Here is a 56,135-nt window from a genome sequence, read left to right as displayed (position 1 = left end):
CCACGGTGGAGGGTGCCCGCTGGGACGACGAGACCCGCCGGTGGCAGGTGAACCTGGCCGGCGGAGACGTGATCTCCACCCGATTCCTGATCACCGCAACCGGCTTCCTCTCTCAGCCGCACACCCCCGAGATCGAGGGGATCACCGACTTCGCCGGACGCATCATGCACACCACGGCATGGGATGACTCGTTCGATTTCACCGGCAAGCGGGTGGGGCTCCTCGGCACCGGCGCCACCGCGGTCCAGTTGGTTCCGGAGTTGGCCCGGCAGGCCGCCGAGCTCACCGTCTACCAGCGCACGCCGATCTGGGTGGTGCCCAAGATCGATTTCGCCATCCCGCCCGCCGTGCAACGTCTGTTCGCCGCGGTTCCGGCGCTACACCGGGGTTTCCGCTTCGTGACCGACACCCTGTTGGAGTTGATGATGGTGACCGGGGTGCTGCGGTTCCGGCGTTTCCGCCGGCTGAACATCGCTGCTGCGGACGCTTCAAAGCTGTTCCTGTTCGCGACGGTTCGCGACAAAAGGTTGCGGGCCGAGCTGACCCCCGATTATGACTTCGGCTGCAAGCGGCCGACGTACTCCAATGACTATTACCGGGTGTTCACGCGACCCAACGTGCACCTGCAGACCTCCGGGATCGACCGGATCGAACCGGACGGCATCGTCTCGGCCGACGGACGGAAGAATCCGATCGACGCACTGGTGCTCGCAACCGGATTCGATTTGTGGGATGCCAACTTCCCGGCACTGGAGGTCATCGGACGCAACGGGCGAAGCCTGGGTAAGTGGTGGCGGGAGAATCGGTTTCAGGCGTATCAGGGCGTATCGATTCCGGAGTTCCCCAACTATCTCAGCCTGGCCAGCCCGTACGCGTTCTCCGGCCTGTCATTCTTCAACACGATGGAGTATCAGATGCGTCACATCGACCGGCTCTTCTCGGAACTGCATCGACGCGGGGCCGAGACGTTCGAGGTGACCGAGGACGCCAATACCGCGTTCCTGGAGCGGATGACCGCACTGCTCGACGATTCGGTGTTCTACGCCGGTGACTGCGCGACCAGCCGGTCCTATTACTTCAACCATTCCGGCGAGGCGACGCTGCTGCGGCCGACCTCCACCGCCGACGCAGTGGCTGACGGCTCCCGGTTCGCGTTGAGCGACTACCGGTTCGGCTGAGGGCCGGTTCACCCACGTGTCTACGGCTCGGTGGTCAGCGGTACCGGGTCTGCATATCCGCTAACCGGCGCAGTGCTCCTCCGGTGAGGAACTCACCGCGATTCAACGGGTGTTCCCAATAGAACCGCACCCAATCGCGGAACGCCTGCGGATCGGCCTGACGCCCCGCGTAGGACCGGACGTCCTGAATGTACGGTGAGCTGCCGTCGGCGAGAACGAGGGTCAGCGGGCACATTGCGTTGGCCTGCATCGTCATCAGCGGCGCCTCTTTCAGCCCGACCCGGATCATCGGTGACGTGCTGAGCACGTCGCGCACCTGGGCCCACCGGCCCTGTTTGTCGAGGGTTCCGTCGGCGAAGAGGAACCCGTCCGGGGTGAACAGCAGATGGTAACCACCACGCTGCCGGCTCTGGACGGCGTAGAAGACGCAGAATCCGATCGCACCCAACGCGTACGTCGGCGCCAACCAGCGCAGTACTGACGAATCCCCACCGGTGAGGGCGCCGAACGAGTCGGGATCGAAGAACATCAGCGCTGCAACGCCCAGCAACAACAGCGAGAAGGCCGAGATCATGATCACCCCGAACCGGTTGGCCGACTGCGGGACACGCAAGACCGTGCCGCGAGCGTCGACCGACCAGGACGGTTCGAACATCGAGGGCATGAAGTTCGCACCCAGCCCGACGATGAAGAACACCGCGCCGCCGACCGCCAGCACCGCCAGACCGCCACGACCCGATGCCGCAGCCGCCACCGCACCGATGCACAAGGCGACGATGGTCGGAATCCCGCAGGTGACCAGGATGAGCCATTTGGTGGTGTTCAACGACGTGTTTTCGCCACCAGGGGCACGCGTCTGGGCGACGGGCTCGAACTGCGTCACGGATGCAGTTTAACCGCCGGTTTCCGGGCCGCCGGTCGCAGATTTCCGGCATCGGCTTCGCGTCCTTCGAGCGGGTTGGGCCGCGATACGCTCAGCGGATGTTCCCGCACCAACAGGAGAACACATCATGATCCCGGCCGGCCGCGGTCCGGATCCCGGCTACCCCGCTGTCGGCGAGCCGGCCACGGTCCGATTGCCCCGGGTCGGACCCGGATATCCGCCCGAGGAGACGGCGGCGGACGGCGGCGGCGCCGGCGGCGCCGGCAGCACACTGCTGGCGCTCGGCCGGCCGTTCCTGGCCCTGGGCGGCCTCGTGGTGGCGGAGTTGGCACTCATGGTCATCGCGTTCAAAGAAGGCGAATACCTCGCGGGATTCATGGTGCTGTTCGTCAACGCCGGTGTTGTCGGGTTGCTCTGCATCCCGTGGGCCCGGCGCACCTCCGTCGCCCGTAGCAGCGCCGGCAGCGCGGGCCTGACACTGCGGCCCGCCACCCGCGTGGATGTCGCGGTGCTCATCACACTGACGAGCTGGGCGCTCGGTTCGGGGTTGTTCGGCTACCTGCAGTTGACCACCGACCCGGAGCCCCGACTCGACAACATCGTGCTGGGCACCATCATGCTCGGCAAGTTCTCCCCGGCGATCGGCGCCGCCGTGCTGCTGGGGGTGACGGCGCCCCTGCTGGTGGCCCTGATCTTGGTCGCCATGCGCGGCGGCGTCGGTGGTATCCGGTTCAACGCGGACGGATTCGCGTTCGACTCGGTGCTGCGCTCGGTGTCGGGCCGATGGGACCAGGTCGTCGACGTCACCGATTCGGCTTCCGGCGGGCGGCCGGTCGCGCGACGGCCGGTGGCCGTGCAGATGGTCGACGGGACCTGCCACACTCTCCGCGCGCCCGGCCTCTACACGCCCGACGGCGACGTGCTGCGCGAGATGATGCGGTTCTACTGGCAAAACCCCGGTTACCGGATCGAGCTGACCGACACCCGGGCCCTCGACCGCTTCCGCGCCGCCCTCGCGGCGGCGGCATCGCGCTGACCCCGGCCGCGTAGCGATCTATTCCGGGGGCGTTCCCGGTAGCCGCATCACCAGCCGGGTGCCGCCGAGCGGGCTGTCCTCCAGCGCTGCGGTGCCACCGTGCAATTCGGCTTGCTGGGCCACCAGCGCGAGACCGAGCCCGGAGCCGGATCGCGAGGCGGTGGAACCACGGGAGAAACGTTCGAACACCACCTCGCGCTCGTCCTCGGGGACGCCGGTGCCGTTGTCGTCGATGGTGATCTCGACTCCCTCGGACGAGCTCACCGCGTCCAGCTGGATCTCGTTGGCGTGGCCGTGTTTGACGGCGTTGGTGATCGCGTTGTCGATCACCAACCGCAGTCCGGCCGGCAGTCCGAGCAGGAACACGCCCGCGGTGGGCACCAGGGTGACCTGCACATCCGGGTACAACCGCATCGCGTCGTGGGCGGCCCGGTCGAGCAGTTCGGTGACATCCAGTGGGACGTAGTCCTCATCGGTGGTGAGTTCGCCCTGAGCCAGCCGCTCCAACGCCGAGAGGGTCAGTTCGATGCGGGTCTGGGTGCGCATGACGTCGCCGACCATCTCCTTGCGCTGCTCGATCGGCAGGTCCATGGTGGCCAGCACCTCGAGGTTGGTGCGCATCGCGGTCAACGGGGTGCGCAGTTCGTGGGAGGCCACCGCGGCGAAATCGCGGGCCGATTCCAGCGCGGCCTTGGTGCGCTCCTGGGCGGTGCCGATGCGGGCCAGCATGCCTTCGACGGCCTCGCCGATCTCGACGGCTTCGCGCACCCCGCGCACCTGCAGGTCGTCGGGGACCGATTGGGCACTGATGGCCCGCGCCTGCTGGGCGAGTAGCCGGAACGGGTTGATCATGATCCGCCACATGGTCCAGCCGACGATCACGGTGCCCACGATGACGCCGCCGCAGATCAGCAGAACCCGCAGGTGCAGCTCGTTGATCCGCTTCTTGGTGGCCGCCATCGGTGCGCCGACCGCGATCGAGGCCTGCCCGGCGGCGAACGTGCGGACCCGGTACTCCACCCCGTTGATGGTGGTGTTGTTGTAGCCGTTGTCGAAGGCGGGCAACACCACGTCGGCGGGCACCGACACGGTGATCCCGGCGATCCGGGCGGTGCGCACCACGCTGCCGTCGGGCTGCGGCAGGTCCGCGTCGTGGTGCTGACCGCTGCGCAGCAACGACGAGATGTCGCCCAGGCTGCTGACCGAGTCCAGCCGCCGGTCGAGCTGGTTGTACTGGTCGTTGGTGACCCCGACCCACACCCAGGCGCCCAGCAGGATCACCAGCAGCACCACCGACAGCGCCGCCACGATCACGATCGTGCGCAGCGAAAGCACCGCCTGCATGGGCCGCCCGATGCGGGTCATGGTGTGGCGAGTGTGTGCCGGGTCCGGTTGTCGAACGTCGCGACGCCGTTCTTGCCGGTCACGTCCATCGCGTAGTGCCCGACGACGTAGCCGACGCCGGGCCCCAGGATGCCCAGCGCGGTCTTGTTGATGTTCTCCAGCGTGTCGCCGGCCTTGTGGTAGTTGGGGTCGAACGGCTCGCCGGCCTTCCCGCCCCACAGCTTGGCCTGCTCCTCGGTCATCTCGGCCTCCGCGCCGGAGAACAGTCCGCCGGAGGGGATGCCGGCTCGGGTGAACCCGTCGTAATCCGAGCGGCCGTCGAACGAGGTGTCTTGCGCGGCTTTGCCTGCCGCCTCCAGATAGGAGACCAGGATCCGCTCGATACCCGCCGAGCCCTCCGGCACGATGGGGCGGCCCCGCTGGTCCAGTGGCAGGGACTGGTCACCGTCGTAGGTGAGGTAGCCCGGGTTCGGCGAGGCCAGCATGTCGAAGTTCAGATACAGCGCGATGTTCTTCAGCTCGGCCAGGTCGAGGGATTCGACGTAGCGGCTGGAGCCGATCAGCCCGAGTTCCTCAGCGCCCCAGAAGCCGAAGCGCACCGCGTTCTTCACATCCGGCGTCGCACCCAACTGGACCGCCGTCTCCAGCACCGCCGCGACACCGGAGCCGTTGTCGTTGATGCCGGGGCCGTCGGGGACGCTGTCGAGGTGCGCGCCCACCATCACCACGTCGTCGGTGGCGCCGGTCTGTGTTTGCGCGATGATGTTGCGGGAGTGGATCTCCCGGGTCTCGGCTTTCAGGGTGAGCGTGACCGGACCGTGGTGGTCGCGCAGCTTGGCGCCTTCGGATTTGGTGACGCTGACCACCGGCAGTTTGACCTCGGTGTCCTCGCCGAGCGTGCCGCCCATCTTCTCCTCATCGACGTTGTCGGCGATGATCACCGCGATCGCACCGCGTTTGGCGGCGGCGGCCTCTTTGTCCGAGAACGGGCACTCACCGCGGTCGACGAGCACCAGCGCCCCGGTCGCCTGCAGTCCGTCGTAGTCGGATTCGGTGCAACCGGGGGACTCGTCGTCGGCGCGCAGCGCCACCAGCGGGCCGGTGAGCCCCTTCTCCGGCGTGGGCAGGCTGAATTCCAGCGCGCGGACCTCGATCGGGGTGTCGCCGACTGTGAGTTTGCCGGGTTCGGACTCGAAGACGCGGGCGTCGAACTCCGGGGTCTGGACCTGGAAGCCGTTGTCCTTCAAAACCTTGACCACGTAGTCGACGCTGGCATCGTAGCCGGGGGTGCCGGCGGCGCGGTTGCCGTCGTTCTGGTCGGCGATCTCCTGCAACGTGGTCAGGTGCTCCATCATCGCGTCGGTGGTCACCTGTTCGCGAAGTTGGTTGGCGAACTGTTCGGACACCGACGCCGGCGGCACCGCGGCGCGTTGACATCCGGCGGCCAGCGTGGCGACGGTGGCCACACCGAGCACGGCGGTGAGCAGCTTCGACCTGTTGTTCATCGTGCCCACGTTAGACGCTCGGGGTCCCCGGGCCGCACATCAGTCGCCCGTGCCGCGTCCGGCACCGTCAGCCGGCGACCGAGTTGAGCATGCTGTTCAGCAGGGTGGCTGCTTCGTCGGTCATGCCGTTGCCGCAGACCAGCGCCTCGAGAGCGGCGTTGCCGCGCGACCCGATCGCATGAGTGCACGCCCATCCTTCGCCGCCCTCTTCGTAGGCGACGGTGTGCGCGGTGTCCTGATCGGTCTCGGTGGAGCCGATCATCCAGGTCTCCTCGTCATCGTTGTAGGAGAAGTACCGGGTCAGCGGCTTGCGGGCACAGCCCTGCCACTGCCCGGTGATCTTCTCCCGGAAGTCGGTGGCGTCCTGGCTGGTCGGGAAGGTCGCCGCCGCGGTGTCGATGATGACGTCCTTCTTCTCCATCCGCCGCGCCCGGATGGCGGTGTAGCCGCTGCCCTCGTAGACCGCGCCCTGCGACACGTAGGGGACGCTGACGCAGTCCATGTCGGAGACCCGGTCGTCGGCCTCGAGGACGTAGACCGCCTGCCGGGTGTCCTTGATCTCCAGACCGCTGATGTGCAGCGCCGTGTCGACGGTGCTGGCGGTGGGCAACAGCCCCTCCAGGGCGGTGACCGAAACCGTGGGCTCCAGCGCGCTGGTGGTGGTCGAGGCGTCGGCGAGGTGCGAGGAGGCGTCGTCGTCGTTGCCGGAGCGTTTCGTCGCCAGCACGACGCCGACGACCAACCCGATGACCACGGTCAGCGCGACGGCGATCCCGCCGATGATCTTCCCGGTGGGTTTCCCGCCGCCCGGCGGCGGCCCCCAAGGCGCGCCGGGCGGACTGGTCGGCCAGCCCGTCCCGCCGGGCGGATTGGTCGGCCAGCCGGTCCCGCCGGGCTGGGACGGCGACCAACCGTAGGACTGCGACGGCGACCAGCCCGGGGCCCCCGGCGCCCACCCGGGGCTCTGCGGCGGCGGGGTGTTCCAGCCGGACGGTGGCGGCTGAGGCGGCTGTTGCGGAGGCTGCGGCGGCACCCCGCCGGACGGTGACCAGCCGATCGGTGCGGCCATCGTCGCCTCGTGCGGATCGACGCCCTCGCCGGGACGCCACTGCTTCGTGGGATTACCGCGGTCGGGATCGCCACCGGGTGGACCGCCCCCCTGCGGGGTGTACTGGTCGGGCATCTCACCGCCTTCCCACGATGTCCTCAGATGTGCCGTGCCTTGAATTCAATCACGGTATACATGGTGGGCCACACACGGGATTTTCCCGTCACGGACCGATGTCAGGGGGTTGTCACCCGATGCGTCAGTTGCGACGTGTCCTCACCGGGCTCGGCGTGGCGTTGCTGATCGCCGGCTGTACGACGATGATCGACAGTCGGCCGGTCTCGGTCTACGCCGACCCGTTCAGCGTCGGTGGCCTACCCGCCCTCGACGGGCCGAGCGGACTGCGCTCAGAAGCCGAACGGCCGCTGGTTCAGGCCACCGGCAGCGACGGCGGCCCGGTCGACATGATCGCCCGCCAGGCCATCAGCGACATCGAGACGTTCTGGGCCGGCGCCTACCAGCAGACCTTCACCGGCACGTTCGAACAGGTCGGTCAGCTGTTCTCCTGGGACGCCCGCGAGCCGCGACCGACCCGGTTCTGCATGCACCCCACGTTCCGGTTCGCCAACGCGGTCTACTGCCTGCTGGACAACACCGTCGGGTGGGACCGCGGGATCATGATGCCGGTGCTGCGCGGCGCTTACGGCGACATGGCGATCACCATGGTGTTGGCCCACGAATACGGCCACGCGATCTCCCGGATGGCCAAGCTCACCACGCTCGACACCCCGGTGCTGGTGCGTGAGCAGCAGGCCGACTGCCTGGCCGGGGTGTATCTGCGCTGGGTGGCCGAGGACGACTCGCCGCGGTTCCGGCTGTCCACCGGCAACGGCCTCAACGACCTGCTCGCGGTGCTGGTGGGGATCCGCGACCCGCTGCTGATCGAAGGGGACCCGGTCGACGACGAGCACGGCTCGGCCTTCGAGCGCATCTCGGCGTTCCAGTTCGGGTTCACCGAGGGCGCCCGGTCGTGCGGGCTGATCGACACCGACCAGATCGAGTCTCGGCGCCACGGTCTGCCGGTCGCGCTGCAGGCCGACGACACCGGCGAATGGCCGGTGACCGCCGAGTCGGTGGCCACCATCGTCGACGAACTCACCGCACGCCTCTCCCCGGCCGAGCCGCCGGCGCTGAGCTTCGACACCGACCGGCCCTGCGCGGACGCCCGGCCCAGCCCACCGGCGTCGTACTGCCCGGAGCGCAACGAGATCGTCGTCGACCTTCCGGAGCTGACCGAACTGGGCACCCCGCCCGAACCCGATGAGATGTCGTTCGAGTCGGCGCTGTCGCTGGCCGGCGACAACACCGCCTACTCGGTGCTGATGTCGCGCTACATGCTCGCCGTGCAGCATCAGCGCGGCGATCTCGCGCTCGACACCGCACAGGCCGGGCTGCGCACCGCGTGCATGACCGGTTCGGCCACCGCCATGCTGGCCGAACCGGTCACCAGCGCCGACGGGGTCACGATCACCCTGTCCGCCGGTGACCTGGACGAGGCGGTGACCGGGCTGCTCACCAACGGCGTCGCCGCCAGCGACGTCAACGGCGACACCGTGCCTGCCGGGTTCGCCCGCATCGACGCGTTCCGTACCGGCGTGTACGGCGACATCGACCGCTGCATCCAGCGTTACCCGTGACGAAAGGCCGCCGATCGTGACCCGCCCCGATCCCGACGCACCGCCGCCGATCTCCACCCGGCGCTCCCGACGCGCCCTGGTGTTGCTCGGGGTGGCGATCGGACTGTTCATCGAGGTGGTCGCCGCGGTGGTGTGGCTGGTCGGGTTCCGCACCCCCGGGTACTTCGTCACCAACCGGGTCGACATCCATGACGTGCAGGCCGGCGTGCAGCAGATCCTCACCGACACCGTCACCGGTTACGGCGCCACCAACGTCAGGGACGTCACCTGCAACAAGGGCGAGAACCCGGTGGCGGAGAAGGGTGCCTCGTTCAGCTGCACCCTGACCGTCCACGGGGTGCCCCGCCAGGTGACGGTGACCTTCCTCGACGACGACGGCACCTATCAGGTGGGCCGGCCCACCTGACTATCCCCAGCCCGGACGGGCACTGAATTGTGGCCGCGGGACCGGCTCGCAATGCTCACCGGCTATGGAGATACGCCCGTTTCTGGGCAGCGAGGCACTGGCCCGCGGCCAGTTGACCCGCCACGGGTTGCGCACCCGATTCCGCGCCGAGTTCCCCGACGTCTACGTGCCGCGCGACGCACGCTTGACGCTGGTGCAACGCACCCTCGCCGCCTGGCTGTGGTCGCGGCGGCGCGCGGTGGTCGCCGGCCGCGCGGCCGCTGCGCTGCACGGAGTGGGCTGGCTGGACGCCGCGCTTCCGGTGGAGGTCTTCCACCACAATCCGGCGGCCCCGCCCGGGTTGATCGTGCGCCGGGAGAACCTGCCCGCCGGCGAGGTGCAGACGGTGGCGACGTGCTGCGGGCCGCTGCAGTTGACCACCCCGGCGCGCACCGCGTTCGACATCGGGCGCCACCACCCGCTGTTCCCGGCGGTCGCGACGATCGACGGTCTGTTGCGCGCCACCGGGCTCGCCGTCGATGACATCTGCGCGCTGGCCGGCGGGCACGCCGGCGTGCGCGGTTTGCGGGCACTGGGCAGCGCGCTGCAGGTGGTGGACGCCGGGGCGCAATCACCGCGGGAGTCGTGGCTGCGGCTGGTGCTGATCAGGGCCGGCCTGCCCCGGCCGCAGACCCAGATCCCGGTGGTCTCCCGCAACGGTCGTCGCATGTACCTCGACATGGGCTGGCCGGTGTTCAAGGTGGCGGTGGAGTACGACGGCGATCACCACCGCACCGACCGCGACCAGTGGGCCTACGACATCCGGCGCGCCGAGGAGTTGAAATATCGGGGTTGGAGTGTCGTGCGGGTGATCGCCGGGCATCGCGCCGAGGACATCGTGTTCCGGGTGTGCCAGGAACTCAAGGACCGCGGCTACAAGCTGTAGTCCCCGGCTCTCACACACCACACCCCAGCGCCCCGCATCGCCCACCCCACACCCCCGCATCCCGCGAGTGAAGTTCTGTGGCGGAAAATTCGCAATTTTTCCGCCCTGGAACTTCACTCGCGCAAGGGGTTTCAGGCCAGATGGAGTTTCGGCTTCAAAGTCGGACAGCGTTGCGCGAGCATGCCGGTGGAGTCCAGGTACAAATCCTGCGAGCGTTGCAGTTTCGCCATGACGTCCGGCGGCGGCAGCTCGCCCCAGGCGGTGGAGTCTTCGCGCTGAACCTCAAGGTTCATCGCCGTGCTGTCGGCCCAGACGTCCAGTTGTTCAGCCAGCTCCGGTGAGGACACCTCCCGAGCGGCCGAACGCAACGTGTCGACCATCGTGGCCTCCATGTCGGCGAGCGCCTGAAACTCCGCCTGGTAGAAGGTGCCGCGGTCGAATGAATCGTTGGTGGCCGCCATCAGCGCGGCCCACTGCTGGCCGGCGTCCTCGATGATCGCGCAGTCACTGCGGTGCCACAGCAGCCAGCCACCAGCCCCCAGACCGCTCATCACCAGCACCGCGGCGAGCACGGGCCGCAGCCGGTTCACCAATTCTTCTCCGGCGACGACGCCTTGGCCCAGAACCGCTTCGGGATGCGGCCGGCGTGGCGGGCCAGGTGTCCGGCGGTCACCGCGCCGGCCATCGCCGCAGCCATCCCCGCCGGATCGGCGGCACGGGTCACCGCCGAGGCCAACAGCACCGCGTCACAACCCAACTCCATCGCCAGGGCGGCATCACTCGCGGTGCCGATGCCCGCGTCGAGGATCACCGGTACCCCCGAGGCCGCGACGATCATCTCGATGTTGTGCGGGTTGAGGATGCCCAGGCCGGTGCCGATCGGTGAGCCCAGCGGCATCACCGCAGCGCAGCCGGTGTCCTCCAGCCGCCCAGCAAGCACCGGGTCGTCGTTGGTGTAGGGCAGCACCACGAACCCCTCGTCGACCAGTTGCTCGGCAGCGCGCACCAACTCCACCGCGTCGGGAAGCAGGGTGCGCTCGTCGGCGATCACCTCGAGTTTCACCCAGTCGGTGCCGAGTGCCTCGCGGGCCAGTTGCGCGGTGAGTACCGCTTCCGCGGCGCTGCGGCAGCCCGCGGTGTTCGGCAGCGGGGTGATCCCGAGCCGGCCCAGCAGATCGAGCATGCCGGTGCCGCCCTCGGCGTCGACGCGGCGCAACGCCACCGTGGTGAGCTCGGTGCCGGAGGCCACCAGGGCCTCTTCCAGCGCGGCGAGGTTGGCCGCTCCCCCGGTGCCCATGATCAGCCGCGAGGAGAAGCTGCGTCCGGCAATCGTGAGTTTGTTGTCAGCCACCTTGCACCGCCGTGAGGATCTCGAGTCGGGCACCGTCGGAGAGGGTTTGGTGCCAATCGGTTTTGGGCAGCACCGAGTAGTCCAGCGCCACCGCGATGCCGCGGTCGGGGTAGCCCAGCGAAGACAGCAGATCGGCGATCGTGGTCGTCTCGTCGACCTCGACCTGTTTGTCGTTGACCGTCACAATCATCACGGGACTCCCACGGGAAGTAGTTCGGTCACCACGTGCTCGGCTGTCCATGCCGCCAGCAGGAAGCCGTTGCGGCCGTGCCCCGCAGCCACGATGGTGGTGTCGCCCAGCCGGTGGACCAACGGCAGGTTGTCCGGTGTCATCGGGCGCAACCCGGCCGTGCACTCGGCCAACTCGTATTCTCCCAGACCCGGGGCGACCGTGCACGCGTCGTCGAGCAGATCACGCACCCCCGAGACCGCCGGCGCGGTGTCTCGGCCGTGCTCGTACTGGGTGGCGCCGACGACCACCCCGTCGCCGCGCGGCACCAGATACACCTGCCGTCCGTGCACGCGGGCACGGATTACCCGTTGCGGCACCGGCATACAGCCCTTACGCCAGCGCAGTCGCAGCACTTCGCCCTTGACCGGACGGATCGGCAGGCCGGGCCACAGCGCGGGGGCGTCGATGCCGTTGGCGATCACCCGGGTTTCGGCGCTGACCGCTGACAGCGCGTCGACCGGCCCGGCGAAGCGGACCCCCAGATCGCGGCAGGCGGCGTCCAGGGCGTCGACGAGGACGCGGTTGTCGACGGCAAGTTCGGTGGTGGCGCGGAAGCCGTGCCGGATGCCGCGGGCGAGCAGGGGTTCGACGTCACGCGCGGCGCTCTCCCACGTCACCGGGTGGCCCTGGGCCGACAGCCAGTCGGCGACGGTGCGCAGGTCGGCGACGTCGGCGCGGTCCAACGCCACCACCAGCGATTCGCGGGCGGTGACGACATCGGCCGGCAGCCCGTCGAGGAACGTCTCGTGCCACAACCTCAGCGAGTCCAGACCGAGGCGCAACAGGCGGTCTTCGCCGGGCCAGCCCTCGCTGTGCGGGGTGAGCATCCCGCCGGCCACCCACGACGCACCATGCCGTCCGTCGTGGTGCACGGTCACGGTGTGGCCGGCTTGGGCGGCGCGGCGAGCTACGGACAGCCCGATGACGCCGCCGCCGATCACGGCCAGGTCGGTCATCTGCTGCTCCCTTCGCCGGCATGATCCGGATCAGGTGTGACGGTCAGGGCAGGCCGGCCTCCCGGGTGTGCCCACTCTCAGCCCCGCACCGGATCACCCGGGACTCCCGTGGTCTCCTCCCACGCTAGCCGCTAGCGTCGCAGTGTGCACGAACCCGCGACCCGGCTGGCCACCGCTCGGCTGTACCTGTGTACCGACGCGCGCCGTGAGCGCGGGGACCTGGCCGAGTTCGCCGAGGCGGCCCTGGCCGGCGGGGTCGACATCATCCAGTTGCGCGACAAGGGCTCGCCCGGCGAGCAGCAGTTCGGTGCGTTGGAGGCCGCCGACGAACTGGCGGCGCTGGCGGTGCTGGCGGAGACGGCGGCACGCCACGACGCGCTGCTGGCGGTCAACGACCGCGCCGACGTCGCCCGGGCGGCCGGCGCAGACGTGTTGCACCTGGGCCAGCGGGACCTGCCGGTTGCGGTGGCGCGGGAGATCGTCGGCGCGGACACGGTGATCGGCCGCTCCACCCACGACGCGACGCAGCTGAGCGCGGCGATCACCGAGGATGTGGACTACTTCTGCGTCGGCCCGTGCTGGCCGACACCGACCAAACCGGGCCGCGACGCCGCGGGCCTGGGCCTGGTGGAGCAGGCGGCCGCGAGCGGCACCGACAAGCCGTGGTTCGCCATCGGCGGCATCTCCGAGGAGCTGTTGCCGCAGGTCATCGCCGCCGGTGCGCGCCGGGTGGTGGTGGTACGGGCGATCACCGACGCCGACGATCCGCGGGCCGCCGCCCGGCGCATCCGCGCCGCGCTCGAACCTGACCGCGAGTGAAGCCGCCCTTCCGCGAGTGACGCCCTCCGCGAGTGAAGCTGTAGGGCGAAATCCGGCGCGTTTTTCCGCCACAGCGCTTCACTCGGCGCGCCGGCGGGCCGTCAGCGGCGCTCCCGCGATGGCAACACCCGTCGAGCCTGCAGCAGCACACCCGGGACGGTGTTGGCCAGGTCGCGTCGGCTGCGCGCGAACCCGCGCAGGGTGCGGTAGAAAGACCACACCTGTCGCGGGCTGGGGACGGCGGGAATCCAGGCCAGTTCCCAGTGGATGCCGTTGATCGGGTCGTCGAAGAACACCGCGTAGTAGCCGGGCCAGTACTGCGGGTACTCGCGCGGTTCGTCGGTGACCACCACGTCCTGCTCGGTGAGGAATTCGCGGCGGAACCGGTCGACCTCTTTGCGGTTGCGCGCCCACAGCGCGATGTGGTTGATGCCGACAGCCTGGTCGGCGTGGGTGAGCTTGGTCCCGGTACGGGCGGGCTGGATGCCGATGTAGCTGTGCGGGGTACTCGCGGAGCGCGTCATGTAGTAGATCGACTGGTACTCCATGTTTAGCGAGGAGAAGCTGCTGTAGCCCAGCCAGCCGAACATCGCGTCGTAGAAGGCGATCGAGTCGTCGTAGTCGAGCACCGCGAACTCGACGTGGTTCACTCCCCGCCAGCGCATCGGCGTCTCCTCACCCCGGCAGCAGCTCCGAGATCGCCTCGCTGAGCCGCGAGGGTTGCAGGTCGGGTTCCCCGGCGGTGGCCCAGAGGAACATCTCCGATTCGATGACGACGGTGCGTGGCAGGTGGCGGCGCCGTTCGTCGTCGGGGTCCAGCGGGACCGCCGCGACGGCGGTGCGCAGTCGAGGCCAGCTGGTCGCGAACCCGGAGTGCAGCGGCAACTCGGTCACCTGCGATTCGGGTACCCAGCGCAGCTCGGTGCTCTCCTGATTGGGTCGCACGGTCAACGGCTCGGTGGCGTCGGCGACGACCGTGGTGTAGGTCCAGGTCCCGACGTCGGCGGTGATCAGCGCGGCGCGGACCGCGACACGGTGGGCGGGAACACCGGCTTCCTCGCCGGCTTCGCGGACCGCGGCCTGTTCCGGGGTTTCGTGGCTGTCGCGCGCGCCGCCGGGCAGCGCCCAGGTGCCGCCCTGGTGACTCCACCAGGCGCGGTGCTGCAGCAGGACAGCCGGGGTGCCGTCGGCCAGCGGGGCGCGCAGCAGCAGTCCGGCCGCGCCGAATCGGCCCCAATACCGCGCGCCGGTGGCCGAGAAGGCCCATCCGTCACCGTCGCCGCGCACCCGCTCAGCTTATGCGGGGTCCGGCGCGAAGGGGGCCAAGCGGGCCGTTCGGGCCACCGGTTGCCGGCCGGAGGTCCAGGCGTTGGCGTAACCCAGTAGCTGTTCTCCGGCCGGGGTGCGGTGCAGCAACGCGATGTCGGTGCGCCCGGAGCGGTTGAGCATTCCGCCGATGTCGTCGAGGGAGAACGACTTGCGGGGCGCCACGATACGGTACGGCAGGTCGGTGAGCAGCTCATAGGCGCGGGGCGGGTACGGGCGGGTGGGGACGCCGGCGCGCAGTCGCACCCCGATCTCGACGGTTTTCGGCCGCGCGCCGGTGGCCACCACGATCGCGGCGATGTCCTCCCACGGGATGCGGGTCCGCCGCAGTTGGCGGCCGCGCTGGATGAACCGCACCCCGTCGGCGTCGCCGTCGAAGAGGCTTTCACTGGTGAGGGCGGTCGCGAACTGCGCCAACATCGCCATCGGCATCACCACACCGATCACCACCGGCCAAACCCCACGGCTCGATGCCGCAACCAGGTTGCCGTAGAGCCAGGTCCATCCCACCGCGGAGGTCGGCAGGACGGCGACCTGAACCAGCACCAACCACCTAGGCTGCGTCACCCGGAATCGTATCCGGGCGGTGGCCGCCCGCGCCCCGATGAAGCCCACGGCCGCGCAGACCAGCCCGCCGAGCACCAGCAACCACACCCCCGGATCGGCCAGCCGCGGGTGGAAGAAGCTACCGAGCACCGCGGCGCCGAATCCGATCGTGGCCAACACCACGAACAGGTTGCGATACCGGGTCGCCCCCCGCTGCTCGGCCAGGGCCCGCGCGCGCTGCATCGGTCCAACCTAATCCGACGCCGGCAGCCGCGACCGCAGCAATTCGGCGCCCGACACGAAAACCACTACCTCGACAAACGCCACGCTCTTAGACTTTGCTTATACAGTTGGGGGCCAGCACAGCAGCCGACAGACGGAGGCTCGAACGCACGTGACCGTTGAGCTGGCGCATCCGTCGACCGAGCCGGAGGGGTCGACGTCGCCGAAACAGCCGGCTCACCCGTACTGGTGGTTTCTGACCACCACGCCCGGCAAACTGGCCACGATCGGCGTCGTGCTGTCGATGCTGGGGGTGCTCAGCGCGTTCGCCACCGCCACCACCATCGACCACCGCCAGCAGACGCTGACCACGGTGCTCAACCACACCGAGCCGCTCGCGTCGGCGGCAGGCCAGCTCTACACCGCCCTGTCGGTCGCCGACGCCGCCGCAGCCACCGCGTTCATCGCCCAGGCCGAGCCCGCCCCGGTACGGAAACGCTACGAGCAGGCCATCATCGACGCTGCGGACGCCGTGACCCGCTCGTCCAGCGGGCTCACCGACGAGCATCTGATGTCGCTGCTGGGCCGGATCAACGCCGAGCTCACGGTCTACACCGGGCTGGTCGAGATCGCCCGGACCAACAACCGGGCCGGCAACCCGGTCGGGGCGAGCTACCTGGCCGAGGCGTCGTCGCTGATGCAGGACACGATCCTGCCCGACGCCCAGAGCCTCTACGACGAGACCTCCGCGCGGGTGGACGCCGAGACCACCGCCTCCACCCGGGTGCCCGCCCCGGTGATCCTGGTCATCGCGATCACCGTGTTGTTCGGGGCGTTCGCGCATCGCTGGTTGGCGGCGCGCACCCGCCGCCGCGTCAACCCGGGCCTGGTGGCCGGCGGGCTGGCTATCCTCGTGATGGTGATCTGGGTGGGCACGGCGCTGGCGATCTCCACCACCAGCAGCCGCAACGCCAAGAACACCTCCGCGGACTCGTTGAAGACGCTGACCAACCTGTCGATCGTGGCGCAGCAGGCCCGCGCCGAGGAGACGTTGTCGCTGGTCCGCCGCGGCGGTGAGCAGGCGCCCAAGCGCACCTTCTACGAGCACATCGACGCCATGCAGCGCGAGCTCAACCAGTACCTGGACAACGACAACACCATCGACAAGTCCGCGCTCGCCGACGCCGACGAACTGCTGGACCGGTGGCGACACGCCAACTACCGGATCAACCAGTACATCGCCGTCGGCAACTACCAGGCCGCCACCCAGGTCGCGGTCGGGACCGGCGAGGGCGACTCCACCCCGGCGTTCGAGAAGCTCGACGACGCGCTGGGCCAGGCGATCGGACAGAGCCGCGACCAACTGCGTGCCGAGATCACCGCCGCGCGCCGCGGACTCTACGGCGCCACCGTCGGCGGCGCCGTGCTGTCGATCGCGGCGGCGATCGCCGTCGCGTTGGGGTTGTGGCCTCGGCTGGGTGAGTACCGATGAAGCGGATCGCTGCGGCCATCGCCGCGTTGCTGATCACCGCGGGCTGCGGGCACTCCGACCGCACCACCGCGATCAGCTCCCCGACCCTGCCGCCGCCCACCCCGGCCGGGATGGAGGAGCTGGCACCGCAGCCGCCGCTGCCGCCGGAGGAGAAAGCCGATTGCGACGCGACGGCCAGCCTGCCGCCGTTCCGCACCAAGGCCGAGGCCGACGCGGCGGTCAAAGGCATCCGGGACCGCGGCCGGTTGATCGTCGGGCTGGACGTCGGCTCCAACCTGTTGAGCTTCCGGGATCCGATCACCGGTGAGATCACCGGCTTCGACGTCGACATCGCCGGTGAGGTCGCCCGCGACATCTTCGGATCGCCGTTGCAGGTGGAGTACCGGATCCTGTCGTCGGCGGAGCGGATCACCGCACTGCAGGACAAAAAGGTCGACATCGTGGTGAAGTCGATGAGCATCACCTGCGAGCGGCGTAAGCACGTCAACTTCTCCACCGTGTATCTCACTGCGCACCAGCGGATCCTGATCCCCCGGGACTCTTCGATCACCGAGTCGGCCGACCTGTCCGGCAAGCGGGTGTGTGTGGCCCGCGGCACCACGTCGCTGGTCCGGGTCCGTCAGATCTCTCCCCCGCCGATCATCGTGTCGGTGATCACCTGGGCGGACTGCCTGGTGGCATTGCAGCAACGCCAGGTCGATGCGGTGTCCACCGACGATTCGATCCTGGCGGGGCTGGTCTCCCAGGACCCGTACCTGAACATCGTCGGGTCGTATATGGGTGAGGAGCCCTACGGCATCGGGATCAACTTGGAGAACACCGGGTTGGTGCGCTTCGTCAACGGCACCTTGGAGCGCATCCGCCGCGACGGCACCTGGAACACCCTTTATCGGCGCTGGCTGACGGTGCTCGGACCGGCGCCCCCGCCGCCGGTCCCGAGGTACGTGCAGTCATGAGCAGCAAGCACGACGAACCCGACGCACCCGAGGTGAGCACCGGCGGCCCGGCCACCCAGCCCGCCCAGGACTTGTTCGACTCGGCGTCGCTACGACCGATGGCGACACAGGCGATCTACCGGCCGCCGTTCGACGACGAGGAGGACGACGCCGAAACCGCGGCGGCGCTGGCGTTTTTGCGCCCGCGACGACACCGGCCCACCACCCGGCGGCTCGGTGGCGGGTTGGTCGTGATCCCTCGGGTCCCCGACACCGACCCCGAGTCCGCCCTGATGGTCAACCCGGTGGTGGCGGAGAACAAACGGTTCTGCTGGAACTGCGGACAGCCGGTCGGCCGCTCCACCGCGGAGGCGCCCGCCCCCAGCGAGGGTTGGTGCCAGCATTGCGGGAGTCCGTATTCGTTTCTGCCGCAGCTGAACCCGGGAGACATCGTCGCCGGCCAGTACGAGATCAAGGGGTGCGTGGCGCACGGCGGGTTGGGCTGGGTGTACCTGGCCGTCGACCACAACGTCAACGAACGCCCCGTGGTGCTCAAAGGTCTGGTGCACTCCGGTGACGCCGAGGCCCAGGCGATCGCGATGGCCGAGCGCAAGTTCCTCGCCGAGGTGGTGCACCCCTCGATCGTCAAGATCTACAACTTCGTCGAGCACCACGACCGGCACGGCGACCCGGTCGGCTACATCGTGATGGAGTACGTCGGCGGTAAGTCGCTCAAGGAGTCCCGCGACCAGAAGTTGCCGGTGCCCGAGGCGATCGCCTACATGCTCGAGATCCTGCCCGCGCTCGGTTACCTGCATTCGATCGGCTTGGCCTACAACGATCTCAAGCCGGAGAACATCATGTTGACCGAGGAGCAGCTCAAGCTCATCGACCTCGGCGCGGTGTCACGGATCAACTCCTACGGCTACCTGTACGGCACGCCCGGGTATCAAGCGCCGGAGATCGTGCGCACCGGGCCGACGGTGGCCACCGACATCTACACGGTGGGCCGCACCCTGGCGGCGCTGACGCTGAAGCTGCGGACCCGCGGTGGGCGCTACGTGGAGGGGTTGCCCGACGACGATCCGGTGCTGGCCCGCTACCCGTCGTATGCGCGGTTGCTGCGGCGGGCCATCGATCCCGACCCGACCCGTCGATTCGTCTCCGCCGATGAGATGTCCGGGCAGCTGCTGGGTGTGCTCCGGGAGGCGGTGGCCCAGGATTCCGGTGTGCCCCGGCCGGGATTGTCCTCGAACTTCACCCGGTCGCGCTCGACGTTCGGGGTGGTATTGCTGTTGGCGCACACCGACGTCTACCGCGACGGACGGGTGCACACCGAAACCCTCACCGCGCGGGAGATCATCACCGCACTACAGGTCCCGCTGGTCGACAGCTCCGATGTGGCGGCACCGGTGTTGTCGGCGACCGTGCTCTCCCAGCCGGTTCAGACACTCGACTCGTTGCGCGCGGTGCGCGACGGTGCGCTGGACTCCGACGGCGTGGATTTGACCGAGTCGGTGGAACTGCCGCTGATGGAGGTGCGCGCGCTGCTGGACCTGGAGGAGGTCGTCAAAGCCAGCGCGAAACTCGAGACCCTGGCCGACCGGGTGGGCTGGCAGTGGCGGCTGGTCTGGTTCCGCGCGGTGGCGGCCCTGCTCAACGGCGACCACGACTCGGCATTGAAGGATTTCACCGAGGTCCTCGACGTCTTCCCCGGCGAGTTGGCCCCGAAACTGGCGCTGGCGGCGACGCACGAGATGGCCGGCAACCCCGAGGCCCGCAATTTCTACCGGGCGGTGTGGGCCACCGATGATTCGGTGATCTCCGCCGGGTTCGGTTTGGCCCGGGCTCAATCCAGTGACGGCGACCGGTTGGCTGCGGTGCGCACGCTCGACCAGGTACCGGCTACGTCCCGTTACTTCACCACTGCGCGCCTCACCTCGGCGGTCACCTTGTTGTCCGGACGTGGCCGTGACGAGATCACCGAGGACGACATCCGCGACGCCGCGCGCCGGGTAGAGGCGCTGCCGGACACCGAACCGCGGGTGTTGCAGATCCGTGCGCTGGTGCTGGGCGCGGCGATGGACTGGCTGGAGCACAACGAGGCCTCCACGAACCACATCCTGGGGTTCCCGTTCACCGACCACGGCCTGCGCCTGGGAGTGGAGGCGGCACTGCGCGGATTGGCGCGCACCGCACCCACCCGGGAACACCGGTATGCACTGGTGGACATGGCGAACAAGGTGCGGCCGGTTTCGACGTTCTAAGGGCCCCCGGGCCCGGCGCGGTGACAGCCGGGCTTGTCGCTCAGTCGGGTACCAGGGCGGTCACGCCGGTGTCGTCGACGAGGTAGACACGGCCATCCGGCCCCAGGGCAGGACCGCGGCAACGAGACGACCACGCCGAGGACGACTATGGCCGGCACCGTGATCTTCCACATCGCCAGTACCGCCATCGGCCCCCAAAAGGTCATCATGACGACGAACAACCGCACGTACTCCCCGACCGGCGGGGACTCCGAATCGTGGTGGGTGGCAATCGCGATGGCATACAGCACAGCGCCTGCGACCAGGCAGCACACGGCAGCGGACCCCGCAACGCACCACAGCACCCGGCGCGGCCGTGGCCTGGCGAGACGCAGCGTGGGGAGTCGGGCGCGCACATCCGAAAGTATCGCCTCAACGAGGCGAGCAGGGACGCGTCATCCCTGAGATCGACAGCTGAGCGGGGCCAGGACGCGAAATTTCGGGCTTTATCCCATTCTCGATGTCGATTTCAGGGCCACCGGCGGTCCGGCACCGCCCTCGGCCGAGGTTTTCGCCACCCACGCGCCCCATCGCACGGTCCCGGCCACGAAAATCAACCGCCGCGTCCAGAAATACTCCGGTTGCCCGGGCGGTTGGCCCAGACATGGGCACCCCTGACCGGCCAACCCCACTCCGGGTCGCCGTCGATCAGAATCTCTGCGTCGGCGCCGGGTTCTGTGTACGACGGGCCTGGACGGTGTTCGCGATGACCCCCGATGAAACGGTCACCCTGATCGGCGAAGACGGCGAGACGGTCGGCCCGTTGGAGGTCCCCGAGGAGTACGCGGAGGCCGTTGAGCGAGCGGCGCTGGAATGCCCCTCCAACGCCATCAAGGTCACCCGCGACGCCGATGCCGATCTGGTCGGCAAGGAGTGGGGCGACCGCTGACCCTGGTCGACGCCCCGCGCGCAGCATCCGCATCACATCGCTTCGCTCATCCCCTGCCCAATGACCACCACCCAAACGGCGATGCCCAGCAGGAACCCGAGGACCACGATGGCGAGTGCGGCCTGCCCGCCCGCCCGATCCGCTCCGGTGCGGCCCGTGGCGCACACCGCCAGGGCGAATCCGGTTACCAGCAGCACCGGTCCACCCAGCGGCCATAGCAAGGGGATACACCACACGACAGCGCCCAGCGCACTGACCGCCAGCGCCACCCTGCCCAGCCCCCACCGTGTAGAAGAATCCGCCACCGCCACCGTTCGATTATCGGTGGTCCGCGGTTGCGGACATCCGCACGAATCGGCGGAGCTACCTGCGTGGGCGCTGCCCGATCAGACCGAACCAATAGTCCTCGGGAATCTCCGCCCCGGACCGCAGGATCCGCGCCAACCCGACCGCCATCGCTATCCCGAGCAAGCCCAGTTCGAGTCCGGCCAGCGCGATCAGCCACCACAGCACGGTCGTCACCTCCGGCCACGGGGAGACGATCGCCAGGATCGGCGCGAACAAGAACCCGGTGCCGACATACCAGGCGGAGCCGGCACGGTCGGCCTGCATCACCCGGCGTAGCCAGCCGGGCACTACGGCGTCGGCGGCCATCGGAATCTCCTTCCTACCCGGTCATCGCCCGTTCCGCGGTGCCGGTCCCAGCCACGCCTCGCGACCGGCAACGCCGAGCCGCACGCCGGCCCGGCGAACATGGGCGAACCGTCGCGGGCACACCGATAGTCTAGCAATACATACCGCTGTGCGGTATGTGTCTTTCTCGGGTAGTTTCGCGCCATGGCTCCCGAACGCACTCCCCAGCACGAGCGGCGCGCACAGACGCGCGCGGCGCTGTTGCGCGCGGCCGGGCGGGTCTTCGCCGAACACGGCTATCACGACGCGACGCTCGAACAGGTTTACCGCGGCGCCGGGGTGTCCCGCGGGGCGCTGTATCACTACTTCGGCTCCAAGCGGGAACTGTTCGCCGCGCTGCTGGCTGACCGGCTGGCCGATGCCGCCGCCTCGGCGGAGTTTCAGAACCTGGGGGAGGGCGCGGATCCGATCGGCCGGTTTCTGCACCGGGTCGGCCGTGACCCGCGCTGGCTGCCGCTGCTCCTGGATTTCCTGGCGCTGGGTGCCCGCGACGACGCCACCCGCGAGAGTGTGCTCACCGAGTTCATCCGCCCGGCCCGCGAATTGGCCGGGGCGGCAACCGGACACCTCATCACCGACGGCGCCGCGCTCAGCGTGGACGAACTCGCCGTCGCGACCACCGCCCTGATCAACGGACTGGCCATCGAGCGGGCGTTCGATCCCGACGCGGTGCCCGATGACCTGGGCGCGCGGGTATTCGCGGCCCTGGCCGCCGGTTTGCAGGAGCCCGGGTCAGGGCGTGGGTACTAGCTCGAGACGTCGCCCACCCGCGGGCCGGGTGATCGCCAGGATCGCGCCGTCCCCATCGGTCGCGGCCTCCGGGGGGCCGGTCGGCCCCACGGGCTCGGGCCCCTCCTCGACCACTCCCGCCGTCGCGCCGGCCTGCCAGCGTGCCGGCAACAACCTCGGCGCGACCGCGATCGCACCGACCGCGGCGCCGGAGGAGGCCAGTGCCTGCGCCCAGCCCAGTGGACCGATCGGGGTGCAGCCCAGCAGCTGGCTGACGCCGGGCAGGCTGATCGCCGCGGCGAACACCGCGAACGACCCGGTGGCGGTGAGCCAGACCAGCGGGGCGTGGGAATCCACCAGTGTCTGGGCCAACTCCGTGGTGACCAGGCTGATCAACGCGATCGTGGCCGCACGCTGCGGGCGGCCGGTCAGCGCCGCCATCGACCAGGCGGCGCTCGCCGCCAGCCCGGTGATGACGCCGCGGACCGCGACGGCGCGGACCAGCGCCCGCTCGTCGATCCCGCCCACGACCCGGTCGGCCGGGCCGGCCGGGGTGCTCACCGCCACCGATGTGGCCGGGAGCGCGTCGGTGAGCATGTTCATCAACAGCAACTGACGGTTGTTCAGCGGTGAGGTGCCGGTGATCGCCGTGCCGATCACACCGAAGATGACCTCGCCGATGTTGCCGCCGAGCAGGCCGGTCACCGCGAGTTGCACCCCGCGCCACAGCCGACGGCCCTCGTCGATGGCGTCGGCCAGTGCGCCGATTCGGCCGTCGGTCAACACGATGTCAGCGGTGGTGTGCGCCGAGTCGCTGCCGCGCGCCACCACCCCCAGACCGACGCTGGCCGCGCGGATGGCGGCGGCGTCGTTGGCGCCGTCACCGACCATCGCGGTGACCCGTCCGCTGCGCTCCAGGGTCTGCACCACCTGCACCTTGTTCTCCGGGGACATGCGGGCGAAGATGACCCGCTCAGCCACCACCTGCTGCTGTTCCTTGCGGGACAACGCGTTCCATTGCGATCCGGTGATGACCTGCTCCGCGGTGACCGGCATCCCCAGCTCTGCGGCGATGGCGGTGGCGGTCACCGGATGATCGCCGGTGATCAACCGGATCGCGACTCCCCGGGCGGCGAGGTCAGCGAGCAACTGCGGCGCTTCCTCGCGTGGGGTGTCGGCGATCCCGAGGAACCCGACCAGACTCAGCCCCGACTCGCACAGCCGCTCCACCGCGTCGCCGTCGTCGCCGACCGACCGGTCCTGTGCGGCCGCCAACGTACGGCCGGCGACCGCGATCACGCGCAAGCCCTGCGACGCCAATGCAGCGATCCGCTCTTCGGCGTCGCCGGGTGCTTCGTCGCACGCCGCCAACACCACTTCGGGGGCGCCCTTGATCACGAGGTCGCGACCGGAGACCGACGCCGAGAACGCCCGCCCGGAGCGGAACGGCACATGGGCATCCGGTGTCAGCCACCGTTCCTCGAGTGGCGGTAGCGCGGCGGCCGCCTCGATCACCGCCTGATCGGTGGCGTGGGCGTGGGCCGCACCTTCCGGGGCAGGCGCCGCCTGCGCAGCAAGGGTCAGCACCTCTTCGTCGGTGTGACCTGCCGTCGGGTGGACGCCGGTGACCCGCAACCGGTTCTCGCTGAGTGTCCCGGTCTTGTCGAAGCAGACCACCTCGACGCGGCCCAGCGCCTCCACCGTGCGCGGAATCCGCACCAGCGCACCGACCTTGCTCAGCCGCTGGCCGGAGGCGTGCTGGGCCAAAGTGGCCATCAGCGGCATTCCCTCGGGGACGGCGGCCACCGCCACGGCGATGGCATTGCCCAGTGCGATCCGTAACGTCCCGCCGCGCAGCAGCCCCAGCAGGCCCACCATCACGCCACCGGCGGCGCTGGCCGGGAACGCCCGATTCATCAACACCGAAAGCTGGTGCTGCAGCCCGACGACCGGCAGTTCCCCGGCCGCCAGTTCGGCGGCGCGGCGGGCCTGGGTCTCGGCGCCGACGGCGGTCACGATCGCCACGGCGGTGCCGGCCACCACGGTGCTGCCCGCGTAGAGCATGCAACGCCGGTCGGCGAGTTCGGCGCCCGGCGTCGCCGCGGTCTGTTTGTCCACCGACAGCGACTCCCCGGTCAGCGACGACTCGTCGACCTCGAGGTCGGCGGCCTCGACCAGGCGGGCGTCGGCGGGCACGACCTCGTTACTGCGCACCTCGATGAGCGTCCCGGGCGCCAGTGCCTCGGCGGGGACCTCGGCATAACCGTCCGCGGTCACGCGGCGCGCCGGTGGGGTCTGCTGCGCCAGCAGCCGGTTCAGTCGGTTCTCTGCCTGCAACTGTTGGCCGGCGGCGAGCATGCAGTTACCGATCAGCACCGTGCTGACCATCATCGCGTCGATCGGGGAGCCCAGCATGGCGGTTGCCGCCGAGCACAGCCCCAGCACCGGCATCAGCGGGTCGGAGAGTTCGGCGCGCACCGCGGTCAGGAACTGCCAGAACATGTTCGGCGGCTCTGTGGAGGGCACCTCGAGCTCGGCGGTGGGCTCGGGAAGCAGCCGGCGAACCTGCTCGACCGACATCGCATGCCATTCATGGGCGGGGGCGGGTCGCGGCGCCGACACCGCGGTGGCGCGGCGGGCGAGCACATAGCCGGAGACCGCTCCAGCGGCGGCGCCGGCGGTGACCGGGCTGAGCCTGCGGCCGCCACGCACTCCGGGCACCATCAACAGCGCCCCCAGGCTGGTGGCGCCCGTTGAGATCGCGATACCGCGGTCGGTGGCGGCCCGGGCAGCGGGCAGCGCGTGCAGGACCTGCCACACCGCGGTGAGGTCCCGGACGATCAGGTCGGCCTGCCACGGCGGGGACGCGGCGTCGTCGTCGGCGGCGACGACTCCGAGTCCGACGTCGGCATTGCACAGCGCCTCCGCCGCGGTCGCCGAGACCACCGCCACCGTGCGTCCGCTTCGTTGGAGCTCGGTCAGGGCCTCGGCCAGCGCGGCGTCCGGGCCGTCGGCTACGGCTGCCAGCTCATCGAAACCCGGCCGCAGTTCCCCGAGCAGATCGAGGTCGAGAGAGACCAGCTCCACCTCGGCGGCTCGCGCCTCGGCGATCACCGCCACGGCCAGCGGGTGCACCGTCGGCGACAGCAGGACCTCGATCCCGTCGTACCCGGGCACCGCGTGCCAACCGGGCCTGATGCCCTCGCGGTCGGCCATGCCCTGCGCCGCCGGCCAGGCGTCGGCGCGCCGGCTCGACGACCCGCCCCGGAATTCCGCGACCCGCAACTGATCGGTGCAGAGCACTCGCGGGTCGATCAGCACGGTGTCGACCCGGTCGAGTCGGCGCAGACCGTGCGCTTGCAGCACCAGCACGCCGTATCGCTCGGCCAACGTCCGGCCCAACGTGGCGGCGAACGCCTCGGTCGTGGCGCGAACGGCTTTCGGCGCGGTGACCACAACGGCATTGGCGGTCATCGTGAGGTTGCGGGTCAGAACCCCCACCAGCCCGGCGCCGATCACCTGCGCAAACGCCATCTTCTCGTAGTACCGCTGGGCGGCACCCTCGGGCAGCGGCACCGGCCGTTGCGCCCGGTGGACCAGCCCGTCGGCGGCCGCGCGAGCCAGCGTCGGCTCGTACTGACGCCACGCATCGGCCGCCGCTCGCGATTCGGCGGCCTTCAGCCCCTGCATGGCCACGTCCACCGCCAGATTTGCCGGGGACAGGGTGGCGATCCGCGCACCGGTGCCCAGCAGCGAGAGCACGGTGTCGGTCGGCCCCGCTCCGATCCGCTCGTGGAGGCGACGCCGCAGCCAGGGTTGGTAGTTGGCGAACGTGGCGGCCGCGTCGACCGCCAGCGGGGCCGCCGGCCACCGCAGCATCCGGCCCGCGACGGCGATCGCGAACCCGGCCGCGTTGATGGCGACCATCGCTCCGCGAGTGACCAGCACCAGCCCGTCCCCCGGCAGTGTGGTGCGAGCCGTTGGCGGTGCGGCCCCGGCGGGTTCGGTGTCGTCGATGACGCGGGCCAACTCGCGCAGGTTCGGCGGCGTGGCCGGATCGAAGCCGATGACGACCCGTTCCAGCGGCCGGTTCACCGCCACCGAGGCGACTCCCGGCTGACCTGCCAGCGCCGTCTGCACCTGCTCCGCGCGCATCGCGCCGTCCGGTCCGGCGAGCCCGGGTACCTCGATCCAGGCGCGTTCGTCGCCGCGCCAGCACCCGCGGGTCCACGGCGCGCCTTCACCGGCGAGCGCATTGAGTCCTTCGCGCACCGGGACCGCCGCCAGGTGCACGCTGGCCGCGGCGATCTCACCGACCGTCTCGACCGCGTTGGCAGCGGTGCGGGCGGCCGCCTCGACGGCGCCGACGGTGGTCTGGATTCCCCAGCCGAGCGGGCGGAGCAGCAGCGGAGTTCGGCTCACGGTCAAGCACCCCATCGTGTGGTCGGGCGGTGGCAAGGCCAGCCGGTCGATGGCCGTGGCCCTGCGTGCGGACGACCACAATCCTGCGCACATTTCGATAGTTGCGCAACTATCTAATGATGACGTCGCGCGAAGTCCGGCCTTGGCGCTAGGACAAGATGGACGTCGACGTAGCGAAACCCGAAGAACGGCCAACCGAAACCATGACGTCCGAAAGCCCGCGTGAGGAGCCGACCGCGCCGCAGCTCGCCTCGGCCGCGGAAACGTTCGCGCTGCTCAGCAGCCCCGCCCGGCTGCACGTGCTCTGGCTGGCCACCCAGGGACCGCACGACGTGACAACCCTTGCCGGCCGCGCCGGTCTCGGGGTCGCGACCATGAGTCAACACCTGACGAAACTGCGGCTGGCCGGTTTGATCAGCGCCCGTCGTGAGGGACGTCACCACATCTACACCGTCGAGGACCCACACATCGTCGCGCTCCTGCAGCAGATCTTCGCCCACATCGCGCCCGACGGCAGCCTGGCGCCGGACCCGCCGGCGCGTTGAGTCGGCCCTACCCCACCACGGCCGCACACGCCCGCGCGATCGCCAACTCCTCGTCGGTCGGCACCACCAGCACGGTCACCGCCGAGGATTCGGTCGAGATGCGCCGGGTGTACCGGGAGTCCGAGACGTTCAACTCCCCATCGAGTTCGATCCCCAGCGCGGACAACCCGCTCAGCGCGTCTGCGCGCAGACGCGCATCGTTCTCCCCCACCCCTGCGGTGAAGCTGATGACATCGGCCCCACCGAGCACCGCCAAATAGGCACCGATGTACTTGCGTAACCGATGCAGATAAATGCGATAGGCCAACTCGGCGTGCCCGTCACCGGAGTCGATGCGGGAATGGATCTCGCGGAAGTCGACCGCACCGCCCACGCCCAACATGCCCGAGCGACGGTTGAGCAGGGTGTCGATCTCCTCCACCGACAGTCCCGCGGTGCGGTGCAGATAGCCCAGCACGCCGGGGTCGATGTCCCCGGAGCGGGTGCCCATCACCAGCCCCTCCATCGGCGTCAGCCCCATCGAGGTGTCCACCGGGCGGCCGCCGTCGATCGCCGACGCCGACGCCCCGTTGCCCAGGTGCAACACGATCTGGCGCACCGCGTCGTACGGCCGGCCGACGAAGGCGGCCGCCTGCTGCGAGACGTACTCGTGGGATTGCCCGTGGAACCCGTACCGGCGGATGTGCCATTTCTCCGCGATCTCGGCGTCGATCGCGTACGTGGCGGCCGCCACGGGCAGGTCGTGGAAGAAGGCGGTGTCGAACACGGCCACGTGCGGTAGTTTCGGCAGCAGCCGGCGGGCGACCTCCATGCCCAGCACCCCGGGCGGGTTGTGCAGTGGGGCCAGGGGTTCCAGCTCGCGCATGGTCTCGATCAGCTCGTCGGTGACCAGCGTCGGTTCGACGAATTTCCGTCCGCCGTGCACCGCGCGGTGGCCGACGGCGACCAGGGCGCCGTCGTGCAGGTCGACGCCGTCGTCGGCGAGCCGGTCGAAGGCGGTGCGCAGCGCCGCTTCATGGTCGGGCACTTCACTCTCACCGATGCGCTCAACCAGCCCCTTGGCGCGGGTCTCTCCCGAACTCCGCTCCACCAACGCATACTTCAGTGTCGAGGATCCGCAGTTGAGCACCAGGACCGTACTCTTCACTGCGCCTCCTGAGCCTGCACGGCCGTGATCGCCACCGTGTTGACGATGTCCTCGATCAGCGCGCCCCGGGACAGGTCGTTCACCGGTTTGTTCAACCCCTGCAATACCGGGCCGACGGCGATCGCGCCGGCGGAACGCTGCACCGCCTTGTAGGTGTTGTTGCCGGTGTTGAGGTCGGGGAAGATCAGCACGGTCGCCTTTCCCGCCACCTGGGAATCGGGCATCTTCCCGGCGGCCACCGCCGCGTCGACCGCCGCGTCGTACTGGATCGGCCCTTCGACCAGGAGTTCCGGGTTGCGTTCGCGCACCAGCGCGGTGGCCATGCGCACCTTCTCCACGTCCGCACCCGCCCCCGAGTCGCCGGTGGAATACGACAGCATCGCCACCCGCGGGTCGATGCCGAACTGTGCGGCGGTGCGCGCCGAGGAGATCGCGATGTCGGCCAACTGCTCAGCGGTCGGGTCGGGCACGATCGCGCAGTCCCCGTAGGCGAGCACCCGATCGGCCAGCAGCATCAAAAAGATGCTGGAGACGGTCGAGACGTCCGGAGCCGTGCGGATGATCTCGAAGGCCGGGCGCACCGTGTGCGCGGTGGTGTGGGCGGCACCGGAGACCATGCCGTCGACGTGACCGTTGTAGACCAGCATGGTGCCGAAGTAGGACACATCGCCCATGAGCTCCAGTGCCCAATCCGGGGAGATGTCTTTGTGTTTGCGCAGCTGCGCGTACTGGGTGGCGAACTCCTCGCGCAGCGGACTGGTAGCCGGGTCGATGACCCGGGCATCGCCCAGGTCGACACCGAGTTCGCTGGCCCGCGAACGTATCTCGTTCTCGTCGCCGAGGATGGTCAAGTCGGCCACCTCGCGACGCAACAGTCGGCCGGCCGCTTTGAGCACCCGGTCATCGGTGCCCTCGGGCAACACGATCCGTTTGCGGTCGGCGCGCGCCCGGTCCTGCAACTGGTGGGTGAACATCTGCGGGGTGACCACCGACGGGATCGGGATGGACAGCTGATCGAGCAGGTCGGTGACGTCGACGTGTTCTTCCATCAGCGCCAGCGCCGTGTCGATCTTGCGCTGCGACGCCGCGGTCACCCGGCCTCGCGCGGTCGCCGCCGCACTGGCGGTGTCGAAGGTACCCGCGTCGGTGGCGATGATCGGCAGCCGCAGCCCGAGCCCGGCGACGAGTTTCGCGATCGAGGGATGCAGTTCGAAGCCGCCGTTGAGGATCAGGCACGACAGCGATGGGAACCCCTCGGCGGCATGGGCACTGGCCACCGCCAGCACCACATCGGAGCGGTCGCCCGGGGTGATCACCGCGGCGCCGTCGCGCAGCCGCTCCAGCACGTGATCGGCGGTCATCCCGGCCACCGTCACGCCCAGCACCTCGCGGTCGAGCAGTGCGGTGTCCCCGGAGACCATCTCGCCGCCGACCGCGGCGCGCATCTCGGTGACCGTCGGTGCGAACAGCAGCGGCTCGTCGGGCAACACATACTTCTTCACTCCGTCATCGGCGGTGGTCTCGGCCAGCGCGGCGGCCAAGGCGTCGAGTTGCTCGGGTTCACAACGGTTGGCGACGACCGCGGCGGTGTGGGCGTGCTGGTTGCCCAGTTCGGCCAGGCACACACTGATCACCTGGGTGACCTGTTCGGGGGTGCGGTTCTTGGCCCGCACCGCAAGCAGCACCGGCGCACCGAGGTTCACCGCGATACGCGCGTTGACGCTCAGTTCCGCCGGGCTGGTGACGTCGGTGTAATCCGATCCGACGATCACCACCGCGTCGCAGTCGGCGGCCATCGCGTGGTGGCGGTCGACGATGTCGGCGATCGCGGCGTCGGGGTTCTCATGCAATTGGCGGTAGGTCACCCCGACGCACTGCTGGTAGCCCAGGCCCGCGGTGGTGTGCGCCAGCAGCAGCTCCAGGATGTAGTCGCGGTCCTCGCCCAGGCGGGTGATAGGGCGGAACACCCCCACCCGCGGCAGGGTCGCGGTGAGCCGGTGCAGCAGCCCCAGCGCGATGGTGGACTTGCCGGTGTCACCTTCGGGGGCGGCGACGTAGATGGCGCGCGTGGCGCCGTCGCCCGCGGTCATGGTCAGCCCAGTCGGCGCAGCCGCGGCGCCAGGTCGGTCTGGAACAGTCGCAGGAACCGCAGCTGGTCGTGGCCCGGCGCGTGGAAGACCAGGTGGTTCAGTCCGTAGCCGAGGTAGTCGGCGACCTTCTCGACCGCCTCGTCGGGGTCGGAGGCGACGATCCAGCGTTTTGCGACCTGCTCGATGGGCAGGGCGTCGGCGGCCTTCTCCATCTCGATCGGGTCGTCGATGGAGTGCTTCTGCTCGGCGGTGAGCGACAGCGGCGCCCAGAACCGGGTGTTCTCCAGCGCCAGCTCCGGGTCGGGGTCGTAGGAGATCTTGATCTCGATCATCTTGTCGATGGCGTCGGCGTCGCGCTCGGCGGCCGCCGCCCCCTCGGCCACCGCGGGCAGGAGTTTGTCCTTGTAGAGCTCTTCGCCCTTGCCCGATGTGCAGATGAATCCGTCGCCGGCACGGCCGGCGTACTTGGCCACGACCGGCCCGCCGGCGGCGATGTAGACCGGCACCCCGCCCTCGGGGACGTCGTAGATGGAGGCGCCTTCGGTGTGGTAGTAGTCGCCGTCGAAGTCGACCCGGTCACCGAGCCAGAGCTCCCGCATCAGCCGCACCGACTCGCGCAGCCGGGCGAACCGCTCCTTGAACGCCGGCCACTCGCCGGTGAACCCGGTGGCGATCTCGTTGAGGGCCTCGCCGGTGCCGACCCCGAGGAAGACCCGGTCGGGGTAGAGGCAGGCGAGGGTGGCGAACGCCTGGGCGATCACCGCCGGGTTGTACCGGAAGGTCGGGGTGAGCACCGAGGTCCCCATGGTCAGACGCTTGGTGCGTTCGCCGACCGCGGCCAGCCAGGCCAGCGAGAACGGCGCGTGTCCGCCCTCGTGGCGCCAGGGCTGGAAGTGGTCGCTGACGGTGGCGCTGTCCATGCCGTGCTCTTCGGCGGCCACCCCCAACTCGACGAGTTCTCGGGGCCCGAACTGCTCGGCCGACGCCTTGTATCCCAGTCTCAACTCAGCCACGTGTCTATTTCTACCCCGTGCCTAGACTCTCCGATATGGCGCGGCTGATTCAGGTCACCGAGACGGTGTACTTGGCCCACGGTGAGATGGTCAACTGGGCGCTGGTCGCGGACCACTCCGGGGTCATGCTGATCGACGCCGGCTACCCGGGGGACCGCGACGCGGTCGTCGCCTCGCTACGCGACGCCGGGTTCGCGCCCGCCGATGTGCGCGCGATCCTGCTCACCCACGCGCACATCGATCACCTCGGCTCGGCGATCTGGTTCACCGAGGAGTACCGCACGCCGGTCTACTGCCATTACGACGAGGTCGGCCACGCCCGGCGGGAGTATCTGGAGCAGGCCTCGCCACTGGACGTGGCGATGCGGCTGTGGCAGCCCCGGTGGGCGCTGTGGAGTCTTCATCTGGTTCGCGCCGGCGGCCTCAGCGGCGCCGGCATCCCGTCGGTGCAGGCTCTCACCCCGCAGACCGCCGCTGAGTTGCCCGGCGCCCCGCTGGCCGTGCCCTCCCCCGGGCACACCGGCGGGCACTGCTCGTATGTGGTGGACGGGGTGCTGGTCAGCGGTGACGCGTTGGTGACCGGCCATCCGCTGCTGCCGCGAAGCGGACCGCAGCTGTTGCCCGCGCTGTTCTCCCATGACCACGAGCAGGGGGTGCGCAGCCTCGCGGCGCTGGAGTTGCTCGACACCACCCTGTTGGCTCCCGGACACGGCGCTCTGTGGGAGGGGCCGATCCGCGAGGCCGTGGCCGCGGCGCGGGCGGGTTTGGACTGACCATCGGCTGAACCGGCCGTGACCGGTGAGGTGGTTGAGGCGTCCGTGACCGAGCATAGGTCTCAATATGATTACAACGTAAAGTAGCGTTTCTCTGAGAGATCGGGTCCGCAGGTAAGAAACCTCAGGGTTTCCGGCCGGATTTCGACATTTCAGCGGCGCTTTCTGCGACGTGCCTCACTTTTTTGTTGCGACAACGGTTTTCGTTCTCATCGGCCGGCGCTGTCGGGCGGTTGCCCGCGGGAAATGTCGCCGTACTTTGGATTGCGGCGGGGGAAACACCACATTGTCAAGGGGGTACACAACCATGGTCGTTCACCGAATGCGGCGTTTCGCCGCGGGCGCCGGACTGGCCGGGCTGCTCGCAGCCGGGGCCGCGGTGGTCGCACCGAGTGCGCTGGCCGCGCCGGACTGCAGTCCGCAGGGCGTGCAGAACACGGTCAACTCATCCACGAGCGCGGCGCAGGCCTATCTCGCCTCCCATCCGGGGGCCAATGCCGTCGTGTCGTCGGCGATCAGCCAGCCACGGCCGGAGGCGGCGGCCAACGTGCGCAGTTACTTCACCGCGAACCCGCAGGAGTATTTCGAGCTGCGTAACATCCTGGCGCCGATCGGCGAGACCCAGCGTCAATGCAACACGCCCGTGTTGTCCGGACCGCTGGCCTCGGCGTACGACGAGTTCATGGCCGGCTGACCGGCTCGGCCTCCGGCCCCGTCCGTGCAGCACGGGCGGGGCCGGTCGTCGGTCAAGCCGGCTGGATCGCGATCGTCGTGACGTCTTTCGCCAACTCGGTGCGCTGCCCGTCTGTCTCGATGGCCAGGATCCCGGTCTTCGCCGAGTCGGCCGCAGGCACCAGCACCGCGGTCCCGCCCGTGCGCAGCGGGCGCTTCTCCAGCAGCGGTCCGGGTTCGACCCGGGCCCAACCGGTCATGCCGTACTTCCACACGCTGTTGATGCCGTCGTCATCGGCCGCGGCGAACAACGATCCGACCTCACCCCACCAGAGGTGGTCGATCGGGGCGCAGCCACCGCCGATCGCCGACGTGCTGACGATGGCGCTGACCAAGTCGACCTGCACCACCGTGCTCGACCCGCAGCCGGAACCCGACGAAGCGTTCGCGGCGTAGGCGAGTCGGCCGTCGTCGGCGCTGAGCTGCGGTGCACTTACCGCACCGACTGCGGGAACGCCGAGGTCTTGGATCACCCGGTCGTTGCCGATCAGGTACAGGTGTTCGTGATCACCACCGTCGCAAGGACATTCATTGCGCGCGATCAGCACTCCGCCGGCACCCACACCGAGTACCTGTGTTTCGGTGTCTCGCCCCTCGGTCGGCGACGAAGGCCCGTCGGGGAGGCGGATCTCCCGGTGCAGTCCGGGCTCGGGGTGATCGGCCGCCAGATCCAGGCGCATCAGCCGATCCGGAGCTTCGAACCAGACCACCGCGCTGTTGTCCTCGGCGACCGGGTGGTGCGATGAGATCGGAAAGGCGTGCACCTCCCCGTTATGGCTGTCGATGACCACCAGGTGCCGGCCGGCTTCCACCGCGAACGCATACCGTCCGTCGGCAGTGAACTGTGCGCGGGCGCGGGTGAAGTCACCGTCGGTACGGCTCGCCACCGAGGCGTTGTGCACCAACCCGAATTCGTGACCGGCGGTGTAGGCGAGGATCGACCGCGCCAGCCCGGGCGCACCGGGCGAGCCGCCGGGCAACTGACACCCGGCGAGGACCACTCCGAGGGCGACCAACAGGGCTTGGAAGGCACGCGCCATGCGGCGATTGTAGGGCGCTTCGAGGTGCCTGCCGCGGAGGCGTACTAGGCGAAACAGATCAGCGGAATCATCATTTCCACGTCGGTTTTCGCGCCGTGGAAACCGATCATCTGCGAGATCTGCGGTGGCTCGTGCGCGCTGGCCATGACCGCGGTCGCGCCGGTACAGGTGATGACGACATCGCCGATCCGCTCGCGGACCTCGTCGCGTACCGGCCCGAACAGGCCCGTGTCGATCGCCTCCGCACGGGTCTGCACTTCTGCGCGCCCGGCCAGTCGCTCCGCCCAAACCGCGCGCACGTCCTCGGCCGCACCCGGTGCGGTGTGCAGGTAGCGGACTCTGGGCTCACCGGCGATCACCCGAACCCCGTCGAGCAGCGCCGGGTCGGCGTCCAGGTCGACATGGTCCGGTTCGGCGATGTTGAGGCCACCGTGGTCGGCGGTGACCAGCAGCGCGGTGTCGTCGGGCAGGCCGTCGACCAGGCCGGTGACGACGGCGTCGACGTAGCCGGCGGCCGCATGCCACTGCGGTGAGCCGATGCCGAAACGGTGTGCGGCGGTGTCCAGCGCGCTGACGTAGCCGTACACCAAACCCCGACCACCGGCCAACGCATCGAGCATCGCCTGGGCGTAGTCGCCGGTGCCGGCATCGATCAACTCCGCGCCGCCGTAGGCGGCAACCGTGAGCCCCGAGGTCAGGAACGGGGTCGGCAGCACTGCGCGCGCCGGGATTCCCGCGGCGTTGAGCCGAGCGAACCAAGTCGGTATCGGTTGCCAGCGGGTCGGGGGCGGCTCGTCGTGCCACAGAATGTGGATGAGCACCGTGTCGGTGCCCGGCACGTTGACGGTGAAGCCGAGGACGCCATGTCGGCCGGGGGCGACGCCGGTGCCCAGCGACACCAGGTTGGTCGGCGTGGTCGACGGGAACGCGCAGCGCAGCGTCTGCAGCCGGCCGGCGCCGCCAGCGGCCGCGGCGGCGAGCAGCGGTGCCTCCGAGCCGAGATCGTCGAGCAGGTGTCTGCCGAGTCCGTCGACCAGCAACACCATGACGCGCCGCTTCGCACCGAAGGCGCTGACGAGCCCGAGGGAGTCGGTGGCATCCGGCGCGCCCAGCAGGGCCGCTGCCGCGGGCAGGACGTCGCAGATGGTGCCGGCCATGGGGCCAGCCTGCCATCCGGGTACTTCTGTCGGCGGTGTACCGGCCACCGGAAATTTCCGTCCGGGCCCGTCCCGGGTTCGCCATAGGCTTTTCTGGACCAGCCGTTCGGGAGGTGATGTGTCCCATCCTTCGCCGGCGCCCTCTGCTGCGGCACCGGAGCCGGTTTTTCAGGTTCGGGTGATGAAACACACCGGGGCACTGATCTTCTGGCACAACCAGCGCTGGACGGTGACCGGCACCTACGCCCAGTGTGAGGCTGCGATCGACGACGCTCAGAGCCACAGCATGACGGCCGGGTGGTGGAGCATCGGCTCGTTGCTGGTGTGGAACTGGGTCGCGTTGCGGACCAACCGGCGCGCTCGCGCCGACCTGCAGGCGCAGCGCAGCTGGTACGCCGCCCACCGGACCGACCGACCTGCGCCGGCCGCGCGGCGTCGACGGTGGCCGGCGGTCGCGGTCACCGGCGCGGTCCTGGTGGTGCTGGCCTTGCTGCTGGGGGCGGTCGGTGCCCTCGTCGGCGACCCGGAGCCGCCCACCGCCGACTTCTCCGCCCCGTTGACCGCGTCGGCGCGTCCCCTCGCGGGGCTGCTGTTGAGCCCCGATGACGTGGCGAAGGCCCTCTCGATCGCAACGATCACCGACACCACACCGGCCGACCACCTCACGGTCCCCTACGGTGACCACATCGTCGACAACGATTGCGTCAGCGCGTTCTACCCCGCCACGACCGCGTTCTACAACAACACCGGATGGACCGCGCTGCGCACTGCCCACCTGCGCGACCCTGCTGACGGACCGCTGCGGCACTCCGTGGAACAGGCGGTGTTGTCCTATCCCGGCCCACCACAGCGGATGACCGCCGCGGCGCACGACATCTGGCAAGCCTGTTCGGGACGCACCATCAACATCCGTGAGGTCACCAAGCCCGACGCGGTCGACGCGCTGTGGCGGGTGGGCGAGGTCACCGATACGGACGGCATCCTGGCGCTGTCGCTGAGCGCCGACGGCACCGACGACTGGGGCTGCCGGCGCGGCCTGGCGGTGGCCGAGACGGTCGTCATCGATGTCCAGGCGTGTGGGCACGACCTGCCTGGTTCGGTGATCCCCACGCTGATCGATCCGATCCGGGCGAAGATAACCGGCTGAGGTCGGTGGCCGGAGCCGCCGCGACGCCACGGCCGGCTGCCCTTGGCCCCCTGCCCTTGGCCCCCTGGCCCGGACACCCTGGCCCGCACCTCCTGGTGTTGCCCCTGACTTGGCCCCCTGCCCGTGGCCTCCCTCCCCCCGCTCTTTGCCTCTTGCTCCCGACTCGACCGTCCACGAGACTGGAACCCGGATGGAGAATGCACTCGCGGTTGTCACCGGGGCCGGTTCGGGGATCGGCCGGGCCGTTGCGTTGGGGCTCGCTTCGGCCGGCTGTCGCGTGGTCGCCGCCGACCTCAACGAACCGGCGGCCGCGGCCACCGCTGCTCACGATCACGAACAGATCACCGCGGCGCCCGTCGACATTGCCAGCAGGTCGGCGGTGGAGTCGTTGCGCGACCGCATCGAGGCGGAGTTCGGGACGCCGACGGTGTTGGTCAACGCCGCCGGCTGGGACGAAACCCGCCCGTTCCTCGACGCGACGGCGGAGTTCGCCGAGAAGGTGGTGGCGATCAACTACCTGGGCCCGGTCCACATGTGCAGTGCGTTCCTGCCGGGCATGGTCGCCGCCGGTCGCGGGCGGGTGGTCAACCTGGCCAGCGATGCCGGCCGGGTCGGCAGCGCCGGCGAAACGATCTACGCGGGCGCCAAGGGCGGGGTCATCGCATTGACCAAGTCGCTGGCCCGCGAGATGGCCCGGCATTCGATCACCGTCAATTGCGTCTGCCCCGGGCCCACCGACACGCCACTGTTCGCCGCGCAGCCGGAGAAGCTCAAAGAGGCACTGGTCAAGGCGATCCCGTTCCGGCGTCTCGCCCGGCCCGAGGAAGTGGCCGCACCGGTGTTGTTCTTTGCTTCCGATGCGGCATCGTTCATCACCGGCCAGGTGATCAGCGTCAGCGGCGGACTGACCATGGCCGGATAGCGGCGCGACCCCGGCCGCTCGAGCGGTCCGCGCGCCGCGTCGGCGCGAAAAACCCCCGGGGGTGCGCGCTCCGGAGACCTCGACGAAGGGCGGTATCGGTTGCGTCCGCCTTTGAGCGACAAACCGTCACAATGATCGTTTCCTGACTCATAGCACCCTCCTGAGAAACCCCAATGACCACACATTTCACAGTGCTCCCGTTGTGCTCAAAACGTCGCTGAGACAACGGTGCCCGGCTATCAGCGACACGGCCGGCGCATCGCGCGGTCGAGGCGGCGGCCCTGATCGAGTCCGCCTGAGCCGGGCCCGCCTGATCCGGGTCTGAGCCGGTTCGGCACGACGTGTCGGGGGTGCGTGCAAACCTGTCTCATGAGCATGACACTGCACCGGATCAAAGCTCGGCAGGCGCAGCGCCAGAACCGCACCGGCCGGGTCGTCACGGGTATCGAACTTCGCTACCTGTTGACCACATATCTGTTCGAGCACGGCCAGATGACCGTCGCCGAACTGGCGGGAACCCTTGCGGCCCAGGGCTTCACGACGATTGGGTGGCCATCGAAGGCGATCTCCGACGCGCTGCGCTGGGAACGTGGCCGCGGCCGGGTTCGCAAATGGAGTCGCGGGCACTACGGCCCGGGATCGGTCCCGCGCGCCACCGAGCACCGTATTCACGGTCGGGTGCAAGCGCTGCGCGAGGAGGTGACCCAGCGCGTGTCGCTGCAAGGCGGGCACCCTCCGCTCAGCGACAGTTCGAGGTAACTGTGGCCGATGCGGCTGCTGAGGCTCCCGTGGTTGTTCCGCAGCCCCGAAACGGACCAAAACCCGATGTTGTCGCTCCGAGGCGGACGCGACCTCACAGTGCCGGCGCAGCCGACGGCCGCGTCGCCGGGTCGGCGGCTGCGTCGCCGGGTCGGCAGCTGCGTCGCCGGGTCGGCGGCCCGCGACCACAACGCCCTCCCGGCGCCTCTCGATGAAATCCACCCCCGGTGGGAGGATGGGCCGGTGAGCACCCCCGCCTTCGATCCACTGGATCCGCTTTCGCTCGACGCCTCGCTCTCCGACGACGAGATCGCGGTCCGCGACACGGTGCGCAGGTTCTGCGCGGAGCACATCACCCCACATGTCGCCGACTGGTTCGAAGCCGGCGATCTGCCCGGAGCCCGCGAATTGGCCAAGCAGTTCGGCGAACTGGGCCTGCTGGGCATGCATCTGCACGGCTACGGTTGCGGCGGCGCTTCGGCGGTGCACTACGGGTTGGCGTGCCTGGAATTGGAGGCGGCCGACTCCGGCATCCGTTCACTGGTCAGCGTGCAGGGCTCGCTGGCGATGTTCTCCATCCACCACAACGGCTCCGAAGAGCAAAAGCAGCGGTGGCTGCCGGGCATGGCAAAAGGCGAGCTCATCGGGTGCTTCGGGCTCACCGAACCCGACGTCGGCTCCGACCCGGCCGCGATGACCACCCGGGCCCGCCGCGACGGTAGCGACTGGATCCTCACCGGCCGCAAGATGTGGATCACCAACGGCTCCATCGCCGACGTCGCCGTGGTGTGGGCGGCCACCGAGGACGGCGTCCGCGGATTCCTCGTCCCCACCGACACCCCCGGCTTCACCGCCAACACGATCCACCACAAACTCTCACTGCGCGCCTCGATCACCAGCGAACTGGTGCTCGACGAGGTCCGCCTGCCCGCCGAGGCGCTCCTGCCCGGCGCCGAAGGACTCAAGGGCCCGCTGTCGAGCCTCTCCGAGGCTCGCTACGGCATCATCTGGGGCGCGATGGGGGCGGCCCGTTCGGCGTGGACCGCCGCCCGCGACTACGCCCGCGACCGCACCCAGTTCGGCCGGCCGATCGGTGGATTCCAGCTCACCCAGGCCAAACTCGCCGACATGGCCCTCGAACTGCACAAGGGGCAGTTGCTCGCACTGCATCTCGGCCGGCTCAAGGACAGCGTCGGGCTCGCCCCGGCGCAGATCAGCTTCGGCAAACTCAACAACACCCGCGAAGCACTGGAGATCTGCCGTACCGCGCGAACCATCCTCGGCGGCAACGGCATCTCGCTGGAGTACCCGGTGATCCGCCATATGGTCAACCTGGAATCGGTGCTCACCTACGAGGGCACCCCGGAGATGCACCAACTCGTCCTCGGTCAGGCATTCACCGGGCTGTCCGCTTTCCGGTGATCCACGGCACGTCGCCGCGGCTTTCCAACCTCGACGTAAGTGCGGTAACGTTCCCGAAGCTTAGCTCAGCGAAGCAAAAATGGTCGTCGTCGGTGTACAGAGGATGAATCGTGAACCGGGTGCTCAAACGGCTGTGGATACCGCTGGTATTCATCGTCGTGCTGTCGGTTTCGGGACTGGTCGTCTCCCGGCTGCACAACGTTTTCGGCTCGGAGGACCCCAACGCCAACGCCGGCCAGGGAATCGAGATCGTGCAGTTCAACCCGAAGGTGGTCACCTACGAGGTGCTCGGGCCGCCGGGCACCGTGGTGAGCGTCAACTACTGGGACGCTGAAGCCAACACGCATCAGATCGATGGGGCGGTGCTGCCGTGGTCGTTCACCTTCAGCACCACACTGCCCTCGGTCAGCCCGAACATCATGGTGCAAGGTGACAGCAGCGAGATCGGTTGCCGCGTCACCGTCGACGACATCGTCCGCGCCGAACAGTACGCCCAGGGCAACAACGCCCAGACCTTCTGTGTGGTGAAGTCCGCGTGACCCAGCACAGCGCCTACGGCCCGGACAGAAAACGTCCGTTCTTCGCGCACATGCTGCGCATCTTCTGCATCCCGATCATCATCGGCTGGTTCGTCCTGACGGTCATCGTCAACGCGATCGTCCCGCAGCTCGAGGCGGTCGGCGAGGCGCACTCGGCGCCGATGGCGCCGACCGAGGCCCCGTCGATGATCGCGATGGCCCGTCTCGGCGACAACTTCCAGGAGTTCGACTCCAACAGCACCGTCATGGTCGTCATCGAGGGCGACGACGAACTCAGCGACGCCGCCCACCAGTACTACGACGAGATCGTCGCCAAGCTGCGCGACGACCCCGAACACGTCCAGCACATCCAGGACTTCTGGAGCGACCGGCTGACTGCGGCCGGGGTGCAGTCCTCGGACGGCAAAGCCGCCTACGTGCAGCTCAACCTCGCCGGCCAGAACGGCACCACGCTGGCCAACGAGTCGGTGGAAGCGGTCCGGGACGTCATCGCCGACACCGAGGCGCCGCCGGGGCTGACCGCGCACGTCGTCGGCTCGACGGCACTGTCGACCGACATGCACATGATCGGCAACGCCAGCCTGGCCAAGATCACGCTGGCCACCCTGGGCGCCATCACGATCATGCTGCTGATCGTCTACCGCTCGGTGGTCACCACCCTGGTCCAGCTGTTCATGACCGGGATCGGGCTGGCCTGCTCGCGTGGGGTCGTGGCCCTGCTCGGCAACGCCGGCGTCATGGGCATGACGACGTTCGCCACCAACATCTTGACGATGCTGGCGATCGCCGCGGCCACCGACTACGGCATCTTCCTGATCGGCCGCTACCGCGAAGCCCGCATACTCGGCGAGGACCGCGAAACCGCCTACTACACCACGGTGCGCAGCGTGACCCCGGTCGTGCTGGGATCCGGCCTGACCATCGCCGGCGCCGCCTACTGCCTGAGTTTCACCCGACTGCCCTATTTCAAGACGATGGGTGTCCCGGTCTCGATCGGGATGCTCGTGGTGGTCGCCGTCGCGCTCACCCTGGGCCCCGCGGTGCTCACCGTGGCGGCGCGGTTCGGACTGCTCGAACAGAAACAGAAGCGCCACAAGGGTCAGGTGAAGGGCACCCAGAGCCGGTTGTGGCGCAAAGTCGGCACCAGCGTGGTGCGCTGGCCGGGCCCGGTGCTGGCCGCCAGCGGAGTCATCGTGATGATCGGCATGGTCGCCCTGCCCGGTTACCAGACCAACTACAACGACCGCTACTACCTGCCCGACGACGCACCAACCAACATCGGTTACACCGCCGCCGAGCGGCACTTCACCCAGGCGCGGATGAACCCCGACATGCTGATGATCGAAGCCGACCGCGACATGCGCAACCCGGCCGACATGCTGGTGCTCGACCGGGTGGCCAAGAACATCATCCGGCTGCCCGGCATCGCGATGATCCAGAGCATCACCCGCCCGCTGGGCATCCCGATCCAGCACAGCTCGATCCCGTTCCAGCAGGGCATGCAGGGCAACATGATGATGCAGAACATGGACTTCATCAAGAACCGGATGGCCGACATGCTCAAGATGGCCGACGAACAGCAGGTCACCATCGACTACCTCGAGGACATGCTGCGGATCACCACCGGGCTGTCCAACACCACCAGCGACATGGCCGACGTCACCGACAACATGGTGGCCGTCACCGACGAGATGCGCGACCACATCGCTGATTTCGACGATTTCTGGCGCCCGATGCGCAACTACTTCTACTGGGAACCACACTGCAGTGCTATCCCGATCTGCTGGTCGCTGCGCAGCATCTTCGACGCCCTCGACGGCATCGACAAGCTCGATGAGCAGTTCGGCAACATGTCCACCGAGATCCACCAGATGGACGACTGGCAGAAGGAGATGGTGGCGATCCTGCCGCCCGCGATCGCCAGCATGAAGCACACCAAGTCCCTCACGCTCACGATGCACAGCACGTTCGACGCGATGATGGACCAGATGGAGTACATGTCCAACACCGCCGTGATGATGGGCCAGAGCTTCGACGAAGCCCGCAACGACGACTTCTTCTACCTGCCGCCGGAAGCGTTCGACAACGAGGACTTCCAGACCGGTTTGCGCCAGTTCATGTCTCCCGACGGCAAGTCCGCGCGGTTCTTCATCACCCACGACGGCGACCCCGCCACCCCGACCGGCATCTCCCGGGTCGACTCCGAACGCCTCGCCGCCCAGGAGGCGCTCAAGCAGTCCTCCCTCGCCAACGCCAAGGTTTTCCTGGGCGGCACCGCCGCAACGTTCAAGGACATGCACGACGGCGCCAAGTTCGACATGATGATCGCGGTGATCGCGTCGCTGACGCTGATCTTCCTGATCATGGTGCTGATCACCCGCAGCCTGGTCGCCGCCCTGGTGATCGTCGGCACCGCATCGAGTTCGATCGCGGCGGCGTTCGGTCTGTCGGTGTTGATCTGGCAGGACCTGTTGGGCCACAACATCCACTGGGTGGTCTCGGTGCTGTCGGTGATCATCCTGTTGGCGGTCGGGTCGGACTACAACCTGCTGTTGGTCTCCCGATTCAATGAGGAGATCCACGCCGGGCTGAAGACCGGCTACATCCGGGCCATCGGCGGCTCCGGCGGCGTGGTCACCGCCGCCGGTCTGGTGTTCGCCTTCACGATGGCCGCGATGCTGGGCAGCGACCTGGTGGTGCTCGGCCAGTTCGGATCGACGGTGTGCATCGGGTTGCTGCTCGACACACTGATCGTGCGGTCGCTGTTCATGCCCTCGATCGCAGTGCTGCTGGGCCGCTGGTTCTGGTGGCCGCGGGTCATCCACCCCCGCGGCGACAACGCCCTGCCACCCTCGGAGCGCACCCAGCCGTTGGCGGTCCGGTCATGAAACCGGCAGTGGTCGCGGTGTTGTCGGCAGTGGCGGTGCTGACCGCCGGTTGCGGTGAGATCGCCAGCACCGACGACCGGCCGCCGGTGTTCTCCCCCAGCCTGCCGACACCGCCGCAACGGCCGCCGGCCTATCTCGGCGACACCCTCGAACTGGACCGCATCGGCGACAGCCGGATCGCGGTCACGATCTCGCAGGTGATCAATCCCGCCTCGGTGCCCTACGGCGGGGAGGCCGACAAGAACTACGTCGCAGTGGAGTTGACGGTCAAGAACATCGGCGCGCTGACCATCACCGGCGACGCCAACAACGACGTCTCGGTAGTCGGCTCCGACGAGCAGGACTACGCGTCGGCGCTGGCCACCGTCAGCCAGTGCAAGAACTTCCTGTACGGCCAGTTCGTACTCGCCCCGCAGGCGTCGGCGACCGGGTGCGTCTCCTTCGCGCTTCCGGTCGGGGTGAGCCCGGCGAAGATCAAATACAGCCCGTCGTCGGGCATCTCGGTCGACGTGGGAGTCTGGAGTCTGTAGCGCCCGCACCGACGCTGTCGCCGACGCCACATTTGACAGGTGTAAAGTCCGCTGGCATGGACAACATCGCCGGCAAGACCATCGTCATCACCGGTGCCGCCCGCGGCATCGGGTTGGCCACCGCAAAGACCCTGCTCGGTAAGGGCGCGCGGGTGGTCATCGGGGACCGCGATATCGACGTGCTGGAGTCCTCGGTGGCCGCGCTCAGTGCCCTGGGCCCGGTCTCCGGGCATCCCCTCGATGTCACCGACCGTGAGTCGTTCGCGCTGTTCCTGGACAAGGCCCGCGCCGACGGCGGCGGCCGCATCGACGTGCTGATCAACAACGCCGGGGTGATGCCGGTCGGCCCCTTCCTGGACCAGTCGCAGAAGTCGATGCGCTCCTCGATCGAGGTCAACGTCTACGGCGTGCTCACCGGCTGCCAATTGGTGCTGCCCGAGATGATCCAACGCCGCAGCGGACACGTCATCAACATCGCGTCGCTGATCGGGCTCATCCCGCTGCCAGGCCAGGTCACCTACACCGCCACCAAGGCGGCGGTGATCGGTTTGACGGTCGCGCTGGCCGACGAGGTCGCCGAGCACAATGTGCAGGTCAGCGCGGTGATGCCGCCGTTCACCAACACCGACCTCATCTCGGGGACCACGACTACCGCCGCCAGCAAGCCCGTCGAGCCCGAAGACATCGCCAAGGCGATCGTCAAGCTGCTCAACAAGCCCAAGACGCTGGCGTCGGTGCCGGCGCCGCTGCGGTTCACCGCCACGCTGGCGCAGCTGCTGGGGCCGCGGGGCCGGCGCGGGATGAACAAGCGGCTCGGGCTCGACCGCATCTTCCTCGACTACGACACCAGCGCCCGCAAGGCCTACGAAACGCGCGCCCAGGACGCCCAGGGCGTCCGCGAGCAGGCTGACTGAGCCCCGCGCGGAGTAGCCCCCGGTGCACCCCCGCGAGTGAAGAACCTTGGCGGTTTCCAGCGCCAAATCCCGCCAACGTTCTTCACTCGAGGGCCTGCGGGGGAGGGGCGTGCGACGCTAACCGCGTCCGGTGAGCTTCTGCACCGTCTGGATCTCGGCGTTCTGGTACGGGCGGCCGTCGGGGCGCAGCAGGTCGTGGAACCACATCCTGGGGATCTCGGAGTACGGGTTGTCCCAGGAGTCCCACGGGTAGTACGTCTGGCTCTTACCGGCGACCAGGCCCCAGTTGTAGACGCCGACGTTGCGACGCTTGGCCACCGGCAGAATGCCCTGCACGGTGCTGCCCTCCTGGCGGGCCATGTACTCCGTGCACAGGATCGGCCGGCCCTCCGGCGCCAGTTCGTCGACGCGGTTGTTGAACCCGGTCGGGTTGTCGTAGCTGTGGAACGTGACGATGTCGGAGTTGGTCAACTGCACGTTCTGGATTTCGGTACGGCCGGACGGGTCGGCCCACGAGCCGTCCCACACCCCGCTGGTGATCGGCTGCCGCGGGTTGACCGCCCGCGCCCAGGAGAACACCTGCGGTAACAGGTCGGCCACCCGGTCGAGTTTGTCGGAGCGCTCCACCGACGCGTACTGCTTGGCCATGTTGTCCGGCTCGTTCCACACGTCCCACGCCAGCACCCGGTCGTCGTTGCGGAACTGCGTCATCACCGACGTCACGTACTCCTGCAGCACCCGCCGGTAGGCCTTGTCGTCGATGCGATCGGCGCCCGGGCTCTGCGCCCAGCCGGAGTTGTGGATGCCGCGCCGCGGTGCCGGCTGCTGCCCCGCCTTGGGGTGCGGGTCCCAGCAGGAGTCGAAGAACACGAACATCGGTTTGATCCGGTTGCGTGCCGCCACCCCGACGAACTGGGACAGCCGGTTGGAGAACCCGCGCCGGTCGGCCGCCCACAGTTGGTCGTGCAGGAACACCCGCATGGTGTTGAACCCGGACAGCCGCGCCCAGCCCAGCTCGGTGTTGATGCGTTGCAGATCGAAGGTGTTCGGCTGGAACATCTCCAGCTGGTTGATCGCGGTGGCCGGCAGGTAGTTGGACCCGATCAGCCAGCCCTGCCCGCGGTACCAGTTGTTGGCCTGCTGGGCCGACCAGCGGCCCGGGGCCGCGCTCGCGCTGGGCATCCTGGCCAGCATAACGCCGGCCGACAGAGCCAGCGGCAGCTTCAGCGCAGTACGACGGTCCACGTCGCCACCGTAGTCGTGGAGGTCGGGCGCACCCGCGCCGGCGGCGCGTGTCGCGCCGGGTTGAGAGGGAATCGTTATCTGCCCAACGCCTGGTCGAGGTCGGCGACGAGGTCGTCGACGTCCTCCAGGCCCACCGAGATGCGCACCACCTCGTCGCCGAGCCCGATCGCCGCGCGCCCCTGCGGCCCCATCGCACGGTGCGTCGTCGTCGCCGGGTGGGTGATCAGGGTTTTGACGTCGCCGAGGTTGTTGGAGATGTCGATCAGCCGCAGCGCGTCGAGGAACGCGAAAGCCCGCTGCTTGCCGGCGCCGGCGGCCGCGTCGAGAGCGAAGGTGATCACCGTGCCACCGCCGGACATCTGGGCGCGGGCCAGCGCGTGCTGGGGATGGGAGGACAACATCGGGTAGCGCACCCAGGCGATCCGGTCGTGGGCTTCGAGGAACTCCGCGATGCGCAACGCGGCGGCGTTGGCGTGGTTCACCCGCACCGCCATCGTCTCCAGCCCCTTGAGCAGCAGCCAGGCGTTGAACGCGCTTATCGCCGGGCCGGTGTGGCGCATCAGTGTCTTCACCGGACCGTCGATGTAGTCGGCGCTGCCCAGGATGGCCCCACCGAGCACCCGGCCCTGCCCGTCGATGTGCTTGGTGCCCGAGTACACCACCACGTCGACCCCCAACGACAGCGACCGCTGCAGCAGCGGGGTGGCGAAAACGTTGTCCAGCACCACTTTCGCCCCCGCTGCGTGCGCCAAATCGGTGACCGCGGCGATGTCGACCAGGGACTGCATCGGGTTGGACGGGGTTTCGAAGAACACCGCCTGGGTGGGGACCGACAGTGCCTGCTGCCACTGGGCGAGGTCGTCGCCGTCGACGAAGACCGTCTCCACTCCCCAGCGCGGCAGGATCTCGGCGCACACCACGTAGCAGGAGCCGAACAGGCTGCGGGAGGCTACCAGCCGGTCACCGGCGCCGAGCAGCGCGCCCAGCGCGGTGAAGACCGCGGCCATGCCGCTGGCGGTGGCGAACGCCGCCTCGGCGCCTTCGATCAGCCGCAACCGCTCCTCGAACATCGAGATGGTCGGGTTGCCGTAGCGGGAGTACACGTAGCGGTCGACCTCGCCGGTGAAGGCCGCCTCGGCCGACTCCGCCGAGGAGTAGACGTAGCCGGAACTGAGGAACAGCGCCTCGGCGGTCTCGTCGAACTGCGAGCGCAGGATCCCGCCGCGCACCCCGATGGTGGCGGGGCCGACGCCGTCGGGCAGCGGCCGGGGGCTGCGCACCGACGCGGGCGGCGGTTCCTGGCTCACGACTGGGTCCAGGGCAGCCCGTCGGCCTTCCATCCGGTCGCGCCGCGGTGACCCTCACCGTCCGGCCCGCCCTCGAATCCGTCCAGCATGTTGTAGGCCGGGGTCAGGCCGGCCTCGGTGGCGGTCGTGGCCGCCGGGATCGACCGGTTGCCCGAGCGGCACAGGAACACCACCGGGCCGCCGGAGACCTTCTCGGTCAGCTCGCGGGCGAAGTCGTGGTTGGGGTTGCCCGCCGAGTCGACCCACTGGATGAAAACCACGTCCTTGCCGATGCCGGAGAGGTCGGGCACGCCGACGAACCGCCACTCGGCTTCGGTGCGCACGTCGACCAGCACCGCATCCGGGTTGTCGTTGAGCAGCTGCCACGATTCGCGCGGCGTGATGTCTCCGGCGTAGCTCACGTGCGTGAGTGTCGCATATCCGGCCAGAGTGGCCGCACACGCCTTCCACCTGCCGTCCTCACGAACGAAGCTGGTGGGAGCGGTGATCTTGTCGTCCGGGTCGTCCTGGAAGTAGTAGACGACGGTGGCGGTGGCGCTGTCCCCGTCCACCCGCACCTCGGTGACGTTGCCGACGTAACGCGCGCCACGGTCCTGCTGGGTCTTGCGGTGCTGGGCAAGGAAATCCGACTCGCGGCCCTGTTCCGCCGCGCAGGTGAAGTCGCGGAACGCGGCGAAGTCCTCGCGCTGCAGCGCGTCGTTCTGCCCGATCGCGGCACGGACCACGTCCTGGGCGTCACCGTCGTCGCGCAGCAACGCCGAGACGCCCAATCCGATCAGCACGAGCACAACCACGGCGATCGCGGCCAGCACCGGGATCGGGGTGCTGCCGCCCTCACGTTCCCCGCTCACGGCTGGGTGACCCCCGTGATTGCCGCCGCTGCCTGTCCGGCCCGCGCGAGCGCGACGTCGACGTCGCCGGCGGTGGCCAGCGCCACCCCCGACGGGCAGCCCGGCCCGAAGACCCGCAGGTCGGTTTCGGGTTCGGTCAGCGCGGCGGCGGGCACCGCGGCGACATCGGTGTAGAGCAGCCGGGCCGCGCCCGGGGAGATCAGCACGGTGTCGGCGGGCAGGCCGAGGACGGCGCGGGCGGCCAGTTCGAACTGCGAGAGCCGCTGGGTGCGCAGCGTGACCAGCCCGGCTTCGGGCGGAAAGACACTGGCGTCGCGGAAATAGACCTCGTCGTCGCGGACCGCGAGGTCGATGGCGAACAGGCCGCGCCCGCCGAGGGCGCGCACGATGCGTCCGGCCACCGAACGCACCGCATCCAGCGCGATCGTGCTCATCGGTTGCGGCTGCCAGCACTCGACCCCTCGGCCGTCGGCGGTGGGCCGGTGCCCGATCGGAGCGCAGAACTGCACGTCGGCCTCGTCGGTGACCACCACGAGCTGGGTGATCTCGTAGTCGGTCTGGATCACCGACTCGGCGAGCACCCGCCCACTGTGCCCGTCGGCGGCGATGGCCCGGCGCCAGGCGGGTTCGATGTCGTCGGGGCGCACCAGCACCGACTGGCCGTCCCCCGGTTTGCCCGCCGCCAGTGGGCTGACCACCAGCGGGTAGCCGGCCTCCTCGGTGACCTCGGCGAGTTCCTGCGGGGAGCCGGCGAACCAGAACGGGACCGTGGGCACGCCGATCTCCTCGGCGACCAGGTGGCGCAGCTCCTCCCGGTCGCCGGCGAGACGCACACTGCGGGCCGAGGGCACCACCTGCACGGCGCCGGATTGGCCGGCCAGCCGCAGCGCTTCCACGGCCACCGTCTCGGTGGCGGCCACCACCACGTCCGGGCGCAGCGCGGAGATCGCAGCCGAGAGGGCGTCGGTGTCGGTCAGGGGCACGACCTCGTCGACCCCGGGCCCGTCGGCCGGTTCGGCGACGACCACCTGCGCACCGAGGCGTTGTAGGGCCACGGCCTGCTCGGCGGCGAGTTGGCCCGCACCGAGCAGCAGCACCCGGGTACGGCTCCGCGCCGACACGGGATCGGTGTCGGTCACGGACCCACCCCCTTCAGATTCGGCCAGCTTGTTGCTTCAGGATAAAGGCGCACAGGAACGGAGGGGTGGCCGACGTGGATGCTCTGCTGCTCGCGGTGGTCGGATCCGCCGTTCTGGTGGCTGCCGTGGCCCGCCACGTCAACATCTCCGCGCCGCTGACCCTGGTCGGAGTGGGCCTGCTCGTCGGGGTGATTCCGGCGATCCCGGACGTGACGATGGGCTCGGACCTGGTGCTGTTCGTCATCCTGCCGCCACTGCTGTGGTCGGCGGGTTTGGAGAGCTCGTACCTGAACATGCGGCGCAACATCCGTCCGATCTCGTTGCTGGCCGTCGGGTTGCCGCTGGCCACCACGCTGGTCGTCGGCCTGGTCGCCTACCACGTGGTGCCGCAGCTCACCCTTGCCGCGGCGTTCACCCTCGGCGCGATCGTCGCGCCACCGGATGCCGTGTCGGCGACCGCGGTGGGACGCCGACTCGGGCTGCCCCGCCGGATCATGACGTTGCTGTCCGGGGAGAGCCTGCTCAACGACGCCACCGCGTTGACCGCCTACAAGGTGGCACTGGGGGCGGCGGTCGGCGCGACCGTCACCGTCGCCGGCGGCTTCGCCACGTTCGCGCTGGCCGCGGTCGGCGGGGTGGCCACCGGAGCGGTGCTGGGCCTACTGCTGGTGCAGGTCCGGTCCCGGCTCTCCGACGCCCTGGCCGAGAGCGCGATCGGGCTGGTCGCGCCCTTCCTGATCTACCTGGTCGCCGAGATGCTCGACGGGTCGGGTGTGCTGGCGGTGGTGGTCGCGGCACTCATCCTGGGACAGCGGTTCACCCGCGCCGACTACTCCACCCGCTTACAGGATCAGGCGGTGTGGCGGGCGCTGACGCTGATCCTGGAGTCGTTCGCGTTCATGCTGATCGGGCTGCAGTTGCCGACGGTCATCGGCGACCTGCACGGTGACACCTTCGTCGAGCTGTTCGGCGCGTCGGCGGCGGTGTTCGGCACCGTGCTGGCGGTACGGATCGTGTGGGTGGCCGGGTTCGCCTACCTGCCGCGGATCGCGCCACGCCGGCTGCGCAGGCACGCGCCAGCGCCGACCCCGGCGCAGGTGGCGGTGCTGGCCTGGGCCGGGATGCGCGGGGTGGTCTCGCTGGCCGCCGCCTTCGGTGTCCCGGCGCTCACCTTGGCCGGCTCGTCGTTCCCCGGCCGCCCGCAGCTGGTGTTCCTGACGTTCGTGGTGGTGGTGGGCACGCTGGTGCTGCACGGGCTGACCCTGCCGTGGCTGATCCGCCGCATGGGGGTCACCGGCGAGGAGGCCCGCTCGGATGCGATCGCGGCGGCCACCGCGCAGGACAAGGCGGCGCGCGCGGCGATGGAACGCCTCGATGAGCTGCTGGCCGACGAGGAGCCCTCCGAGGCCGCCGAGCGGGCCGCCGAGGTGCTGCGCAACCTCAACACCCGGCGGCGCAACGCGGCGCGGGAGCGGCTGCGCCGGCACAGCGGGGCCAGTGACGCCGAAATCGACGAGAGTCTCTCGGAGGTGTTCCGGCGGCTCCGCCTGGCGATGTTGGCCGCCGAGCGCGCCGCCTACATCGCCGAGCGCGATGCCGGCCACCTCGACGACCAGGTGCTGCGCGCACTGCTGCACGGGCTGGATCTGGAGGAGGCGGCGCTGAACCTGCAGTGACTACGGCTGGCCCGGCAGCAGCTGCACCATCAGCGCGTCCAGCTCGGCGAGCAGTTTCTCGTCGCCGTCGACGAGTTCACCGGAGATGAAAGCCTTTCGGCCCTCGACCTTCTCGACGCGACCGCGCACGGTCAGCGGCGTATCGATCGGGGTGACCGCGCGGTAGTCGACCTTGAGGTAGGCGGTGCGACTGATCGGGCGCTGCGCGCCGTGCACCACCATGCCGCACAGCCAGTCGAACAGCAGCGGCAGCACGCCACCGTGCACCGCGCCGTTGCCGCCCACGTGGAAGCGGCTGAACCGCCCACCCATCGCGACCCCGTCGACGCCGTATTCGACGATCCGGAACGGTGGGAGCAGCAGGCTGCCCATCCCGGCCAGCGACGGGATCCGCCCGGCCGGCGAGACCCCCTCGGGTGCCCGGGCCGGATCCAGCAGCGCGATCAGCTCCTCGATGCCGTCGGCGGCCTTGTCCCACACACTGTCGTCGGGTGCCGCGCACACCGACAGGTCCTGCAGTGTGCGCACCGCGCTCAGATAGCGGGTGAATCCGGGTTCGGGCTCGGTGACCTCGAAGTCGGGGAAGCCGCCGCGGCCGCGATCGGGCTGGTCGGTCACCGCCCACCGCCGATGACGTCGCGCCGCACGATGGTCTCGTCGCGACCCGGGCCGACCCCGATGCAGGACACCGGCGCGCCGGCCAACTCCTCCAGGCGGGCGACGTAGTCGCGGGCCTTGGCCGGCAGTTCGCCGAACTCCCGTGCCCCGGAGATGTCCTCCCACCAGCCGGGAAGTTCCTCGTAGATCGGTTCGGCGCGGGCCAGTTCGCTCTGGGTCATCGGCATCTCGGTGGTCTGCTTGCCGTCGATGCGGTAGCCGACGCAGACCGGCACGGTCTGCAGGCTGGAGAGCACGTCGAGTTTGGTCAGGAAGTAGTCGGTGATGCCGTTGACCCGGGTGGCGTAGCGCGCGATCACCGCGTCGAACCAGCCGCAGCGCCGCGCCCGGCCGGTGGTCACCCCGACCTCCCCGCCGGTCTTGGCCAGATACGCGCCGTTCTCGTCGAAGAGCTCGGTGGGGAACGGTCCGGCGCCCACCCGGGTGGTGTAGGCCTTCAGGATGCCCAACACGGTGGTGATGCGGGTCGGTCCGATGCCGGACCCGACGGCCGCGCCCCCCGCGGTCGGGTTGGACGAGGTGACATACGGGTAGGTGCCGTGGTCGACGTCGAGCAGGGTGCCCTGGGAGCCCTCCAGCAGCACGGTCTGCCCGGCGTCGAGGGCCTCCCCGAGCAGCAGCCGGGTGTCGGCGATGCGGTGCCGGAAGCCGTCGGCCTGGGTCAGCAGCTCCTCGACCACCTGCTGCGGGTCGAGGGCCTTGCGGTTGTAGATCTTGACCAGCACCTGGTTCTTGAACTCCAGCGCCGCCTCGATCTTGTGGGTGAGCAGGTCGGGGTCGAGCACGTCGGCGACGCGGATGCCGATGCGGGCGATCTTGTCCTGGTAGCAGGGCCCGATGCCGCGGCCGGTGGTGCCGATCTTCTTGTTGCCCAGGTAGCGCTCGGTGACCTTGTCGATCGCGATGTGGTAGGGCATCAGCAGGTGAGCGTCGGCGGAGAGCAGCAGCGTGGAGGTGTCCACGCCGCGGTTCTCCAGCCCGGCCAGCTCGTCGAGCAGCACGCCGGGGTCGACGACGACGCCGTTGCCGATCACGTTGGTGACCCCGGGGGTGAGGACGCCCGACGGGATCAGGTGCAGCGCGAAGTTCTCGCCGGTCGGCAGCACCACGGTGTGCCCGGCGTTGTTGCCGCCCTGATAGCGCACCACCCACTGGACGTGCTCACCGAGCAGGTCGGTGGCTTTACCCTTGCCCTCGTCGCCCCACTGGGCGCCGATCAGGACGATTGCCGGCATGGCTTTTTCCCGCCTTGGTCTCGCGTTTACTGTGATCCAGCCGGGGACTCACACTAGCTCAGCGGTTTGGTAGGAGGGCCGTGAACACAGCCGAGACGCAGGTGCTGCTTTTCGACGGTGCCGCGGCGCCGGCTCCCCTGGCCGGGCTGCCGGCGACCAGGATCGGTGCTCCCGAGGAGGTCGACGCGGTGCTCGACGGGCCGGGCCGGCTGGTCGTGGTGGGCACCGACGCGGCGTTGGCGACGGTGCTGTCGCGACTCCTGCGCGCCGACCGGCTCGACATCGAGGTCGCTCATGTCACCTCGCGACGCGGTGCCCGGCGGGCGCTGTCCGGGCGGGCCCGCGAAGTGCCGCTCATCCGCGACGAGACCGGAACGGTGCTGGTGGGTTCGGCGACCTGGCGCGGCGCCGACGGCGAGCTGTACGGGGAGGCCGTCGTCGATGACACCGTGCTGTTCGACGGGCGGGTGCGCGGCGTGCGGGTGGAACCGTTGCCGGAGCTGCCCGGGTTGCGGGCGCGGGTGACCGGCCGGCTGCGTCGGCGTTGGGTGGTCGGGCGTGCCGCGCAGCTGGGCTCGACCGGTGCTCTGGTGGTGCGCGACGGGGTGCCTGCGCCGCGGCGGGTGCGTCGGTTCGCCTTCTATCGGCATATCCGGGGCTGGCGGCAGGTCCGCTGACCGCTGCCTGACCGAGCCGGTAGCTTGCAGGACGTGAACATCCGCTCGATGCATCCCCAGGCGGTTCGTCCCAGCCCGATCTTCCTGGGTCTGATCGCGGTGACCGCGCTCGGCGGGGTGTTGGCCTGGCTGGCCGGGGTGGAGGTCGGCCCGCTGGCCTACGCCGGGGTGTTCGTCTTCGTCATCGCCGGATGGCTGGTGTCGCTGTGCCTGCACGAATTCGGTCACGCTTACACGGCGTGGCGCTTCGGCGATCGCGATGTGGAGGCCCGCGGGTATCTGACGTTGAACCCGCTGCGCTACAGCCATCCGCTGCTGTCGCTGGGGTTGCCGATGCTGTTCGTCGCACTCGGCGGCATCGGGTTGCCCGGCGGCGCGGTCTACGTGAACACCGGCTTCATGACACCCAACCGGCGGTCGCTGGTCTCGTTGGCCGGGCCCGCCGCCAACGTGGTGCTCGCGGTGGTGCTGCTGGTGGCGGTCCGCGTCCTGTCCGACCCCGCGCACGCGGTGTTCTGGGCCGGGGTGGCCTTCCTGGCGCTGCTGCAGTTGACCGCGGTGGTGCTGAACCTGCTGCCGGTGCCCGGCCTGGACGGCTACGGCGCGCTCGAGCCGCACCTGAGCCCGGAGACCCGGGCCTCGCTGGCGCCGGCCAAACAGTGGGGGATCTTGATCCTGGTGGTGCTGCTCATCGCCCCGGGACTCAACCGGATCTTCTTCGGGTTGGTCTACACCCTCTTCGAGCTCTCCGGGGTGAAAGCCGGGCTGGCCGGCGCGGGGGCGTCGCTGACGTTGTTCTGGAACGCGCTGTTCTGAATCCGGTGCCGCGAGCGGCGCGATTCGGCGACGGCATGGCCCCGATCTTCGCTCCGCCACGCATTGCACGCGGATGACCGATTCCGCGCGTGCCTACGATGGCTCAACTATGGACCGCCGCGTGCCCAGGATGATCGTCGCGTTGGCGATCCTCGCGGTGTTCTTCGTCATCGAATTGACCGCGGCGATCTGGATCAATTCGATCGCGCTGCTCGCCGACGCCGGCCACATGCTGACCGACCTGGCCGCACTGTTCATGGGGACCGTCGCGGTAGTGCTCGCCCGGCGGGGTTCGACCTCACCGGCCCGCACCTACGGCTGGCATCGCGCGGAGGTGTTCACCGCGGTGATCAACGCGGTGTTGCTGATCGGTGTTGCCGCATTCATCTTCACCGAGGCGGTCCGGCGTATCGGTCACGCACCCGAGGTGCCCGGCGTACCGATGATCGTGGTGGCCTGCGCCGGACTTGTCGCCAACCTCGTGGTGATGGCGCTTCTGCACGCCCACAGCACCACCAGCCTGGCCGTCAAGGGCGCCTACCTCGAGGTGCTCGCCGACACCGTCGGCTCCGTCGGCGTGCTGATCGCCGGACTGGTCACCGTCACCACCGGATGGCCGTACGCCGATGTCGTCGTCGCCGTGCTGGTGGCGCTGTGGGTGCTGCCGCGGGCCCTGATGCTGGCCGGGACGGCGCTGCGGATCCTCTCGGAATCCTCCCCCGGCCACATCGACGTACCCGCCCTGCGGGCTGGCCTCGCCGCACTCGACGGGGTACTCGGCGTCCACGATCTGCACGTGTGGACCCTGGTGCCCGGCCAGGACATGGTGACCGCGCACCTGACCGCGGAGACCGATCCGGCGCTGGTGCTCGCCGACGCCCGCCGGTTGCTGGCCGCGCAGGGCCTCGACCACATCACCATCCAGGTGGAACCACCCGGCATGCACTGTCCGGCGGCCGAGGACCCGGTCCTCTAGAGCCCGCCCTTAGAGCCCGAAATGCGACCGCGCCTGCGGGTCGCAGTCGTCGAGCAGGTCGAGGCAGCGTTGGTTCTCGTCGGTCTCACCGATCGTGTCGGCGGCGCGCGCCAGCACGGCGACACACCGCAGGAATCCACGGTTCGGTTCGTGCTCGTAGGGCACCGGGCCGTGCCCCCGCCAGCCGTGCCGGCGCAGTTGGTCGAGCCCGCGGTGATAGCCGGTTCGGGCGTAGGCGTAGGCGGTGATCACCTTGTCCTCGGCGAGGGCCGTCTCGGCCAGCACCGCCCAGACCGCCGATGCTGCCGGATGCGCCGCCGCGACGATGGCAGGATGCTCCTTGGCGGCCAGCCGGTCCTCGACCTCGGGATCGGCAGGCAGCAGGATCGGATCCGGACGCAACAGGTCACCAGTGAGTCCCATGACATCCATTCTGCCGTGCCGTGTGCGGGCCGTAAGCTGCTAGTAGGTTTTGACGGAGGGACAGCACCACTATGGCGAACCCATCAGGGTCTGATCACGACGCGGACGCCTCGATCGGCTCGGAGACCACTGACCCGGTCGACCCGGTGGCTGCCGATGACGCCAACACCGATCGCGTCGCCATGGACCCGCCGACGGAGGTGCTCGGCAGCAGCGACGGCGGCGCCCAGCCGGAGCGCCGATTCACCGCGCCCGGCTTCGATGCCGGCGCCACCCAGGTCATCCCGCCGCAGGACGACCCGGCCACCGAGGTGTTCCAGCCCCAGCAGGGCTCCAAGGCGGTTCCGCAGGCCATCCCGCCGCGCACCGGCGGCGGCCTGTCCGGCCGCATCCAGAACAGTTGGGGCTGGGTATTGGCGGTGACGCTGATCGTCCTGGCGCTCGCTGCGATCGCGGTGCTGGGCACCGTTCTGCTCACCCGCGACACCACGTCGGCGGCATCCCAGGAGGAGATGGTGCGCAGCACCATCAGCGAGTTCGACGATGCGATGCAG

The 56,135-nt window shown here is 69.4% G+C and carries 53 protein-coding genes and 1 pseudogene (2 of these 54 only partly in view); 27 read left to right on the top strand and 27 right to left on the bottom strand.

The window, feature by feature from the left end; all coding sequences use genetic code 11:
* On the top strand, positions 1-1,178 hold the 3' portion of the coding sequence (locus tag AWC30_RS04865; protein WP_085109075.1) for a flavin-containing monooxygenase. It extends 307 nt beyond the left edge of the window; 1,178 of the gene's 1,485 nt are visible here — the last part of the coding sequence; its start codon lies off the left edge, out of view; its stop codon occupies positions 1,176-1,178.
* Positions 1,179-1,212: 34 nt separating this feature from the next.
* Here AWC30_RS04865 and AWC30_RS04860 read toward each other — a convergent pair whose 3' ends face one another.
* Complete coding sequence (locus tag AWC30_RS04860) at positions 1,213-2,061, bottom strand: hypothetical protein (RefSeq protein ID WP_085109074.1); 849 nt, start codon at positions 2,059-2,061, stop codon at positions 1,213-1,215.
* 127 nt (positions 2,062-2,188) lie between these two features.
* Between AWC30_RS04860 and AWC30_RS04855 the strand changes: the two genes are divergently transcribed.
* Complete coding sequence (locus tag AWC30_RS04855; RefSeq protein WP_085109073.1) at positions 2,189-3,097, top strand: hypothetical protein; 909 nt, start codon at positions 2,189-2,191, stop codon at positions 3,095-3,097.
* A gap of 18 nt (positions 3,098-3,115) precedes the next feature.
* On the opposite strand, the gene AWC30_RS04850 is transcribed toward AWC30_RS04855, so the two are convergent.
* The 3 genes from AWC30_RS04850 to AWC30_RS04840 all read right to left on the bottom strand — a co-directional run bounded on the left by AWC30_RS04850 (position 3,116) and on the right by AWC30_RS04840 (position 7,015).
* Positions 3,116-4,462 (bottom strand): sensor histidine kinase, encoded by a 1,347-nt coding sequence (locus tag AWC30_RS04850; RefSeq protein ID WP_085109072.1) that lies wholly within the window; start codon positions 4,460-4,462, stop codon positions 3,116-3,118.
* The gene (locus tag AWC30_RS04845) at positions 4,459-5,946 is read right to left on the bottom strand and encodes a M28 family metallopeptidase (RefSeq protein ID WP_085109167.1); all 1,488 of its coding nucleotides are present in this window, start codon (positions 5,944-5,946) and stop codon (positions 4,459-4,461) included. Before AWC30_RS04845 ends, AWC30_RS04850 begins: the two co-directional genes overlap by 4 nt.
* 67 nt (positions 5,947-6,013) lie before the next feature.
* Positions 6,014-7,015 (bottom strand): sensor domain-containing protein, encoded by a 1,002-nt coding sequence (locus AWC30_RS04840; RefSeq protein WP_085109071.1) that lies wholly within the window; start codon positions 7,013-7,015, stop codon positions 6,014-6,016.
* 233 nt (positions 7,016-7,248) lie between these two features.
* On the opposite strand from AWC30_RS04840, the gene AWC30_RS04835 reads away from it, so the two are divergent.
* The 3 genes from AWC30_RS04835 (at position 7,249) to AWC30_RS04825 (ending at position 10,022) form a co-directional block, all read left to right on the top strand.
* Positions 7,249-8,691, top strand: a complete 1,443-nt coding sequence (locus tag AWC30_RS04835) for a neutral zinc metallopeptidase (RefSeq protein WP_085109070.1) — start codon at positions 7,249-7,251, stop codon at positions 8,689-8,691.
* A gap of 16 nt (positions 8,692-8,707) precedes the next feature.
* Entirely contained in the window at positions 8,708-9,097 is a 390-nt protein-coding gene (locus AWC30_RS04830) for a DUF4333 domain-containing protein (RefSeq protein ID WP_165756434.1), read from the top strand.
* 64 nt (positions 9,098-9,161) lie between these two features.
* Positions 9,162-10,022, top strand: a complete 861-nt coding sequence (locus AWC30_RS04825) for a type IV toxin-antitoxin system AbiEi family antitoxin (protein ID WP_085109068.1) — start codon at positions 9,162-9,164, stop codon at positions 10,020-10,022.
* Positions 10,023-10,153: 131 nt separating this feature from the next.
* Here AWC30_RS04825 and AWC30_RS04820 read toward each other — a convergent pair whose 3' ends face one another.
* The 4 genes from AWC30_RS04820 to thiO are packed head-to-tail and all read right to left on the bottom strand — an operon-like array spanning position 10,154 to position 12,561.
* Positions 10,154-10,612: a hypothetical protein gene (locus AWC30_RS04820; protein WP_085109067.1), complete on the bottom strand. Its 459-nt coding sequence runs from the start codon at positions 10,610-10,612 to the stop codon at positions 10,154-10,156.
* Entirely contained in the window at positions 10,609-11,373 is a 765-nt protein-coding gene (gene thiG, locus AWC30_RS04815; RefSeq protein ID WP_085109066.1) for a thiazole synthase, read from the bottom strand. Before thiG ends, AWC30_RS04820 begins: the two co-directional genes overlap by 4 nt.
* Positions 11,366-11,563 (bottom strand): sulfur carrier protein ThiS, encoded by a 198-nt coding sequence (thiS, locus tag AWC30_RS04810; RefSeq protein WP_085109065.1) that lies wholly within the window; start codon positions 11,561-11,563, stop codon positions 11,366-11,368. Before thiS ends, thiG begins: the two co-directional genes overlap by 8 nt.
* Positions 11,563-12,561, bottom strand: a complete 999-nt coding sequence (gene thiO / locus AWC30_RS04805) for a glycine oxidase ThiO (protein WP_085109064.1) — start codon at positions 12,559-12,561, stop codon at positions 11,563-11,565. The genes thiS and thiO overlap by 1 nt, the downstream gene beginning before the upstream one ends.
* A 144-nt stretch (positions 12,562-12,705) precedes the next feature.
* On the opposite strand from thiO, the gene thiE reads away from it, so the two are divergent.
* Positions 12,706-13,380 (top strand): thiamine phosphate synthase, encoded by a 675-nt coding sequence (thiE, locus tag AWC30_RS04800; protein WP_085109063.1) that lies wholly within the window; start codon positions 12,706-12,708, stop codon positions 13,378-13,380.
* Positions 13,381-13,481: 101 nt separating this feature from the next.
* Here the strand turns inward: thiE and AWC30_RS04795 are convergent, their stop codons facing one another.
* Genes AWC30_RS04795 through AWC30_RS04785 form a run of 3 tightly spaced genes read right to left on the bottom strand, consistent with a single transcriptional unit; the run spans position 13,482 to position 15,495 of the window.
* Positions 13,482-14,045, bottom strand: a complete 564-nt coding sequence (locus tag AWC30_RS04795) for a VOC family protein (protein WP_085109062.1) — start codon at positions 14,043-14,045, stop codon at positions 13,482-13,484.
* Positions 14,046-14,055: 10 nt separating this feature from the next.
* Entirely contained in the window at positions 14,056-14,667 is a 612-nt protein-coding gene (locus tag AWC30_RS04790) for an NUDIX hydrolase (RefSeq protein WP_085109061.1), read from the bottom strand.
* Between the two features lie 9 nt (positions 14,668-14,676).
* Positions 14,677-15,495: a hypothetical protein gene (locus AWC30_RS04785; RefSeq protein WP_085109060.1), complete on the bottom strand. Its 819-nt coding sequence runs from the start codon at positions 15,493-15,495 to the stop codon at positions 14,677-14,679.
* Positions 15,496-15,646: 151 nt separating this feature from the next.
* On the opposite strand from AWC30_RS04785, the gene glnX reads away from it, so the two are divergent.
* The 4 genes from glnX to AWC30_RS04765 all read left to right on the top strand — a co-directional run bounded on the left by glnX (position 15,647) and on the right by AWC30_RS04765 (position 21,096).
* The gene (glnX, locus tag AWC30_RS04780) at positions 15,647-16,966 is read left to right on the top strand and encodes a protein kinase G-activating protein GlnX (RefSeq protein ID WP_085109059.1); all 1,320 of its coding nucleotides are present in this window, start codon (positions 15,647-15,649) and stop codon (positions 16,964-16,966) included.
* Positions 16,963-17,922 (top strand): glutamate ABC transporter substrate-binding protein, encoded by a 960-nt coding sequence (locus AWC30_RS04775; protein WP_085109058.1) that lies wholly within the window; start codon positions 16,963-16,965, stop codon positions 17,920-17,922. The genes glnX and AWC30_RS04775 overlap by 4 nt, the downstream gene beginning before the upstream one ends.
* Entirely contained in the window at positions 17,919-20,168 is a 2,250-nt protein-coding gene (locus tag AWC30_RS04770; protein WP_085109057.1) for a serine/threonine-protein kinase PknG, read from the top strand. The genes AWC30_RS04775 and AWC30_RS04770 overlap by 4 nt, the downstream gene beginning before the upstream one ends.
* A gap of 499 nt (positions 20,169-20,667) precedes the next feature.
* Positions 20,668-21,096, top strand: coding sequence for a ferredoxin (locus tag AWC30_RS04765; protein ID WP_085109056.1), 429 nt, complete (start codon positions 20,668-20,670; stop codon positions 21,094-21,096).
* Positions 21,097-21,128: 32 nt separating this feature from the next.
* Here AWC30_RS04765 and AWC30_RS17730 read toward each other — a convergent pair whose 3' ends face one another.
* On the bottom strand, positions 21,129-21,293 hold the full coding sequence (locus AWC30_RS17730; RefSeq protein WP_165756432.1) for a hypothetical protein: 165 nt from the start codon (positions 21,291-21,293) through the stop codon (positions 21,129-21,131).
* 166 nt (positions 21,294-21,459) lie between these two features.
* A complete protein-coding gene (locus tag AWC30_RS04755; RefSeq protein WP_085109054.1) occupies positions 21,460-21,750 on the bottom strand; it encodes a hypothetical protein in 291 nt (96 codons plus the stop codon).
* Positions 21,751-21,933: 183 nt separating this feature from the next.
* Between AWC30_RS04755 and AWC30_RS04750 the strand changes: the two genes are divergently transcribed.
* Positions 21,934-22,539, top strand: a complete 606-nt coding sequence (locus tag AWC30_RS04750) for a TetR/AcrR family transcriptional regulator (RefSeq protein WP_085109053.1) — start codon at positions 21,934-21,936, stop codon at positions 22,537-22,539.
* Here AWC30_RS04750 and AWC30_RS04745 read toward each other — a convergent pair.
* Complete coding sequence (locus AWC30_RS04745) at positions 22,522-26,940, bottom strand: cation-translocating P-type ATPase (RefSeq protein WP_234807939.1); 4,419 nt, start codon at positions 26,938-26,940, stop codon at positions 22,522-22,524. The two genes, AWC30_RS04750 and AWC30_RS04745, sit on opposite strands and share 18 nt — an antisense overlap.
* A gap of 203 nt (positions 26,941-27,143) precedes the next feature.
* On the opposite strand from AWC30_RS04745, the gene AWC30_RS04740 reads away from it, so the two are divergent.
* Positions 27,144-27,485 (top strand): ArsR/SmtB family transcription factor, encoded by a 342-nt coding sequence (locus tag AWC30_RS04740; protein ID WP_165756431.1) that lies wholly within the window; start codon positions 27,144-27,146, stop codon positions 27,483-27,485.
* Positions 27,486-27,492: 7 nt separating this feature from the next.
* Here AWC30_RS04740 and AWC30_RS04735 read toward each other — a convergent pair whose 3' ends face one another.
* From AWC30_RS04735 to fgd, 3 genes are read right to left on the bottom strand one after another with little or no spacing between them, the layout of a single operon-like run.
* A complete protein-coding gene (locus tag AWC30_RS04735) occupies positions 27,493-28,632 on the bottom strand; it encodes an acetate kinase (RefSeq protein WP_085109050.1) in 1,140 nt (379 codons plus the stop codon).
* The gene (gene pta, locus AWC30_RS04730) at positions 28,629-30,722 is read right to left on the bottom strand and encodes a phosphate acetyltransferase (RefSeq protein WP_085109049.1); all 2,094 of its coding nucleotides are present in this window, start codon (positions 30,720-30,722) and stop codon (positions 28,629-28,631) included. Before pta ends, AWC30_RS04735 begins: the two co-directional genes overlap by 4 nt.
* Positions 30,723-30,724: 2 nt before the next feature.
* Entirely contained in the window at positions 30,725-31,735 is a 1,011-nt protein-coding gene (gene fgd, locus AWC30_RS04725) for a glucose-6-phosphate dehydrogenase (coenzyme-F420) (protein WP_085109048.1), read from the bottom strand.
* 35 nt (positions 31,736-31,770) lie between these two features.
* Between fgd and AWC30_RS04720 the strand changes: the two genes are divergently transcribed.
* Together AWC30_RS04720 and AWC30_RS04715 are read left to right on the top strand one after the other, a co-directional pair.
* The gene (locus AWC30_RS04720) at positions 31,771-32,508 is read left to right on the top strand and encodes an MBL fold metallo-hydrolase (protein WP_085109047.1); all 738 of its coding nucleotides are present in this window, start codon (positions 31,771-31,773) and stop codon (positions 32,506-32,508) included.
* Positions 32,509-32,815: 307 nt separating this feature from the next.
* Positions 32,816-33,202 (top strand): heme-binding protein, encoded by a 387-nt coding sequence (locus AWC30_RS04715; protein ID WP_085109046.1) that lies wholly within the window; start codon positions 32,816-32,818, stop codon positions 33,200-33,202.
* Positions 33,203-33,254: 52 nt separating this feature from the next.
* Here the strand turns inward: AWC30_RS04715 and AWC30_RS04710 are convergent, their stop codons facing one another.
* Together AWC30_RS04710 and AWC30_RS04705 are read right to left on the bottom strand one after the other, a co-directional pair.
* The gene (locus tag AWC30_RS04710; protein WP_085109045.1) at positions 33,255-34,280 is read right to left on the bottom strand and encodes a hypothetical protein; all 1,026 of its coding nucleotides are present in this window, start codon (positions 34,278-34,280) and stop codon (positions 33,255-33,257) included.
* Between the two features lie 44 nt (positions 34,281-34,324).
* Positions 34,325-35,437 (bottom strand): alkaline phosphatase family protein, encoded by a 1,113-nt coding sequence (locus tag AWC30_RS04705; RefSeq protein ID WP_085109044.1) that lies wholly within the window; start codon positions 35,435-35,437, stop codon positions 34,325-34,327.
* A gap of 181 nt (positions 35,438-35,618) precedes the next feature.
* Here AWC30_RS04705 and AWC30_RS04700 point away from each other — a divergent pair, with 181 nt between their 5' ends.
* The 8 genes from AWC30_RS04700 to AWC30_RS04665 all read left to right on the top strand — a co-directional run bounded on the left by AWC30_RS04700 (position 35,619) and on the right by AWC30_RS04665 (position 44,558).
* Complete coding sequence (locus tag AWC30_RS04700) at positions 35,619-36,584, top strand: sensor domain-containing protein (RefSeq protein ID WP_165756430.1); 966 nt, start codon at positions 35,619-35,621, stop codon at positions 36,582-36,584.
* 190 nt (positions 36,585-36,774) lie between these two features.
* Positions 36,775-37,506, top strand: a complete 732-nt coding sequence (locus AWC30_RS04695) for an SDR family NAD(P)-dependent oxidoreductase (protein ID WP_085109042.1) — start codon at positions 36,775-36,777, stop codon at positions 37,504-37,506.
* A gap of 375 nt (positions 37,507-37,881) precedes the next feature.
* Positions 37,882-38,265, top strand: coding sequence for a hypothetical protein (locus AWC30_RS04690; RefSeq protein ID WP_109561937.1), 384 nt, complete (start codon positions 37,882-37,884; stop codon positions 38,263-38,265).
* A gap of 243 nt (positions 38,266-38,508) precedes the next feature.
* A complete protein-coding gene (locus AWC30_RS04685) occupies positions 38,509-39,687 on the top strand; it encodes an acyl-CoA dehydrogenase (protein ID WP_085109041.1) in 1,179 nt (392 codons plus the stop codon).
* Between the two features lie 110 nt (positions 39,688-39,797).
* Positions 39,798-40,226 carry an MmpS family transport accessory protein gene (locus AWC30_RS04680; RefSeq protein WP_165756429.1) on the top strand — a complete coding sequence of 143 codons (429 nt, stop codon included), beginning with the start codon at positions 39,798-39,800 and terminating at the stop codon, positions 40,224-40,226.
* A gap of 50 nt (positions 40,227-40,276) precedes the next feature.
* Positions 40,277-43,114, top strand: a complete 2,838-nt coding sequence (locus AWC30_RS04675; RefSeq protein WP_085109165.1) for an MMPL/RND family transporter — start codon at positions 40,277-40,279, stop codon at positions 43,112-43,114.
* Positions 43,111-43,644 (top strand): DUF4352 domain-containing protein, encoded by a 534-nt coding sequence (locus tag AWC30_RS04670; protein ID WP_085109040.1) that lies wholly within the window; start codon positions 43,111-43,113, stop codon positions 43,642-43,644. The genes AWC30_RS04675 and AWC30_RS04670 overlap by 4 nt, the downstream gene beginning before the upstream one ends.
* 56 nt (positions 43,645-43,700) lie before the next feature.
* Positions 43,701-44,558, top strand: coding sequence for an SDR family oxidoreductase (locus AWC30_RS04665; RefSeq protein ID WP_085109039.1), 858 nt, complete (start codon positions 43,701-43,703; stop codon positions 44,556-44,558).
* A 117-nt stretch (positions 44,559-44,675) separates the two neighbouring features.
* Here the strand turns inward: AWC30_RS04665 and AWC30_RS04660 are convergent, their stop codons facing one another.
* The 5 genes and pseudogenes from AWC30_RS04660 to purT all read right to left on the bottom strand — a co-directional run bounded on the left by AWC30_RS04660 (position 44,676) and on the right by purT (position 49,100).
* Positions 44,676-45,803 (bottom strand): cellulase family glycosylhydrolase, encoded by a 1,128-nt coding sequence (locus AWC30_RS04660; protein ID WP_085109038.1) that lies wholly within the window; start codon positions 45,801-45,803, stop codon positions 44,676-44,678.
* A 74-nt stretch (positions 45,804-45,877) separates the two neighbouring features.
* Positions 45,878-47,143 (bottom strand): O-succinylhomoserine sulfhydrylase, encoded by a 1,266-nt coding sequence (locus AWC30_RS04655; RefSeq protein WP_085109037.1) that lies wholly within the window; start codon positions 47,141-47,143, stop codon positions 45,878-45,880.
* Positions 47,107-47,511: a rhodanese-like domain-containing protein gene (locus tag AWC30_RS04650; protein WP_085109164.1), complete on the bottom strand. Its 405-nt coding sequence runs from the start codon at positions 47,509-47,511 to the stop codon at positions 47,107-47,109. The genes AWC30_RS04655 and AWC30_RS04650 overlap by 37 nt, the downstream gene beginning before the upstream one ends.
* A 48-nt stretch (positions 47,512-47,559) precedes the next feature.
* Positions 47,560-47,922: pseudogene (locus AWC30_RS18345) on the bottom strand (Rv0361 family membrane protein); the annotation flags it as partial.
* Positions 47,923-47,957: 35 nt separating this feature from the next.
* Entirely contained in the window at positions 47,958-49,100 is a 1,143-nt protein-coding gene (gene purT / locus AWC30_RS04645; protein ID WP_165756428.1) for a formate-dependent phosphoribosylglycinamide formyltransferase, read from the bottom strand.
* 74 nt (positions 49,101-49,174) lie between these two features.
* On the opposite strand from purT, the gene AWC30_RS04640 reads away from it, so the two are divergent.
* A complete protein-coding gene (locus AWC30_RS04640) occupies positions 49,175-50,776 on the top strand; it encodes a Na+/H+ antiporter (protein WP_085109163.1) in 1,602 nt (533 codons plus the stop codon).
* Here the strand turns inward: AWC30_RS04640 and AWC30_RS04635 are convergent, their stop codons facing one another.
* Together AWC30_RS04635 and AWC30_RS04630 are read right to left on the bottom strand one after the other, a co-directional pair.
* Positions 50,777-51,394, bottom strand: a complete 618-nt coding sequence (locus AWC30_RS04635; protein ID WP_085109035.1) for a PaaI family thioesterase — start codon at positions 51,392-51,394, stop codon at positions 50,777-50,779.
* Positions 51,391-52,689, bottom strand: coding sequence for an adenylosuccinate synthase (locus AWC30_RS04630; protein ID WP_085109034.1), 1,299 nt, complete (start codon positions 52,687-52,689; stop codon positions 51,391-51,393). Before AWC30_RS04630 ends, AWC30_RS04635 begins: the two co-directional genes overlap by 4 nt.
* 80 nt (positions 52,690-52,769) lie before the next feature.
* Between AWC30_RS04630 and AWC30_RS04625 the strand changes: the two genes are divergently transcribed.
* The 3 genes from AWC30_RS04625 to AWC30_RS04615 all read left to right on the top strand — a co-directional run bounded on the left by AWC30_RS04625 (position 52,770) and on the right by AWC30_RS04615 (position 55,158).
* A complete protein-coding gene (locus AWC30_RS04625) occupies positions 52,770-53,366 on the top strand; it encodes a peptidase M50 (RefSeq protein WP_085109033.1) in 597 nt (198 codons plus the stop codon).
* A 48-nt stretch (positions 53,367-53,414) separates the two neighbouring features.
* Positions 53,415-54,182, top strand: a complete 768-nt coding sequence (locus AWC30_RS04620; RefSeq protein ID WP_234807949.1) for a site-2 protease family protein — start codon at positions 53,415-53,417, stop codon at positions 54,180-54,182.
* A gap of 109 nt (positions 54,183-54,291) precedes the next feature.
* Complete coding sequence (locus tag AWC30_RS04615; RefSeq protein WP_109561926.1) at positions 54,292-55,158, top strand: cation diffusion facilitator family transporter; 867 nt, start codon at positions 54,292-54,294, stop codon at positions 55,156-55,158.
* A gap of 9 nt (positions 55,159-55,167) precedes the next feature.
* Here AWC30_RS04615 and AWC30_RS04610 read toward each other — a convergent pair whose 3' ends face one another.
* Complete coding sequence (locus AWC30_RS04610; protein WP_085109030.1) at positions 55,168-55,581, bottom strand: DUF3151 domain-containing protein; 414 nt, start codon at positions 55,579-55,581, stop codon at positions 55,168-55,170.
* Positions 55,582-55,652: 71 nt separating this feature from the next.
* Here AWC30_RS04610 and AWC30_RS04605 point away from each other — a divergent pair, with 71 nt between their 5' ends.
* Positions 55,653-56,135 carry the 5' portion of an Rv0361 family membrane protein gene (locus tag AWC30_RS04605; RefSeq protein ID WP_085109029.1) on the top strand. Its footprint extends 282 nt past the window's final position, so only the first 483 of its 765 coding nucleotides appear in the window; it begins with the start codon at positions 55,653-55,655; the stop codon falls past the right edge of the window.

The sequence above is a fragment of the Mycolicibacillus trivialis genome, assembly GCF_002102395.1.
GTDB lineage: Bacteria > Actinomycetota > Actinomycetes > Mycobacteriales > Mycobacteriaceae > Mycobacterium > Mycobacterium triviale.
This window is presented reverse-complemented; position numbering and strand designations above follow the sequence as displayed.

What these genes read in the sequence shown, in the direction of transcription:
- AWC30_RS04855 (WP_085109073.1), top strand. Translation starts at nt 2,189, where the DNA reads ATGATCCCGGCCGGCCGCGGTCCGGATCCCGGCTACCCCGCTGTCGGC.
- AWC30_RS04850 (WP_085109072.1), bottom strand. Translation starts at nt 4,462, where the DNA reads ATGACCCGCATCGGGCGGCCCATGCAGGCGGTGCTTTCGCTGCGCACG.
- AWC30_RS04845 (WP_085109167.1), bottom strand. Translation starts at nt 5,946, where the DNA reads ATGAACAACAGGTCGAAGCTGCTCACCGCCGTGCTCGGTGTGGCCACC.
- AWC30_RS04840 (WP_085109071.1), bottom strand. Translation starts at nt 7,015, where the DNA reads ATGGCCGCACCGATCGGCTGGTCACCGTCCGGCGGGGTGCCGCCGCAG.
- AWC30_RS04835 (WP_085109070.1), top strand. Translation starts at nt 7,249, where the DNA reads ATGCGTCAGTTGCGACGTGTCCTCACCGGGCTCGGCGTGGCGTTGCTG.
- AWC30_RS04825 (WP_085109068.1), top strand. Translation starts at nt 9,162, where the DNA reads ATGGAGATACGCCCGTTTCTGGGCAGCGAGGCACTGGCCCGCGGCCAG.
- thiS (WP_085109065.1), bottom strand. Translation starts at nt 11,563, where the DNA reads ATGATTGTGACGGTCAACGACAAACAGGTCGAGGTCGACGAGACGACC.
- thiO (WP_085109064.1), bottom strand. Translation starts at nt 12,561, where the DNA reads ATGACCGACCTGGCCGTGATCGGCGGCGGCGTCATCGGGCTGTCCGTA.
- AWC30_RS04795 (WP_085109062.1), bottom strand. Translation starts at nt 14,045, where the DNA reads ATGCGCTGGCGGGGAGTGAACCACGTCGAGTTCGCGGTGCTCGACTAC.
- AWC30_RS04785 (WP_085109060.1), bottom strand. Translation starts at nt 15,495, where the DNA reads ATGCAGCGCGCGCGGGCCCTGGCCGAGCAGCGGGGGGCGACCCGGTAT.
- AWC30_RS04775 (WP_085109058.1), top strand. Translation starts at nt 16,963, where the DNA reads ATGAAGCGGATCGCTGCGGCCATCGCCGCGTTGCTGATCACCGCGGGC.
- AWC30_RS04770 (WP_085109057.1), top strand. Translation starts at nt 17,919, where the DNA reads ATGAGCAGCAAGCACGACGAACCCGACGCACCCGAGGTGAGCACCGGC.
- AWC30_RS04765 (WP_085109056.1), top strand. Translation starts at nt 20,668, where the DNA reads ATGTCGATTTCAGGGCCACCGGCGGTCCGGCACCGCCCTCGGCCGAGG.
- AWC30_RS04755 (WP_085109054.1), bottom strand. Translation starts at nt 21,750, where the DNA reads ATGGCCGCCGACGCCGTAGTGCCCGGCTGGCTACGCCGGGTGATGCAG.
- AWC30_RS04750 (WP_085109053.1), top strand. Translation starts at nt 21,934, where the DNA reads ATGGCTCCCGAACGCACTCCCCAGCACGAGCGGCGCGCACAGACGCGC.
- AWC30_RS04740 (WP_165756431.1), top strand. Translation starts at nt 27,144, where the DNA reads ATGACGTCCGAAAGCCCGCGTGAGGAGCCGACCGCGCCGCAGCTCGCC.
- pta (WP_085109049.1), bottom strand. Translation starts at nt 30,722, where the DNA reads ATGACCGCGGGCGACGGCGCCACGCGCGCCATCTACGTCGCCGCCCCC.
- AWC30_RS04720 (WP_085109047.1), top strand. Translation starts at nt 31,771, where the DNA reads ATGGCGCGGCTGATTCAGGTCACCGAGACGGTGTACTTGGCCCACGGT.
- AWC30_RS04715 (WP_085109046.1), top strand. Translation starts at nt 32,816, where the DNA reads ATGGTCGTTCACCGAATGCGGCGTTTCGCCGCGGGCGCCGGACTGGCC.
- AWC30_RS04710 (WP_085109045.1), bottom strand. Translation starts at nt 34,280, where the DNA reads ATGGCGCGTGCCTTCCAAGCCCTGTTGGTCGCCCTCGGAGTGGTCCTC.
- AWC30_RS04705 (WP_085109044.1), bottom strand. Translation starts at nt 35,437, where the DNA reads ATGGCCGGCACCATCTGCGACGTCCTGCCCGCGGCAGCGGCCCTGCTG.
- AWC30_RS04700 (WP_165756430.1), top strand. Translation starts at nt 35,619, where the DNA reads ATGAAACACACCGGGGCACTGATCTTCTGGCACAACCAGCGCTGGACG.
- AWC30_RS04695 (WP_085109042.1), top strand. Translation starts at nt 36,775, where the DNA reads ATGGAGAATGCACTCGCGGTTGTCACCGGGGCCGGTTCGGGGATCGGC.
- AWC30_RS04690 (WP_109561937.1), top strand. Translation starts at nt 37,882, where the DNA reads ATGACACTGCACCGGATCAAAGCTCGGCAGGCGCAGCGCCAGAACCGC.
- AWC30_RS04675 (WP_085109165.1), top strand. Translation starts at nt 40,277, where the DNA reads ATGCTGCGCATCTTCTGCATCCCGATCATCATCGGCTGGTTCGTCCTG.
- AWC30_RS04670 (WP_085109040.1), top strand. Translation starts at nt 43,111, where the DNA reads ATGAAACCGGCAGTGGTCGCGGTGTTGTCGGCAGTGGCGGTGCTGACC.
- AWC30_RS04665 (WP_085109039.1), top strand. Translation starts at nt 43,701, where the DNA reads ATGGACAACATCGCCGGCAAGACCATCGTCATCACCGGTGCCGCCCGC.
- AWC30_RS04655 (WP_085109037.1), bottom strand. Translation starts at nt 47,143, where the DNA reads ATGGAAGGCCGACGGGCTGCCCTGGACCCAGTCGTGAGCCAGGAACCG.
- AWC30_RS04630 (WP_085109034.1), bottom strand. Translation starts at nt 52,689, where the DNA reads ATGCCGGCAATCGTCCTGATCGGCGCCCAGTGGGGCGACGAGGGCAAG.
- AWC30_RS04620 (WP_234807949.1), top strand. Translation starts at nt 53,415, where the DNA reads ATGCATCCCCAGGCGGTTCGTCCCAGCCCGATCTTCCTGGGTCTGATC.
- AWC30_RS04615 (WP_109561926.1), top strand. Translation starts at nt 54,292, where the DNA reads ATGGACCGCCGCGTGCCCAGGATGATCGTCGCGTTGGCGATCCTCGCG.
- AWC30_RS04610 (WP_085109030.1), bottom strand. Translation starts at nt 55,581, where the DNA reads ATGGGACTCACTGGTGACCTGTTGCGTCCGGATCCGATCCTGCTGCCT.